58 protein-coding genes (2 of these 58 running past the window's edge) are annotated in these 56755 nt (G+C 53.4%); 34 read left to right on the top strand and 24 right to left on the bottom strand.

Annotated features, from left to right (window positions below; translation table 11 throughout):
- The 3 genes from IR195_RS20090 to IR195_RS20080 all read right to left on the bottom strand — a co-directional run.
- Positions 1-771, bottom strand: partial view of a type II toxin-antitoxin system HipA family toxin gene (locus IR195_RS20090; RefSeq protein WP_206048442.1) — the 5' portion only. Its footprint begins 519 nt before the window's first position; the window shows 771 of its 1290 coding nt (coding positions 1-771); its start codon is at positions 769-771; its stop codon lies off the left edge, out of view.
- The gene (locus tag IR195_RS20085; protein WP_206048441.1) at positions 761-1054 is read right to left on the bottom strand and encodes a helix-turn-helix domain-containing protein; all 294 of its coding nucleotides are present in this window, start codon (positions 1052-1054) and stop codon (positions 761-763) included. The genes IR195_RS20090 and IR195_RS20085 overlap by 11 nt, the downstream gene beginning before the upstream one ends.
- Before the next feature lie 188 nt (positions 1055-1242).
- Positions 1243-1722, bottom strand: a complete 480-nt coding sequence (locus IR195_RS20080; protein ID WP_206048440.1) for an Lrp/AsnC family transcriptional regulator — start codon at positions 1720-1722, stop codon at positions 1243-1245.
- Positions 1723-1869: 147 nt separating this feature from the next.
- On the opposite strand from IR195_RS20080, the gene IR195_RS20075 reads away from it, so the two are divergent.
- The gene (locus IR195_RS20075) at positions 1870-2910 is read left to right on the top strand and encodes a zinc-dependent alcohol dehydrogenase family protein (protein ID WP_206048439.1); all 1041 of its coding nucleotides are present in this window, start codon (positions 1870-1872) and stop codon (positions 2908-2910) included.
- 727 nt (positions 2911-3637) lie between these two features.
- Positions 3638-4387 (top strand): aquaporin Z, encoded by a 750-nt coding sequence (aqpZ, locus tag IR195_RS20070; protein ID WP_206048438.1) that lies wholly within the window; start codon positions 3638-3640, stop codon positions 4385-4387.
- Here the strand turns inward: aqpZ and IR195_RS20065 are convergent.
- Entirely contained in the window at positions 4384-4995 is a 612-nt protein-coding gene (locus IR195_RS20065) for a DNA-3-methyladenine glycosylase family protein (protein ID WP_206048437.1), read from the bottom strand. The genes aqpZ and IR195_RS20065 overlap by 4 nt on opposite strands.
- Positions 4996-5195: 200 nt before the next feature.
- Between IR195_RS20065 and IR195_RS20060 the strand changes: the two genes are divergently transcribed.
- Positions 5196-6395, top strand: coding sequence for an MFS transporter (locus tag IR195_RS20060; RefSeq protein ID WP_206048436.1), 1200 nt, complete (start codon positions 5196-5198; stop codon positions 6393-6395).
- A gap of 7 nt (positions 6396-6402) precedes the next feature.
- Here IR195_RS20060 and IR195_RS20055 read toward each other — a convergent pair whose 3' ends face one another.
- Positions 6403-7098, bottom strand: a complete 696-nt coding sequence (locus IR195_RS20055) for an extensin-like domain-containing protein (RefSeq protein ID WP_206048435.1) — start codon at positions 7096-7098, stop codon at positions 6403-6405.
- A gap of 216 nt (positions 7099-7314) precedes the next feature.
- Between IR195_RS20055 and gmk the strand changes: the two genes are divergently transcribed.
- The 4 genes from gmk (at position 7315) to IR195_RS20035 (ending at position 11002) form a co-directional block, all read left to right on the top strand.
- Positions 7315-7947: a guanylate kinase gene (gmk, locus tag IR195_RS20050; protein ID WP_125753194.1), complete on the top strand. Its 633-nt coding sequence runs from the start codon at positions 7315-7317 to the stop codon at positions 7945-7947.
- 89 nt (positions 7948-8036) lie between these two features.
- A complete protein-coding gene (rpoZ, locus tag IR195_RS20045) occupies positions 8037-8297 on the top strand; it encodes a DNA-directed RNA polymerase subunit omega (protein ID WP_125753191.1) in 261 nt (86 codons plus the stop codon).
- A gap of 44 nt (positions 8298-8341) precedes the next feature.
- Positions 8342-10474, top strand: coding sequence for a RelA/SpoT family protein (locus IR195_RS20040; protein ID WP_125753188.1), 2133 nt, complete (start codon positions 8342-8344; stop codon positions 10472-10474).
- Positions 10475-10612: 138 nt separating this feature from the next.
- Positions 10613-11002, top strand: a complete 390-nt coding sequence (locus IR195_RS20035; protein ID WP_125753185.1) for a RidA family protein — start codon at positions 10613-10615, stop codon at positions 11000-11002.
- 96 nt (positions 11003-11098) lie between these two features.
- Here the strand turns inward: IR195_RS20035 and IR195_RS20030 are convergent, their stop codons facing one another.
- Complete coding sequence (locus IR195_RS20030) at positions 11099-11980, bottom strand: SDR family oxidoreductase (RefSeq protein WP_206048434.1); 882 nt, start codon at positions 11978-11980, stop codon at positions 11099-11101.
- A gap of 148 nt (positions 11981-12128) precedes the next feature.
- On the opposite strand from IR195_RS20030, the gene IR195_RS20025 reads away from it, so the two are divergent.
- Complete coding sequence (locus IR195_RS20025) at positions 12129-13058, top strand: hydrogen peroxide-inducible genes activator (protein WP_125753177.1); 930 nt, start codon at positions 12129-12131, stop codon at positions 13056-13058.
- Complete coding sequence (recG, locus tag IR195_RS20020) at positions 13055-15133, top strand: ATP-dependent DNA helicase RecG (RefSeq protein WP_206048433.1); 2079 nt, start codon at positions 13055-13057, stop codon at positions 15131-15133. The genes IR195_RS20025 and recG overlap by 4 nt, the downstream gene beginning before the upstream one ends.
- A gap of 15 nt (positions 15134-15148) precedes the next feature.
- On the opposite strand, the gene yccS is transcribed toward recG, so the two are convergent.
- Positions 15149-17380 (bottom strand): YccS family putative transporter, encoded by a 2232-nt coding sequence (yccS, locus tag IR195_RS20015; protein ID WP_206048432.1) that lies wholly within the window; start codon positions 17378-17380, stop codon positions 15149-15151.
- 231 nt (positions 17381-17611) lie between these two features.
- On the opposite strand from yccS, the gene IR195_RS20010 reads away from it, so the two are divergent.
- From IR195_RS20010 to IR195_RS19990, 5 genes are all read left to right on the top strand, one after another.
- The gene (locus IR195_RS20010; RefSeq protein ID WP_125753160.1) at positions 17612-18430 is read left to right on the top strand and encodes a DUF3100 domain-containing protein; all 819 of its coding nucleotides are present in this window, start codon (positions 17612-17614) and stop codon (positions 18428-18430) included.
- On the top strand, positions 18417-18911 hold the full coding sequence (locus IR195_RS20005) for a hypothetical protein (protein WP_089040199.1): 495 nt from the start codon (positions 18417-18419) through the stop codon (positions 18909-18911). The genes IR195_RS20010 and IR195_RS20005 overlap by 14 nt, the downstream gene beginning before the upstream one ends.
- Before the next feature lie 10 nt (positions 18912-18921).
- Positions 18922-20079, top strand: coding sequence for a M20 aminoacylase family protein (locus IR195_RS20000; protein ID WP_146942252.1), 1158 nt, complete (start codon positions 18922-18924; stop codon positions 20077-20079).
- 121 nt (positions 20080-20200) lie between these two features.
- On the top strand, positions 20201-21121 hold the full coding sequence (locus IR195_RS19995) for an NAD(P)-dependent oxidoreductase (protein ID WP_206048431.1): 921 nt from the start codon (positions 20201-20203) through the stop codon (positions 21119-21121).
- A complete protein-coding gene (locus IR195_RS19990) occupies positions 21118-22668 on the top strand; it encodes an aldehyde dehydrogenase family protein (protein WP_206048430.1) in 1551 nt (516 codons plus the stop codon). Before IR195_RS19995 ends, IR195_RS19990 begins: the two co-directional genes overlap by 4 nt.
- Here the strand turns inward: IR195_RS19990 and IR195_RS19985 are convergent.
- From IR195_RS19985 to IR195_RS19970, 4 genes are all read right to left on the bottom strand, one after another.
- Entirely contained in the window at positions 22647-23594 is a 948-nt protein-coding gene (locus IR195_RS19985) for a LysR family transcriptional regulator (protein ID WP_206048429.1), read from the bottom strand. The two genes, IR195_RS19990 and IR195_RS19985, sit on opposite strands and share 22 nt — an antisense overlap.
- Before the next feature lie 91 nt (positions 23595-23685).
- Complete coding sequence (locus IR195_RS19980) at positions 23686-24042, bottom strand: hypothetical protein (RefSeq protein ID WP_125753143.1); 357 nt, start codon at positions 24040-24042, stop codon at positions 23686-23688.
- A complete protein-coding gene (locus tag IR195_RS19975) occupies positions 24042-24314 on the bottom strand; it encodes an HU family DNA-binding protein (RefSeq protein WP_009723279.1) in 273 nt (90 codons plus the stop codon). Before IR195_RS19975 ends, IR195_RS19980 begins: the two co-directional genes overlap by 1 nt.
- Before the next feature lie 104 nt (positions 24315-24418).
- Entirely contained in the window at positions 24419-25609 is a 1191-nt protein-coding gene (locus IR195_RS19970) for an NAD(P)/FAD-dependent oxidoreductase (RefSeq protein WP_206048428.1), read from the bottom strand.
- 87 nt (positions 25610-25696) lie between these two features.
- Here IR195_RS19970 and IR195_RS19965 point away from each other — a divergent pair, with 87 nt between their 5' ends.
- The 6 genes from IR195_RS19965 to IR195_RS19940 all read left to right on the top strand — a co-directional run bounded on the left by IR195_RS19965 (position 25697) and on the right by IR195_RS19940 (position 30715).
- On the top strand, positions 25697-26278 hold the full coding sequence (locus IR195_RS19965; RefSeq protein ID WP_241006772.1) for a chorismate--pyruvate lyase family protein: 582 nt from the start codon (positions 25697-25699) through the stop codon (positions 26276-26278).
- A gap of 34 nt (positions 26279-26312) precedes the next feature.
- Positions 26313-27203, top strand: a complete 891-nt coding sequence (gene ubiA / locus IR195_RS19960; protein ID WP_206048427.1) for a 4-hydroxybenzoate octaprenyltransferase — start codon at positions 26313-26315, stop codon at positions 27201-27203.
- A 119-nt stretch (positions 27204-27322) separates the two neighbouring features.
- The gene (gene phoB / locus IR195_RS19955; protein WP_009723274.1) at positions 27323-28012 is read left to right on the top strand and encodes a phosphate regulon transcriptional regulator PhoB; all 690 of its coding nucleotides are present in this window, start codon (positions 27323-27325) and stop codon (positions 28010-28012) included.
- A gap of 2 nt (positions 28013-28014) precedes the next feature.
- Positions 28015-29331 (top strand): phosphate regulon sensor histidine kinase PhoR, encoded by a 1317-nt coding sequence (gene phoR, locus IR195_RS19950; RefSeq protein ID WP_146942260.1) that lies wholly within the window; start codon positions 28015-28017, stop codon positions 29329-29331.
- A gap of 300 nt (positions 29332-29631) precedes the next feature.
- Positions 29632-29934: a hypothetical protein gene (locus IR195_RS19945; RefSeq protein WP_206048426.1), complete on the top strand. Its 303-nt coding sequence runs from the start codon at positions 29632-29634 to the stop codon at positions 29932-29934.
- 469 nt (positions 29935-30403) lie between these two features.
- Positions 30404-30715, top strand: coding sequence for a hypothetical protein (locus tag IR195_RS19940; protein WP_206048425.1), 312 nt, complete (start codon positions 30404-30406; stop codon positions 30713-30715).
- 69 nt (positions 30716-30784) lie between these two features.
- Here IR195_RS19940 and IR195_RS19935 read toward each other — a convergent pair whose 3' ends face one another.
- The 7 genes from IR195_RS19935 to IR195_RS19905 form a co-directional block, all read right to left on the bottom strand.
- Positions 30785-31264, bottom strand: a complete 480-nt coding sequence (locus IR195_RS19935; protein ID WP_172422398.1) for a copper chaperone PCu(A)C — start codon at positions 31262-31264, stop codon at positions 30785-30787.
- A gap of 125 nt (positions 31265-31389) precedes the next feature.
- The gene (gene cysZ, locus IR195_RS19930) at positions 31390-32124 is read right to left on the bottom strand and encodes a sulfate transporter CysZ (RefSeq protein ID WP_125753122.1); all 735 of its coding nucleotides are present in this window, start codon (positions 32122-32124) and stop codon (positions 31390-31392) included.
- Between the two features lie 68 nt (positions 32125-32192).
- On the bottom strand, positions 32193-32918 hold the full coding sequence (phoU, locus tag IR195_RS19925; RefSeq protein WP_172422397.1) for a phosphate signaling complex protein PhoU: 726 nt from the start codon (positions 32916-32918) through the stop codon (positions 32193-32195).
- Positions 32919-32948: 30 nt separating this feature from the next.
- Complete coding sequence (pstB, locus tag IR195_RS19920) at positions 32949-33764, bottom strand: phosphate ABC transporter ATP-binding protein PstB (RefSeq protein WP_206048424.1); 816 nt, start codon at positions 33762-33764, stop codon at positions 32949-32951.
- A complete protein-coding gene (gene pstA, locus IR195_RS19915; protein WP_125753113.1) occupies positions 33758-35179 on the bottom strand; it encodes a phosphate ABC transporter permease PstA in 1422 nt (473 codons plus the stop codon). The genes pstB and pstA overlap by 7 nt, the downstream gene beginning before the upstream one ends.
- Positions 35179-36297, bottom strand: a complete 1119-nt coding sequence (locus tag IR195_RS19910; protein WP_125753110.1) for an ABC transporter permease subunit — start codon at positions 36295-36297, stop codon at positions 35179-35181. Before IR195_RS19910 ends, pstA begins: the two co-directional genes overlap by 1 nt.
- A 96-nt stretch (positions 36298-36393) precedes the next feature.
- Complete coding sequence (locus IR195_RS19905) at positions 36394-37347, bottom strand: PstS family phosphate ABC transporter substrate-binding protein (protein ID WP_206048423.1); 954 nt, start codon at positions 37345-37347, stop codon at positions 36394-36396.
- An 84-nt stretch (positions 37348-37431) separates the two neighbouring features.
- Here IR195_RS19905 and IR195_RS19900 point away from each other — a divergent pair, with 84 nt between their 5' ends.
- A complete protein-coding gene (locus IR195_RS19900) occupies positions 37432-37845 on the top strand; it encodes an acyl-CoA thioesterase (protein WP_125753104.1) in 414 nt (137 codons plus the stop codon).
- A gap of 79 nt (positions 37846-37924) precedes the next feature.
- On the opposite strand, the gene IR195_RS19895 is transcribed toward IR195_RS19900, so the two are convergent.
- The 3 genes from IR195_RS19895 to hexR form a co-directional block, all read right to left on the bottom strand.
- Entirely contained in the window at positions 37925-39013 is a 1089-nt protein-coding gene (locus tag IR195_RS19895; protein WP_125753101.1) for a TRAP transporter substrate-binding protein, read from the bottom strand.
- Positions 39014-39148: 135 nt separating this feature from the next.
- Positions 39149-41347, bottom strand: a complete 2199-nt coding sequence (gene uvrD / locus IR195_RS19890) for a DNA helicase II (protein WP_206048422.1) — start codon at positions 41345-41347, stop codon at positions 39149-39151.
- An 81-nt stretch (positions 41348-41428) separates the two neighbouring features.
- Positions 41429-42283 (bottom strand): transcriptional regulator HexR, encoded by an 855-nt coding sequence (gene hexR, locus IR195_RS19885; RefSeq protein WP_125753094.1) that lies wholly within the window; start codon positions 42281-42283, stop codon positions 41429-41431.
- Positions 42284-42563: 280 nt separating this feature from the next.
- On the opposite strand from hexR, the gene IR195_RS19880 reads away from it, so the two are divergent.
- Complete coding sequence (locus tag IR195_RS19880; protein ID WP_125753091.1) at positions 42564-42776, top strand: PA3496 family putative envelope integrity protein; 213 nt, start codon at positions 42564-42566, stop codon at positions 42774-42776.
- 125 nt (positions 42777-42901) lie between these two features.
- Here the strand turns inward: IR195_RS19880 and IR195_RS19875 are convergent, their stop codons facing one another.
- Positions 42902-44245, bottom strand: coding sequence for a sodium-dependent transporter (locus tag IR195_RS19875; protein ID WP_125753088.1), 1344 nt, complete (start codon positions 44243-44245; stop codon positions 42902-42904).
- A gap of 153 nt (positions 44246-44398) precedes the next feature.
- Positions 44399-45253 (bottom strand): DUF72 domain-containing protein, encoded by an 855-nt coding sequence (locus IR195_RS19870; RefSeq protein ID WP_206048421.1) that lies wholly within the window; start codon positions 45251-45253, stop codon positions 44399-44401.
- Positions 45254-45531: 278 nt separating this feature from the next.
- Here IR195_RS19870 and antA point away from each other — a divergent pair, with 278 nt between their 5' ends.
- From antA to IR195_RS19825, 9 genes are all read left to right on the top strand, one after another.
- Positions 45532-46920, top strand: coding sequence for an anthranilate 1,2-dioxygenase large subunit (antA, locus tag IR195_RS19865; RefSeq protein WP_206048420.1), 1389 nt, complete (start codon positions 45532-45534; stop codon positions 46918-46920).
- Between the two features lie 3 nt (positions 46921-46923).
- Positions 46924-47409: an anthranilate 1,2-dioxygenase small subunit gene (gene antB, locus IR195_RS19860; RefSeq protein WP_206048419.1), complete on the top strand. Its 486-nt coding sequence runs from the start codon at positions 46924-46926 to the stop codon at positions 47407-47409.
- Positions 47410-47428: 19 nt separating this feature from the next.
- A complete protein-coding gene (antC, locus tag IR195_RS19855) occupies positions 47429-48445 on the top strand; it encodes an anthranilate 1,2-dioxygenase electron transfer component AntC (RefSeq protein ID WP_125753076.1) in 1017 nt (338 codons plus the stop codon).
- A gap of 7 nt (positions 48446-48452) precedes the next feature.
- Entirely contained in the window at positions 48453-49592 is a 1140-nt protein-coding gene (locus IR195_RS19850; protein WP_206048418.1) for a muconate/chloromuconate family cycloisomerase, read from the top strand.
- A 28-nt stretch (positions 49593-49620) separates the two neighbouring features.
- Positions 49621-49911, top strand: coding sequence for a muconolactone Delta-isomerase (gene catC, locus IR195_RS19845; RefSeq protein ID WP_089040225.1), 291 nt, complete (start codon positions 49621-49623; stop codon positions 49909-49911).
- 65 nt (positions 49912-49976) lie between these two features.
- Complete coding sequence (catA, locus tag IR195_RS19840) at positions 49977-50951, top strand: catechol 1,2-dioxygenase (RefSeq protein ID WP_125753067.1); 975 nt, start codon at positions 49977-49979, stop codon at positions 50949-50951.
- A 42-nt stretch (positions 50952-50993) separates the two neighbouring features.
- On the top strand, positions 50994-51977 hold the full coding sequence (locus IR195_RS19835; RefSeq protein WP_125753064.1) for a TRAP transporter substrate-binding protein: 984 nt from the start codon (positions 50994-50996) through the stop codon (positions 51975-51977).
- A gap of 10 nt (positions 51978-51987) precedes the next feature.
- The gene (locus IR195_RS19830; protein WP_206049836.1) at positions 51988-52554 is read left to right on the top strand and encodes a TRAP transporter small permease; all 567 of its coding nucleotides are present in this window, start codon (positions 51988-51990) and stop codon (positions 52552-52554) included.
- The gene (locus IR195_RS19825; RefSeq protein ID WP_206048417.1) at positions 52551-53810 is read left to right on the top strand and encodes a TRAP transporter large permease; all 1260 of its coding nucleotides are present in this window, start codon (positions 52551-52553) and stop codon (positions 53808-53810) included. Before IR195_RS19830 ends, IR195_RS19825 begins: the two co-directional genes overlap by 4 nt.
- Before the next feature lie 36 nt (positions 53811-53846).
- Here IR195_RS19825 and IR195_RS19820 read toward each other — a convergent pair whose 3' ends face one another.
- On the bottom strand, positions 53847-54314 hold the full coding sequence (locus IR195_RS19820; protein WP_186808794.1) for an Lrp/AsnC family transcriptional regulator: 468 nt from the start codon (positions 54312-54314) through the stop codon (positions 53847-53849).
- 131 nt (positions 54315-54445) lie between these two features.
- On the opposite strand from IR195_RS19820, the gene kynU reads away from it, so the two are divergent.
- The 3 genes from kynU to kynA form a co-directional block, all read left to right on the top strand.
- Positions 54446-55678 carry a kynureninase gene (kynU, locus tag IR195_RS19815; protein WP_206048416.1) on the top strand — a complete coding sequence of 411 codons (1233 nt, stop codon included), beginning with the start codon at positions 54446-54448 and terminating at the stop codon, positions 55676-55678.
- 1 nt (position 55679) lies between these two features.
- Positions 55680-56489, top strand: a complete 810-nt coding sequence (locus IR195_RS19810) for an alpha/beta hydrolase (RefSeq protein WP_206048415.1) — start codon at positions 55680-55682, stop codon at positions 56487-56489.
- A gap of 67 nt (positions 56490-56556) precedes the next feature.
- On the top strand, positions 56557-56755 hold the 5' end (the start) of the coding sequence (gene kynA / locus IR195_RS19805; RefSeq protein WP_206048414.1) for a tryptophan 2,3-dioxygenase. Its footprint extends 662 nt past the window's final position; 199 of the gene's 861 nt are visible here — the first part of the coding sequence; its start codon is at positions 56557-56559; the stop codon falls past the right edge of the window.

Below are 56755 nucleotides of genomic sequence, written 5' to 3'. Positions count from 1 at the left end.
CTTTGTGTGATTGACCCAATCGAACCGTTTGATAGCAAGCCAAGCGCGTTCCCCCTGAGTCGTTGGTATGCGTAACAACTGCCATTCCGGCGTCTCAAGACCTGCCTTTTTAGCCAACTCCAGGTATACCGCTTCGCATAGGCCTTCTTCGTGACCCAGAGGCAAATGTTGGGAGGTAAACTTGACCAGCCAAGCGTCATCCTCTGGCCGGGCCTTGGTTCGGCACTCGCTGAATTGGCCTGGAGGCATAAAAAGCTGTGCTTTTGGCCTTGCCCCACCGGAGCTACCCGCTGCGACTAGAGCGCTTAGTACGTCTTCGGTTTGCCCATCAAAAACGGCTTGTGCTTGGAGCCCGAGTGTCGCTAGGTGTTCATTATCGCTTTGTGTCGGCGCAGCATCTGATGTTGGTTCAAAGGCCAGTGCGCCCATGCCGCGCTGGCCAACAAATGCCAGTCGATCCATCGCCGTAAGCTGCATAGGCGCTATACCATGCTGACGGAATACCCGGTCTTGTAGCAGCAGTCCCCACCCATCGGGTAAACAGTCGCCAAATACGCCGTGCAGCCCTTGATGCGGTTTTTTAGGGGCGGGCTGAAGCGCTAGGCCGTGCTGTAACGTAAAGGGCGATAGGTTGCCATGTCGTTCCTCATAGCCTTTCGCGTACTGAAAAAATACCCCCTGGCGGTTTTGCGCTAATACGCCCGCAGCAACCTGTTCCCCGGTTGATAGCGTGCGGGTCACGTTCAGCCGTTGCGTGGGTTTAAAGGCCATCTTTGAGCACCTCTTCGATAGAGGAAGGTGTCTTTGCGTTTAATGGGTCTTGTTGGGTCAGCGCATATAGCCGTGCCAAGTCGTCTAGGCTTTGCCATAGCAACAGCAGTTGGCGAAACGATATTTGCCCGGTGAGCTCAAATTTTTTGATCGTGGGGGCGGGAACGTTGCTGCGCTCCGCCAGCGCCGCGCGGGATAACTTGGCCTGTTCACGTAAGTGGCGCAGGTGAGTCGCAAAGGCTTGCTGGACATCGGTATCATCTAACAGCAGAAAACGGTGCATAAGCTATGCATTCCTACAAAGGATATTACTGTGCCCATTTTAGCTTTTTTAGGCCTATTTTGGATACTACCGTATCTGGTTTTCTGTTTGTTACTTATCGAACCGCGGCCTGCTGCAGAAGTTATTCAAGTGCGTAAAGCCTGCTGGTAGCCTATTTCCTATTTTCACAACCTACCCGACTAATTCGCTTACAGGCCTAGCAATTCTCCAACTGGCAAGTGACTGGTCGCTTTCATTTCGCGCAGCGAGAGGTTGGAGCGGATACTCGACACGCCGGGCAGTTTACGCAGCACCGTTTCGACGAAGTGGCTGTAGTCGTCCAGGTTTTTGGCGACCACTTGCAGTAAGAAATCGGCTTCGCCGGTGGTGTTGTGGCAGCTCAGTACCTGGGAGCTGGCCTGGATAATGCGTTCAAACTCCGCAGTGGCCGCCTCGCTGTGCTGGGTGCAGGTGATCTGCACAAACGCCATCACGCTGGCGCCGATTTTGCGGCGATTGAGGATGGCCTGGTAGCCTTCGATCACTCCTAGTTCTTCCAGACGTTTGTGGCGTCGCCAGCAGGTGGCTTCGCTCAGGTGCAGCTGCTCGGCCAGTCGCGCGTTAGGTATTCTGCCGTCGGACTGGAGTAACTCTGCTAGTTTGGCATCCTTTTTATCCAATACGCTCATGCTGAAAGTCTCTTTCTCATCATCACTATAAAGAGAAAGAGTGCTTCATATTGATCAGCGTTGTCCATGATATGGAAAGCTCATTTCAGGCCAGACTCGTTATAGTCACTTTAGCGAATCATCCACCTAGACGTTCAGGAGTGGCCCATGAAAGCCGTTGTTTTTGAGCAATTTTCCGCCCCACCACAGATCCTACAACTGCCTGATCCCACCCCCGAGCCGCATGGGGTTGTGGTGAAAGTGATGGCGACAGGCGTTTGCCGTAGTGACTGGCATGGCTGGGTAGGACATGACACTGATATTCAACTTCCCCATGTGCCGGGGCATGAGCTTTCCGGTGTTGTCGAGGCCGTTGGTAAAGATGTAAAAAAATGGCGCATTGGCGACCGCGTCACGGTTCCCTTCGTTAGCGGATGCGGCACTTGCCCTGAGTGCCACTCAGGCAACCACCAGGTGTGCGATAGCCAGTTTCAACCGGGTTTCACGCACTGGGGCTCCTTTGCTGAGTATGTGAGTATTCACTATGCCGATGTCAATTTGGTCGCGCTGCCAGAGACATTGGATTTTGCAACGGCGGCGAGCTTGGGATGTCGGTTCGTTACCTCTTTTCGGGCAGTGGTTGATCAGGGCAAAACAGCGGCAGGGCAGTGGGTGGCCGTCCACGGTTGCGGCGGGGTTGGCCTCTCTGCCGTCATGATTGCCAACGCCGTCGGCGCCAATGTGGTGGCCATCGATATTTCGGAAGAGGCGCTTCACCTAGCTCGTCAATTGGGCGCCGTTGCCACTGTCAATGCTGCCAAGGTTGCCGATGTGGTTGAGGCAGTGGCAGAAATAACCCAGGGAGGTGCTCATGTCTCTCTGGATGCGTTAGGCCACCCGACGACCTGTTTTAACTCCATCAGCAATCTGCGCAAACGCGGCAAGCATATTCAGGTTGGGTTGATGTTGGCTGAGAACAGCACACCTGCTATTCCCATGAGTAAGGTTATTGCCCACGAGCTTGAAATACTGGGCAGCCATGGCATGCAGGCGCACCGTTATGACGCCATGCTGGCGATGATCCAGTCTGGAAAGTTGGCGCCTGAAAGGCTGATCGGCAAGCGTATTACTCTTGAGCAATCGATTGGCGCGCTGATGAACATGGATAAGTTCGAAGGGGCAGGCGTGACGGTGGTGACGGAATTTTGATAAAGCGGGCTGCAGCGTTGTTGCCGATTATAAATTGAAGGGTTAGGTAACACTGATGCTTCTAGTATCGAAAGCGTTGCATTTGCGCTACTCTCGATGTGGGGTGGGCGACAGGTTCACTGTTTGGTTGGACACCCCCATGCGCATCTTGCGAACTCTCAGTTGCACGTCTCTCGCTGGTATTCTCGGCATATTGCCTATCACTGCTTACCCAAACGGATCAATTCCAGCGCAACCTTAACGCTCTTTTTTGTATTCTTACTTCTGCTAATCACTCGCGCGTGGCGCTCTGTGAATGATGAATACTGTCCGGTTAAACGTTAAGCATTAAAGAAACACTTTTTATCTGTTTAATTGATTCATGATTTTTTAGCACATAATGACTGATGTGATGATTGTTTCTTATTGTTTATTTTAATATCGGCGGTGATATTTGATTGCCCATTTTTAGAGGCTGTTATATAAAAGCCTGTCTTTTCTTTAGGTGCTTGTTTGAATGATTTTTTACGCTAATTTGCTGTAAGAAAAATTAACAATGCGCCTAGTGTTTAAGGCCTGGTTTTTAAGACCTAGTGTTTAAGAACTAGTTTCTCTCTTTAAGTTAATTAAAAAATGGCGTGCACTGAGTGCACGCATTACTGCGTACACATCAATAAGCGTCTTTATGGGTGCTTAACTCGCTGGCGCAGTATTCCCAATGATGCTTGGTCATTAGAGGAGTAGGGATATGAAAAAGTACGTAGCAGAGTTAATTGGTACGTTCTGGCTAGTATTGGGCGGTTGTGGCAGCGCGGTGTTAGCTGCGGCTTTTCCAGAAGTCGGCATTGGCCTATTAGGGGTGTCGCTGGCCTTTGGTTTAACGGTTGTTACGATGGCGTATGCGATTGGGCATATTTCGGGGTGCCATTTAAATCCTGCGGTGTCGATTGGGCTTTGGGTGGGTGGGCGCTTTCCTGCTAAAGAGTTGCCTTACTATATTGGTGCGCAAGTACTGGGTGCCGTTGTTGCCGGTGGCGTGCTGTATCTGATTGCGAGTGGCCAAGCAGGGTTTGATGTGTCGGCTGGGTTTGCATCGAATGGGTACGGAGAGCATTCACCCGGCGGTTATAGCATGACGGCGGCGTTACTAACGGAAGTCGTAATGACCATGATGTTTATCTTCATCATTATGGGGGCAACCGATGGTCGCGCACCTGCAGGATTTGCACCGTTGGTGATTGGCTTGGGCTTAACGCTAATTCACCTGATCAGTATTCCGGTGACCAATACCTCGGTGAATCCAGCGCGTAGTACGGGCGTTGCTCTATATGTAGGAGATTGGGCGACGGCTCAGCTGTGGCTGTTCTGGATAGCACCAATGATCGGCGCAGCGTTAGGGGCACTAGCGTATCGCTTTATTGCTCAGCCTGAGGCACTCATAGCGCCGCCATCGCCTTCTGATCACGACGATGATCTAACGGGTAAGATCGTCCCTTAAAGCGGCTCTCCACGATAGTAGTGCCATAAAAATAGCGAACCCACGCTACGCCAGGGGGCCCAGTGTTCAACTAACTGGCGAGCCTGTTTAGGCGTGGGTTTGTCTTCCAGTTTTTTTAGACGGCCAAGCGCTACACGTAAGGCAAGGTCGTCGGCGGGAAATATATCCGCGCGCTGGAGCGAAAACATCAGGTAAATTTCGGCGCTCCAACGTCCAAAACCACGCAGTTGAGTAATAGCGGCAATCGCCTCGTCATCGCTCAGCGTGGTTAACCCATCGGCGCTGAATGTGCCTGAAAGCTCTGCCTCCGCTAGCCCTTTGGCATAGGCTACTTTGCGCCAGGAAAGCCCTGCATCACGCAGCGCTTGGTCTTCAACGTCCATCACTGCTTGCGCGTGCAATTCCGGTAGCAATGAAGTGACACGGCCCATAATTGCGCGCGCTGCTTCCGTCGAAATCTGCTGGCTAACAATCGTATTAAAAAACGTTGCGAAGCCTTGATCGCGTTGGCGCGGCGCGGGTGCTCCCACCAGTGGATAAGCACGGGCAATATCGGAGTCTGCTTTAGCCAGTGCCTCCATGGCGTACTCGATAGTCTCTAGTGTCATGAACATTTCACCTGCTTATAAGTTTAAAAACACACTAACAAAATTAGGATATTAGCGTTGTAATCCGTCGGAATTGTCTCGTTCGCTGGCTAACTTTTTTGGTGTTGCGTATTTCTACTTTTGTCTAATCCTGCGATCATTTGCAGCTATACAAGACCGTTTTGTTGAGCAGGTGTTGAATGCGCCTGGGGGAGAAAAGTATGCAGGCGTCGTCATCGGGATTGGCACGTAACCCGCGGCTGGCAGAAGTCGTGTTGGCGTTAGGCGGGTTTGGTATTGGCACCAGCGAATTCGTCATTATGGGGTTAATGAACCGTGTTGCGGAAGATCTCGCCGTTACGGTGCCTCAGGTGGGCTATGCCATCAGTAGTTATGCCCTGGGTGTAGTTGTGGGCGCGCCGCTGATATCTGCCTTTGCAGCGCGGGTACCAAAGCGTGCGTTGCTGATTGTGCTGATGCTGGTATTTGCTATCGGTAATATCGCCAGTGCCATGGCGCCGGGGTTTTGGTCATTTGTTGGACTGCGCTTTATTGCCGGGTTACCCCACGGTGCTTACTTTGGCGTAGCCGCTTTGGTAGCGGCTGGCGCAGTGCCGGTTGATCAGCGGGCACGGGCTATTTCTCGGGTAATGATGGGCTTGACGTTGGCGATTCTGATTGGCGCGCCGTTAGGCACGTGGACAGGCAATTTATTTGGCTGGCAAATTGCCTTTGCAGCCGTAGGCATTATTGCCCTGTTGACCGCGCTATTGATTCGTCTGTGGGTACCTGTACAGCCGTTCGATGCTTTGGCAAGCCCGCTACGTGAACTGTCGGCATTGTTAAAGCAGCGTGTGCTGGTGACGGTGGCTATTGCCTGTATTGGTTGTGGCGGTATGTTCGCTATTTTTAGTTATGTGATGCCTACGCTTACGCAGCAAGCGGGTATGAGTGAAGCGCTGGGGCCGCTAGTGCTGGTCATCTTTGGTCTTGGCTCTATCGCTGGGAATTTGATCGGTGGTCGTGCAGCGGACAAGAACCTGATGCGCGCGATTCCCGCTACCCTGGTGTGGTGCGCTGTGATTCAGGGATTGTTCTATTTTGCTGCCAATAATGTTTGGACGGGGCTGTTATTTGTAGGATTAGTCGGTTCCAGCATGGCGCTAGCGCCAGCGCTGCAGACTCGTTTAATGGATGTGGCAGAAGATGCCCAAACGATGGCGGCTTCGCTAAACCATGCCGCTTTTAATGGAGCCAATGCGTTAGGGGCGTGGTTAGCGGGGCTGGTGATTAGCGCAGGTTTTAGTTGGTCGAGCACAGGGTTAGTCGGTACCGGTTTAGCGCTATGCGGGCTAGTGATTTTTGCTTGGGGCCGCTGGCTTGAGAAGCGCACTTTCGCTACGGCTGAACGTTATCAGTGAGTGTTTACTAACGACATAGCCGAAAGCCGCGCATGCCTAGGTGAAAATGATCAGCATGTGCGGCGTTGTAGTCTGGCCCCAATACGTTGCCAAAGGTGTCGCAGGCGCCATCTCTCGCTGCTGTTAAAAACGCCCCAGTTTTGCCTCCGTTATCCCAGTGGTTGCTTAGTGTAACGCGTTGGCCATTTTCAAACTGAAACCCCACCACATCGAGAGCCTCAGCGGTGGCATGTTCACTGCGCCTACCCGTTTCGCGGCCATAAATATTACGGCAGGCAAAGCTGCCTACGTGATCGACTTGGGCCACACGGCTACCCATGATTTCCAGGGCAGCAGGTTGAAGGGCATGGCGTTCGAACATTACCCAGGCAAGCGCCATTGGGCAGCTAGCGACAAAGCTTTGGCTAAAACGAACGCTGCTAGATTGCATACGCACGATATTCGTCAGTGGGCAGCTAGCGGTTGGGGAATAATCGGCTAAAGGTGTGTAGCTAAGTTCGCTTTTTTGCACGGTGTCCAGTGCGGCTAAACAGGCCTCCCGGTCATCGTTTAGACGTTTGAGCTTTAGCTGGGTGATGGGCGTTATTGGATCATCGATAGAGAGTGGTGCCCAGGGGGCCCAATGGCGGGGAATCTCAATCAAGCCTTTTTGCAAGGCTACGCCCAGGGCAATTAAGCATAAAATAATGATCGTGCTGCGCATAACAACCTCCTTGGGACTGCGCCGAAACGCTACAGTCCATAGCATAGGTGTGCGATACTGCGCGCTACTTTATTTGCAGAACCTTATTCGCAGTGCTTGATAAACAGTACAACGTATTGTCGTTATGCTGTTTATCTTCATCAACGATCTTTCGCTGACTATCATTTCGCTATCTATCTTTTGCTAACTATCTTTCGCTAATTAGGGAAGCGCTTCATGTCCCAGGGTACGCTTTTTATTATTTCTGCCCCGTCGGGTGCTGGTAAAACCAGCTTGGTCCGCGAGCTGATCGAGAGCCTGGATGGCATTCAGGTCTCGGTATCACATACCACGCGAGCTAAACGCGAGGGGGAAGTGGATGGTGTGAACTATCACTTTACTCACGTAGCCGACTTTGAAGCGATGATTGAGCGCGGTGAGTTCTTTGAGTATGCCAAAGTCTTTGATAATTACTACGGTACGTCTCGCTGTGCGGCGCAAGCTGTTCTGGATGCGGGGCAAGACGTTATTTTAGAGATCGACTGGCAGGGCGCTCAGCAGGTACGAGCGCAAATGCCCTCGGCAGTGTCGATTTTTATCTTGCCACCCTCGCGTAGCGAACTAGAACGGCGCCTTTCTAGCCGCGGAACCGATGAGCACGCAGTGATTGCTCGGCGTATGCGTGATGCTGTTAGCGAAATGTCCCATTTTGATGAATATGACTACTTAGTCATCAACGATGATTTCACCACAGCGCTGCAAGAGTTGCAGTCGCTGGTGATCAGTCGCCGCCTAACACGTGAGGCGATGCAGGTGCGTCATGCGCCACTACTCGATGCGCTCTTGTCACAAGCGCCTAGCGTCGAGTAATCTAGCAGATTCCATTACCACTTTTTTTGCTGGGCCAGCGGCGTTTCACCACAACGCTGGCCCAGCGTTGTCATTACAGGAAGGCCCCCATGGCTCGCGTAACCGTTGAAGATTGTCTAGAAAATGTTGAGAACCGCTTCAAGCTGGTGATGATTTCTACCCAGCGCGCGCGCCAGCTTGCCCGTGGCTCCCGTGAAGCGCAGCTGCCCTGGGAGAACGATAAGCCTACCGTTATGGCTCTGCGTGAAATAGCCGCCGGCCTGGTCGATCACAGCGTGCTAGATGAGCCGGTTGAAGCCCCGGTTCGTACGCGCCCAGCAATGACGCCTACGACACATATAGACGACTAAGGTTTACTAAAGACTGGACTTAGAAGCGACTAGGGGCGCGGTAAATGTTCACCATTGATGACCTGGCCGATCGACTTGGCGGCTATTTACCTCCAGACGAAATACAGCAGGTCAAGCGCGCTTTCTATTATGCTGAGCAGGCTCACGATGGCCAGCGCCGTCGCTCTGGTGAGCCTTATGTGACCCATCCATTAGCGGTCGCTAACATATTGGCTAATATGCACATGGACCATCAAAGTTTGATGGCGGCCATGCTGCACGATGTCATTGAAGATACGGGTGTCTCGAAAAAGGCGCTGTCTGCGCAGTTTGGCAAACCGGTCGCCGAACTGGTGGATGGTGTTTCCAAGCTGACTCAGATCACCTTTGAAGACAAAGCCGTCGCCCAGGCGGAAAATTTCCAGAAGATGGTGTTAGCGATGTCGCGAGATATCCGCGTCATCATCGTCAAATTAGCTGACCGTCTGCATAACATGCGCACGCTGGGAGCATTGCGCCCAGATAAAAAGCGTCGTATTGCCCGAGAAACGCTGGAAATTTATGCCCGTATTGCGGGACGCTTAGGTATCAATACGATTCGTGTTGAACTTGAAGACCTCTCTTTCCAGGCTATTCACCCAATGCGTTCAGAGCGCATCAAGCGCGCGGTAGCTAGCGCGCGGGGGAACCGCCGTAGCGCGATGCGAGAAATTCAGTCATCGCTACAGCAGAGCCTGGACGATGAAGGGCTTAAAGGCACCGTGATCGGTAGACAGAAGCATCTGCTGTCGATTTATAAAAAGATGCGCGACCAGCGTAAGCCGTTCGCGGAAATTATGGATGTCTTCGGCTTCCGCATCATTACCGAAGATGTTGCTAGCTGCTATCGCATTTTAGGGGTGGTGCATAATCTCTACAAGCCCGTGCCAGGGCGATTTAAAGATTATATCGCCATCCCGAAAGCCAACGGCTATCAAAGCCTTCATACTACGCTGTTTGGTCAGGGTGGGATGCCCATTGAAGTGCAGATCCGCACCCGTGAAATGGAAGCGATGGCTAATAATGGCATCGCTGCCCACTGGCTCTATAAAGCAGGGCAAACAACCCACCCCATTGCCGAAGGTAGCCATGCCCGCGCCCGCGCTTGGGTAAAAGGGCTGCTCGAAATGCAGCGCCATGCGGGTGACTCGCTAGAGTTTATTGAGCACGTCAAGAACGACCTTTTCCCAGACGATATCTACGTATTTACCCCCAAAGGCGACATCATGGAGTTGCCTCAGGGCGCAACGGTGATCGACTTTGCTTACAGCGTACACACCGATATTGGCAATAACTGCATTGCTTGTCGTATTGATCGCCATTTAGCCCCGCTCTCAACGCGTCTTGAAAGTGGTCAAACCCTGGAAATTATTACTGCTCCTGGGGCACGGCCTAACTTGGCATGGCTCAACTTCGTCACGACAGCAAAAGCGCGTTCTGCAATACGGCATGCATTGAAGCACCAGCAGCAGGCAGAAGCGGTTATCTTAGGGCGGCGGTTGTTGAATAAGGCGCTGGCGCCGTTTGAAACCAGCTTGGAAGAACTGGATGAAAGTGTTTTTGCTAAAGCATTTAAAGAGCTGGATGTCGCTTCGCTAGATGCTTTGTTAGAGTCTCTGGGCTTAGGCAATCGCATGGCCCATGTGGTGGCACGGCGCTTGGTTGATGTTTCCAATGGCGGCAATGCTGACTACGTTCTCAGTGGGGATAGCGAAAAAGCCGTCGTGATTAGCGGTAGCGAAGGCATGGTGATTAATTTTGCCCGCTGCTGTCATCCGTTGCCGGGCGACCCTGTTGTCGGCCACTTATCGGTTGGCAAGGGACTGGTGGTGCATCGCAGTGAGTGCAAAAACCTAGGTGATCGTAAAAACGATCCAGAGAAGCTGTTTGCTCTTGAGTGGTCAGACAGTATAGATGAAGACTTCCCGGTCGCGCTGCGCATCGAAATTGAGAGCCGTCGTGGGCTGGTAGCCGAGCTGGCGGGCGTGGTGACCGATGCCGATGCCAATATCGAGCGTATCGGCATTGAAGAGCGTGATGCGCGGCTTTCAATTGTTAATTTAACCTTATCGGTGAAAGGCCGGGTGCATCTTGCGCGTATTATTAAGCGTATTCGCAACCTGCCTAATGTCGGCAAAATAACTAGAATGACCAATTAATCGCCCGTTAGTAGGCTGCTGGCAATGGGCTGGCGGCAACGGCTATGGCGGGCCATTACAATTAATGGTTAACGCTATCACCCCTATTTATCACTTACCTCTAAAAATATATTAAACACGACAGGAGAGTGCTATCTCATGAGCAACAAAGCAGTTATTAATACTGAAAAAGCCCCCGCTGCCATCGGCCCTTACTCTCAAGCGATTAAGGCTGGCAACACAGTGTATCTGTCGGGTCAGATCCCGCTGAATCCCGAGACAATGGAAATTGTCTCTGACGACTTTGAAGCACAAGCGCGTCAAGTATTTACCAATCTTCAGGCGGTGTGTGAAGAGGCTGCCGGTACGCTGGGCGATATCGTCAAACTCAACTTATACCTAGTTGATTTGGATAACTTTGCGATCGTAAACAAGGTGATGGAAGAGTTCTTCTCGTCGCCTTTCCCTGCTCGTGCAGCGGTCGGCGTCAAAGCGTTACCCAAAGGTAGTCAAGTAGAAGCAGAAGCTGTGATGGTCATTGGCGACTAAGCCACTGAGCCGACTGTCTTTAGTAAGAACGGGCGAGCACTCGATCATCAAGTGCTCGCTTTTTTTTGAGGATCGTGCAGAGGAATAGCGCGACGGTTAGGCTTTTTGTGGCGTTAAGAAACCGCCCTCTTTTAGCACCTGTGCGTAGCCCTCTTTGTAGGTCGGATAGCGAAATTCATAACCTGTTTCACGGATGCGACTATTATCGCAGCGTTTACTAGTGCGACGGCGTAGGGGTGACTGCATGGTCTCGGTAGATTCAACCTTGAGCTGTTTGGCTAACCACGCCATCACGTTATGTAGGGTGACAGGCTCGCAGTCGCTAGCTAGGTAAAGGTCGGCGAGTGGCGCGCCTTTTTCCTGACAACGAATTAAGTGCGCCAAAATACCGGTGCAGTCATCACGGTGAATACGGTTGGAGTAGCTGACGGGGGTCACCGCGGCAATACGGCCTTCCGCGACCTGGTGAATCAAACGATCACGGCCAGGGCCGTAAATACCCGAAAAGCGCACAACCGTGCCGGGAATCGGATGGTTAATCAGCGCTTGTTCAGCATTGCACATCAGCTTGCCAGAAAAACTGGTCGAACCGGTTGGGCTGTCTTCATTTACGACTTCGCCTTCCTGCTGGCCATAGACACTGGTCGACGACACAAAAAAGATACGTTTTGGCGGCGTTTTATGTTGCTCCAGCACGCCAAGCACACGATTGAGGCCATCCGGATAGGCGCTTTGGTAGGCACTCTCCTCGAAACGGTCAGCGCTGACCGTATAGATAACGTAGTCAGCGCGAGGTAGAGCGTCAGCACCAGCGCCGTCAAGGTCGTTAAGATCAAGCGCCAACGGCTCAATGCCGGTGTCTTTTAATGCCTCGGTGTGACGGCGTACGCCGATAACATGATGGCCCTCACTGAGTAGCTCGCGTCCGAGCGTTATGCCGATATCTCCGCAGCCAATAATCAGTACCGTTTGCTTCACCTTGGTCACTCCTCTTGATTAATATTCCCTATCAGATACAAAGTCCCTATGAGATGTGCCATCTTCAATAGGGTTTGTTTGTCCTTTTCCATCTCGCTATCACGATGACTGTAACGAGCTGCAACGAGAGGATGCCACTGGCACCGCTATGACTTTAACAGAACTACGCTACATCGTAACCCTTGCCCAAGAACGTCACTTTGGTCGCGCCGCCGAACGCTGTCATGTTTCACAGCCAACACTCTCGGTGGCGGTAAAAAAGCTTGAGGACGAGCTTGGTACACCGCTGTTTGAACGTTCCAAATCAACGGTGCAGGTCACCCCGCTGGGAGACAAAATCGTTGCTCAAGCCCAGCGCGTGCTGGAACAGAGCCGACTTATCTACGAAATGGCGAATGCTGGAAAAGACCAGTTGGCTAACCCGCTGCGCATTGGTGCTATTTATACGATAGGCCCCTACTTATTTCCCCACCTAGTGCCAGCACTGGCTAGCGCTGCGCCGCAAATGCCGTTGTATATCGAAGAAGGTATGACCGGTTCTCTGCGGACAAAGTTACGCAGTGGCGAGCTGGATGTGATTATTGTGGCGCTGCCTTTCACAGAGACCGACGTGGTTACCAAGCCGATTTACGATGAGCATTTTGAGGTATTGATGCCAGCCAGCCATCGCTGGGTAAGTCGTGACGCGATTCACAAAGAAGATTTGTTAGAAGAGCGCTTGTTGTTGCTGGGGGAAGGGCACTGCTTCCGTGATCAAATTTTAGAAGCCTGTCCGGCGATTACCCAAAAGCTTAACAGCCCAAATAATACGTTGATAGCAGAGGGGGGATCATTGGAAACCATTCGCCATATGGTGGCATCTAAATTAGGCATTACGGTACTGCCACAGTCGGCGCTGGGCACTGATCAGTATGAAAATGCCATGTTGGTTAGCCGGCCATTCGTTGAGCCCGCGCCTTCGCGCACCGTTGCCATTGCGTGGCGGGCAAGCTTTCCTCGCCCAAAAGCAATTGATGCATTAGCCAAGGCGATTAGCCAATGTCAGCAACCTGTACACACTGCTAGTCCGTCCTCATGAGTGACCTTTCTGCACCGGTTTCGTCGCTGAAAGGGGTTGGTGAGGCGCTCGCGTTAAAGTTGGCGCGATTGGGAATAGACTGCGTAAGCGACCTGCTATTTCACCTGCCGTTGCGCTACCAGGACCGTACACGGCTAACGCCCATTGGCCTGCTGCGTGCAGGGAGTGAGGCGGTGATAGAAGGCGAAGTCACCGCGTGCGATGTTGTTAAGGGGCGTCGGCGTAGTTTGTTAGTCAGAGTGCGTGATGGAAGCGGTATTTTAAGCCTACGTTTTTTTCATTTTTCGCCTGCCCAGCAGCAACAGGTGCGCCCCGGTGTTACGGTGCGTGCGTTTGGAGAGGCGCGCGCGGGGGCAACAGGGCTGGAAATTTACCATCCTGAGTACCGGCTAAGCGGCGGCAACGATACACCAGTTGAGGAGTATTTCACGCCGATTTACCCGACCACTGAAGGGCTGCATCAAACGCGTTTGCGCGCACTTACCCAGCAAGCGCTTACGCTACTGCAGCGCTCTCCTGAGTTACTTCCGGACGTCATTCCAGATGCCCTACGTCAGCGCTTCCGCCTGCCGGGGTTGCACGCAAGCTTGCAGCTGTTGCATCAACCGCCGCCGGATGTGGACTTAGAGCAGCTTGCCCACGGCCATCACCCCGCCACGCGTAGACTGGCACTGGAAGAGCTACTGGCTCACCAACTCAGCCTGCGTGAAGTACGTTTACGTATTCAGGCGGATGGTGCGCCATCGCTGCCTTCGGGGCGCAGCCTGCAAACCCGCTTTTTAGCCCAGTTGCCGTTTGCTCTTACCGGTGCGCAGCGCCGCGTGTTGGAAGAGATTAGTCTAGACCTTGCGCGGCCCGCCCCGATGCTACGGCTCGTGCAGGGCGACGTCGGCTCAGGCAAGACGGTCGTTGCGGCGATGGCGGCGCTCTCGGCGCTAGCGGGCAATTGCCAGGCAGCGATGATGGCTCCCACGGAAATTCTTGCTGAACAGCACTACCGGGCATTTAAAGCCTGGTTTGAGCCTCTAGGCATCGAAGTGGCTTGGTTGGCAGGCAAGCTCAAAGGTAAAGCGCGGCTAGATGCTAAAGCCGCTATTGCCGATGGCCGTGCCCGTATGGTAGTGGGCACCCATGCGCTGTTTCAGAGCGACGTACACTTTCAGTGTTTGGGGTTAGCAATTATTGATGAGCAGCACCGCTTTGGTGTTCATCAACGCTTGGCACTGCGCGAGAAAGGCGAAGCTGGTGGGCTAACACCCCACCAACTGATCATGACCGCGACACCAATTCCTCGTACGCTGGCCATGAGTGCTTACGCTGATTTGGATGTCTCGGTAATTGATGAGTTGCCGCCAGGGCGTACGCCGGTTAAAACCGTAGTGGTGTCTGATGAGCGGCGGCCTGAAGTGGTCGAACGCATTCGCAACGCCTGCAGTGATGGGCGCCAGGCCTATTGGGTGTGTACGCTGATTGAAGAGTCTGAGGTGCTGCAGTGTCAGGCCGCCGAAGTCACTCGCGATGAACTAACCCAGGCGCTGCCTGAACTCGCTATTGGTCTGATTCACGGGCGTATGAAGGCCAGCGAAAAAGTCGCGGTGATGGAGGCCTTCAAAACGGGCGAACTCGACTTGCTGGTGGCCACCACTGTTATTGAAGTGGGCGTAGATGTTCCCAATGCCAGCCTGATGATTATTGAAAACCCGGAGCGTCTGGGGCTTTCTCAACTGCACCAGCTGCGTGGCCGAGTTGGGCGCGGCAGCACGGAAAGCTTCTGTGTGCTGCTTTACCACCCGCCGCTTTCGAAAAGTTCTCGGGAGCGCCTGGGGGTAATGCGCGAAACCACCGACGGTTTCCGTATTGCTGAAAAAGACTTGGAAATTCGTGGCCCCGGCGAAGTGCTTGGCACTCGCCAAACCGGCCTTGCCCAAATGAAAATTGCTGATCTTGAGCGTGATGCCGACCAGCTAGAGCGCGTCACCGCCCTAGCTCAGGCGCTGCAAGGCAATGCCGAAGTTACCGCCGTATTAGTGCGGCGTTGGCTAGGTGAAGCCGCCGGACGCTACGGGCAGGTGTAGAGAGTGATACAGCGCTTAAGCAGCGGTACTCGCTGCTTGGTGGCTCTCTCCCTGCGTCTCTGTTAAGCGATTGGCGGCTTCACCAAGAGGGCCTAGCTGCGCGGCAATCAAGCGTAGCTGGCTTTGGATGGGGCGGTAAAGAGCAATGGCTTGTTCGTCTCTCTCTGAATCCTGCTTATCGAAGGCGTCGGAAGTAGTCTGCTCTAGCTGCGCAAGTAGGTCGTTGACTTGATCAGCTAAGGGCGTGATGGGTTGGCGCTTGTTGAGCTGTTCTGCCAGTTTTTCCAGCAGCTCGCTGATGCGCTTGGCAAGGGGCACCAACGCGGCGTCGTCCTCATCTTCAGCCAACTGGTGGCGGTGAGCGCCAAGAGCCGATAAGTGGCTTAGCAGGGTGTTAGACAGCACGAGAAAGCGTAGGCCGCTGTCGGCGTCCTGTTTGCGATAGTGCCCCGGCTCGTGGAGTATATTGGTGAGCAGCGTTGACAGCGCTGCATCGGCATTGTGAGCATTGCGGCGGGCTAATCGGTAAGCCAAATCGTCCTGTTTGCCCTCTTCATACTGGTGAACAATCTCATCTAAATAACGGCGGTGGCTGGTGAGGACTTTTGCGGCCTCCCGATACAGCCGACGCCCTTGCCAGTCAGGCAGAATAAAAAATACTGCTAGCCCGGCAATCAACGAACCCACCAAGGTATCCAATAACCTAGGTAAGATCAGATTAAAACCGTCGCCGACCTGGTTAAAACTGCACAGCACTAGCAGTGTGATAGAGGCGGTGGCGATAACGTAGTGACGCTCGCGGTTAGCAAAAAAACAAACGCCCGCGGCCACCGCAATCATGCTTTGTATGCTGGCTTGAGGAAACAAGCTAATGGATGCCCAACCGGCAATGAGGCCAAGCACCGTGCCGAGGATGCGCTGTGACAGAAAGCGACGCGTGGTGGCAAAGTTAGGGCGACAGACGAACAGCGTGGTGAGCAAAATCCAAAACCCCTGCTCGGGGTCAAGCCACTGAAGCAATCCATAGCCCACTAGCAGCGCGGTGGATAAGCGCACCGCATGGCGAAACGTGGGCGAACCCAGCGTCAAATTTAGCTGGACGCGTTTCCACGCTTCTAACACGCTAGAGGGCGAGCGGTCGTAAAGCGAGCTATCACGACGATCATCGTCGGTGTCTGGGTTGTGAGCACTGGCAATCTGAGCTTCCAGAATGGACAGGTTATCGGCAAGTGCATTGAGCGGATGGATAAGCGGACGCCATTCGGGCTTACCGTGCTCGCTAAGGTTGTCGATAGAAGCGCGTAGATCGGCCAGTGCCTGCTCACTCTGCTCATGGCCAAACGGGCGGTTAAGCAACAACGATTTGGCTAGTTGGCGGCAGGCGCGACCTTGCTGGTCTAAGAGACGCTGACAACGAAAGAGCACGTCGTGGTGAAAAAATGCTTCGGTGAGTGCGCTATAGGGGTAGTGGGTCGAGCTTGCCCGCTCGTGTATATCCTGGGCGATAAAGTAAATCTGTAAGTAGCGGTTTAGCTTGCGGCTGCCACGCTGCCCCTCTAAGCGGCGAAAAATCATCTCTTTCGCCTGGTTGAGGGCATCGACGACTTTGCCGTTTTGTCTGGCGAGTGCCACGCGACGCGCCTCTAGATCGACACCGCGGACAGGCTCAAATAGCGCAGACTTCAAGATTAAAAACTCACCTAGCGCTTTATATACCCGCGCCATGCTTTGTTTAACTGGCTGGCGCGAAAAAAGGGCGCACCATAGGATTGAGATAACCCCGTACCACGCGGCTCCCGCAAGCAGCAGCAACTGCCGGGAAGCCACATCTTCATCCACGCCACCGTGCTGTTCAATGTTGATCATTGAGTAGATCGACAGGATTAACGTGCCCGACGCAATGGTCGCGTACCGCTGACCAATGGCACCCAGCATAATTAACGTGAAGGTAGAAACTGCCAGCCCAACTGCAAACAGCCACGGCCAGGGGAAAAGCCACTGAACAACAAACGAGGCCGATGCAAAGCAAGCAAGTGTCACCACCAGCGCCTGCAAGCGCCCCTGCCAACTGTCATCGGTTTCAGAAAGCGCGCTTGCAATAATGCCCAAAAACAGCGGAATCACCAGCGCGATGTCACCTGCAAAACCGCTAAACAGCAGCGCCCCGCTGAACGCGATAAACACACGCAGGCTGTAGGCAAACTTATCTAGGGTCCATAGACGCCGCAAAGGCAATGAAATAGGCATAAAATCTCTGGTGAACTAGCTTTATACTTTAGTATAACATAGGGTTGATCGGTGTATGGTGCCATATTCCTCTCTCGCCCCTTCAACATTAGGCCATTGTCGCTTTAATTTATTGTTGTCCTCTAGCCCAACCTATTGGAGTGTTCTAAAAAATAGCGCACTAAGGTCCTATGATTGGAACGGCAACCTTTCGATACTCGGAGCGACTCTAAAAAAAACAGGGACACTCCTATGGATCTCAAGTTATTGCTGGATTGGCGTCTTCACCTTACGGTGATAGTGACGTCAATGTTTGCCGAGTGGGTCGGCATCGTGCGCATTCCTCTCGGGCCGGGAACACTACTGTTACTACCGCTGCTCTACGCTTTTGTGATCGGCGTACTATTTAACCCTCATCTCTTCTCGGCAATGGGCAAGGTGATTCCTAAACCAGTCAGCAACGCGGCTGGCCCGATTATTCTTATTGCCATCCTGCCGTTTATCGCCAAATTTGGTTCCACCATTGGCCCTGCGGTCGAACAAATTATTGCCGCTGGTCCCGCACTGATACTCCAAGAGCTAGGGAATCTGGGCACCATGCTGATAGCGCTGCCCTTTGCCGTGTTAGTTCTCAAAATGGGTCGCGAAGCGATTGGCGCTACCTACTCTATTGCCCGTGAACCCAATATTGCCATTATTTCAGACCGCTACGGGCTAAGAAGCCCCGAGGGTATCGGGATTATGGGGGTGTACGTTGTAGGCACCATGTTCGGTACGCTCTACTTCGCCTTAATGGCGGGCTATATCGCGTCGCTGGATATTCTTGATATTCGTGCCTTGGCCATGGCCTGCGGGGTGGGCAGTGGCAGTATGGTGGCGGCGTGTTCGGCAGCTTTAGCTGAAGCAGTACCGGCATCTAAAGATGAACTACTCGCCTTTGCTGGGGCAAGCAACCTGCTTACTTACGCTACCGGTTTGTATATCTCACTATTTATCGCGCTACCAGTCACCGAGTGGATGTACAAGCGCTTAAATGGCTCGCGCCAGGAGGTTAGCCATGAAAACTCATGAGAGCCCAATCGATCAGTTCGATGCTGAGGCGTTAAAAGAGCTGCGCCCGGAAAATCAGCTGGGTAAAACCGCGTTAGTACTGGCAGCGGTGTGCGTGGCGGCGTGGTTTAGCAATATCGTCAACGGTTCGCCTTTATTAGACGCCCTGCCCGGCATGTTGATTCTCTATGTCATGGTGATTATCGGCTTGGTGGTTGGACGGTTTTGTCCTTTTTACCTGCCCAGCGTGGCCTGGGTGTCGCTGATTAGCATTATCGCGACGCTGCCGTTCTTCCCCGGTAATGGTTGGATCATCGCACGGCTGGCTGAAGTGGATTTCTTGGCAGTGGTCACACCGGTATTGGCCTACGCAGGACTGGCACTTACCGGACGTGAGTTCGCCATGTTCAAGCAAACTGGCTGGAAGCTGGTAGTGGTAGCGCTGTTAGTATTTACCGGTACCTTTATTGGCTCTGCCGTTGTCGCTCATGTGATGCTTTAAGGATAAGACGATGACTGCTTCAGTAGACTTACCGGATAGCGCAGAACTAAAAGCGTGGCGCCATGATTTCCATCAACACCCGGAAACCGCGTTTGAGGAGCATCGCACCAGTGCGCGTATTGCCGAGCTGCTAACTGAGTGGGGCTTTGAAGTAACCACCGGGATTGCTGGAACAGGTGTTGTAGCCACTCTGGATGGTCAACAGGGGGAAGGCAAAACCATCGGCCTGCGGGCCGATATCGACGCCCTGGATATTAGCGAAGAGACGGCGCTTGCCTACGCCTCGCAAACACCCGGCAAGATGCATGCCTGCGGCCATGATGGGCATACCACGATGTTGTTGGGCGCTGCCTGGGCGTTAAAGCAGCAGCCTGATTTCAAAGGCCGGGTGGTGTTTATCTTTCAGCCCGCCGAAGAGAACGCCGGCGGCGGGCGGGTGATGGTTGAAGAGGGGCTGTTTGAGCGCTTTCCCATGGATGCCGTGTATGGCCTGCATAACTGGCCGGGGTTGCCGGTAGGTGTTGCCGCAGTGCACGATACCGACGTTATGGCCGCCTTTGATATCTTTAGCCTGACGCTGACTGGCAAGGGCTGCCACGCGGCGATGCCGCATTTAGGTACTGATACGGTGTTGGCGAGCTGCCAACTGATTAGCCAACTGCAAGGGTTGGTGAGTCGCGAAACGCCGCCTGATAAAGCAGCCGTGCTGAGTATTACCAGTATTAACGCCGGTGATACCTTCAACGTGATTCCCGAGCAGGTGGCGCTGCGCGGCACGCTGCGTTGTTTTGATATGGCACACAAAGAGCATTTGGAAGCGCGCTTTAAGCAAGCGATTACCAACTTAGCTGAGTTTCATGGCTTAACCGTTGAACTGGACTACCAGCGCTGCTATCCCGCCACTATCAATACTCCTGAACATGCTCAGCACTGCGCCTCGGTGCTGGAAAACTTACTCGGTAGTGGCAACGTGATCCGCAACCCGCCACCCAGCATGGCGTCTGAGGATTTCTCATTCCTGCTTGCCGAGCGCCCAGGTGCCTATATCTGGATGGGCAATGGCGAGGAGTCCGCTTCGTTGCATAACCCGCACTATGACTTCAACGATGCATTGCTGCCGCTGGGGGCGCGCTACTGGGTGGAGCTGGTAAGGGCGTTACTCGTCTAAATTCCTGACTTAATACACGTTATTCGCTCTCTGATGCCCACTGGGTAGGGGAGCGTCTACCCCAAATATCACCACCGAACATAGCGTCTTGTTATCTAAAAAGCGTTTTGGGAGTTTTACGATGTCATTACAAACTGAGCCCTCGGCAACTGGGTCTTTAACTATTACCGTCATCGGCTTGGGGCAGATGGGCGGTAATATGGCGCTGACGCTTAAAGCCGCCGGATTTGCGGTAACGGGAAGCGATGTATTTGAGCAAGCACGGTCGCGCCTCGCTGCTCAAGGGATACCCGCTGTGGCTCCCGAAGAGCTACCCGCAAGCGACGTTTACCTGCTGTCATTGCCCACCTCCGCCCATGTGCGTGAGGTGCTCGAGCAATCGCCAGGCCTGATTAACCTAGCGCCAAAAGGTAGCGTGGTTGTTGATACTTCCACCAGTGACCCCGCCGTGACGCGTGAACTGGCAGAAAAAGTTAGCGCAGCGGGTCTTCTATGGTTGGATGCACCGGTCAGCGGAGGCCCCAAAGGCGCTGCTAGCGGCAAGCTGGGGATGCTATTGGGAGGCGATGAACGCACTATCGAACGGGTATTGCCGATGCTGGAAGCGATGTCAGCCAAGCGCACCCATGTGGGTGGCCCGGGCAGCGGCCATGTGGTCAAGCTTGCCAATAATTACCTGTGTGCCGCGCACTTGTTAACCACCGCCGAAGCCGTTGCTATGGCAGCCAAAGCGGGCGTTGACCCCGCTGCCTGCTTGGCGGGGCTCAATAGCGGTTCTGGGCGTAGTGCGGTTAGTGAGGTGAACTTCCCCGAGTGGGTGCTGAGCGAACGCTTTGACTCAGGGTTTACCACCGGCTTGATGCGTAAAGACCTGCGTTTAGCGCGAGATGCCGCTGAGCAACTGGAGATACCCTCGCCGCTGTTACAAGCCGTGGTCGATGCCTGGCACGCCAACGCCGATCAGCCCGCTGATAGCGATGACTTTAACCATATCACTACACCGATACTAGCTCGCGCTACTCAAGCGGAGGGAAACGAATGAACACACTTAGCCAACATGCCTGCGACCATCTTGCTGAACTGCTTGAAGGGTTTGGATTAGCCGCTGCCACACCGCTGAGTAACTGGATTGATGGTGATTTAGTGGTGGGAGAGGGTGAAGTGATCACCTTGAGCAATCCGGCCACCGGCGAAACGCTGGTGAGCTATCGTGATGCAGGAGCCGCGCTGATTGAACGTGCTACCCAAGCGGCTGAGCGTGGCCAGCGCGCATGGATGGCGTTAACCGCCAGCGAGCGTGGACGGCGTATGAATGCCGCCATCCGCAGCTTGGAGGGCCATGAAGAGGCACTGGCTCAGCTGGAAAGTGTGGTGGCCGGCAAGCCGATTCGTGACTGCCGCGCTGAAGTAGGCAAAGTGCGTGAGATGTTCGAGTATTACGCAGGCTGGTGCGACAAGCAGCATGGCGAAGTGATTCCGGTGCCTACCTCGCACCTTAACTATGTGCACCACGTGCCCTATGGCGTGGTGGGGCAGATTACCCCCTGGAATGCACCGATGTTCACCTGTGCCTGGCAGTTAGCCCCGGCCATGGCAGCGGGCAATGGCGTGGTGCTGAAGCCTTCCGAACTGACGCCGTTCTCCTCGGTGGTGATTGCCAAGCTGCTTGAAAGCGGCGGGCTTCCTAAAGGATTGATCAATATCGTCAATGGGCTTGGAAAATTGACCGGCGCAGCGCTGACCGACCACCCCGCCATCAGCAAGCTGGTATTTGTAGGCTCCCCTCAGAGTGGTCGCATGATCGCCGAAGCAGGTGCGCGGAGGCTGGTACCCAGCGTGTTAGAGCTAGGGGGCAAATCGGCTAATATCGTGTTTGCCGATGCTAAGCTGGATGAAGCCGTTGCAGGCGCCCAGGCGGCCATTTTTGCTGCGGCTGGGCAGAGCTGTGTGGCCGGGTCGCGGCTGTTGATCGAACGCTCGGTATTTGAGCAAGTTACCAGTCGTTTAGCGCGGGCGGCGGAGCAGATTCAAGTGGGCCTGCCTAGTGACGAAGCAACTCGCATGGGGCCACTGCAGAATCGCCGTCAGTTTGAGCAAGTGACGCGTATGATTGACGCTGCAGTAGCCGCTGGCGCGCGGCTGTTAACGGGGGGTAAACGTCCATTAGGGCTGCCCGACGAGGCTCACGGTTACTTTATTGCCCCTACGGTGCTGGTTGATGTCACACCGGATATGGAGATCGCTCAGCAAGAGGTGTTCGGCCCGGTGCTGGTGGCGATGGCCTTCGACACCGAAAATGAGGCGATTCAACTTGCCAACGAGACCCGCTTTGGCTTGGCTGGCGCCGTTTGGAGCCAGGACGTTGCGCGGGCGCATCGCGTAGCTGGCCAGTTGCGAGCGGGTACGGTGTGGATCAATAGCTACAAGGCGATCAGCGTTATGTCGCCGTTCGGAGGCTTTGGCGATAGCGGCTTTGGGCGCTCCAGCGGTTTGGATGGCTTGCGCGAATACACGGTACCGCAAAGCGTTTGGGTGGAAACCGCCCCCGAAGCCAGCGTGGCATTTGGTTACGGTAGTGGTGTTGGTTGATCGCTCACTGCCAAGCCTGGGGCGCGAAAGGCCTGCATCCAGCGCTGTAGGTGGCGTAGCAGCAGAACGCTAGCTTTGGGCTGCTGTCGACCTACCCGCGTGACCATGTGGGCCTGGGAGCGCTGAAAAAGCGGATTATCTACCGGGCGCGCGACTAACGTGCCGAGCTCTAAATCATGGGCGACGGCAAAGGCGGGCAGCAAGGTAATGCCCATACCGCTTCGCACGTATTGCGCCAGAATCACCATGGAGTTGGTGTTCATCGCCATGCGCGGGGCTATGCGCGACTGCTGAAAGGCTTGGTCAACCATTTGGCGTACCCCATGAGTAGTATCCCACATGGCCATCGGCTGTGTGCTTAACTGAGTGAGCGTAAGCGGTGTGGTGTGCTTGGCTAAAGGGTGGTTGGGGGCCAAGATAGCCATCAGTGGCTGAGGGCTAGATGACCAGAAACGCAGCTGGGGATGGGTACGCTCATGGAACATCAAGCCGATATGGCTGTGATCACTGATAATGGCATCAATTATCCCCGAGGTGCCTGCGGTATGGATATCGAGCTGAATGCCCGCATAGCGTTGGGTAAATTCATGCAGAGGAGACGCGACTAGGTCACTGACAAATCCTTCACCGACGGTGAGCGATATCTTGCCGGTTTCCATGCGTTGGTAGGATTCAAGTGAGGCAATAAAGCCTTCATCAAGAGCGCCGCGTCGTTCGCAGTACTCAAGCAGCATTTCGCCTACCGGGGTAGGCGAAATGCCGTCGCGATGACGCTCCATAAGGGTTGCCCCCAAGGCTTCTTCCAGCAAGGCAATCTGCCGGCTTACCGCCGAGGGGGCAATGTCCAAGCGCGCCGCTGCACGGCGCACTGAGCCAGACTCAAGGGTAACGCGAAAGTAAACCAATCGCTGATGAGGAATATTCACTGGTAGCTGCTATGCCTCTGCACTGGCTCTGTATAAATCGTTACCCTAAGGATCCCCGAACCTTGTGGTGTTCTCTAAACCGATAACAATACTATAGGTACTTAAGTAGCCCCTGCAGCTTATTCATATCGGCAGAGTCGCCCACTAGGCGGACCTCACCGGCTACCATGCCATCTAGAAATGCCTGTTGCGTCGGTTTTTTAAGGATTTTCAGCGCGGCATCCTGATCGCGAAAACGCAGCTCAAGGTCTAGATCAACGGGTAGCCCTTTGCCGGTATCAATGCCTTTCGGCGCCATTCGATAATACCTGGCAATGCTGAGGTCTTCCGTGGCAACGCCCCAGTCCAAACCGCGCATTCGCTCAAGTTGCTCGCGAAAGCGCGGCTTGCGTCGCAGGGCTCTTTTAAGCAGTAAGCTCAGTAGCCACAGCGTCAGCTTGAGTTTCATTAGGAAACGGCGTCCTTAAGCGCTTTGCCCGGCTTGAACGCAACGTTTTTGCTGGCGGGGATCTGTAACGGCGCGCCAGTTTGGGGATTTTTGCCAGTACGTGCGGCACGCTGGCGTACGGTAAACGTTCCAAAACCAATCAGAGCGACATCTTCGCCTTTGGCAACGCTGTTAGTGATTTCGTCCAAGATAACGTTCAGGACTTGGCCTGCTTTATCTTTGGATAGATCAGCACTTTCAGCAATTGCAGCTGCGAGTTCAGGTTTGCGCATAAAGGTATCTCCCTATGTGGAAATCAAGCGTAAGTTCATCTGTGTTGTTAGAAGCACTGCCCAGCTGGTTAACTTTTTTAGCCTAGTCGCTAAGGCGGCGAAAATCAGCCTAGCAGCGCAGGTGCTACTCTGGAAAGCTCCACTTTCCTTCTCACGCAGCTGCCTGTCAACGCAAATCCAATCAAACGACCGTCTTTATTTTCAGCAACGGCTGTCATGTCACCGCCTTCTCCCTCAATTTTCCACCGTGCTGGCGTGGTTGCTGGAGGGTAGGCAACCACGGGAAGTAATGGTGTTTTCACAATGACGGGCCACGCCCCAAAGCTGACGCTGGTTGGTTTTCCGGCGAGTGTTGTCGCTAGCGCTTTTACGCTTGCCTGCAGGGGTTGAACATACATAGCGTTAACTCCCTCAACGCAAGCCGCATCGCCCAACGCAAATATGTTCGGTTGAGAGGTGCGTAGCTGGCGATCAACCACAATACCGCGATGGCTAACCGCCAGCCCGGCTGCTTCAGCAAGTTGAGTGCGCGGAGCTAAGCCCGTGGCGAGTAATATGATGTCGGCAGCATAGACGTCGCCATTATCAAGATGGAGTGATAGGGCATTATCTACGCTAAGGGCGAGCGTTTTCAGGTTATGCCCTAGAGCAAGTTGGATGCCCGCGTCTTGGAAAGCATCCGCCAGCGCTTGGCCGAGTGGCTCGGGCAGTAGACGTTGCAGCGGGGTGCTTTCTGGCGCAATGAGGGTGACTTGGTGGCCGCCAGCATGGAGGTCATTGGCGAACTCGCAGCCCACCAGCCCGGCACCAACAACCGCAACACGTTGAGTGGGCGCTGCGCCCAATGCGGCATAAAAGCGGCGATACTCATCTAAGTCGTTGATGGTAAAGCATCGTTTGGTGACACTCTCGGGAACGCTGAACGGCGTATGGGGCGCTGCCCCAGTGGCTAGCACTAGATCGTCATAGTGGAGCTGTTGGCCATTACTGAGTTCTATGCATTGGTTATCCACATGTAGGTGTGCGACCTGGGTGTGGGTAATTAACTCAGCATTCAGTTCTTCTGCGACGCCGCTGGCGTCACGTTGGGCGAGTTGGTCTGGCGTTAAGCGTTTCGCAAAGCCAGTAGAAAGCAGCGGTTTACTGTAATCATCGCCACTATCGGCACTGATAAGGGTAATGGCACGTGTATCGCCTTGTCGGCGTAGGGCGCGCGCAAGGCCAATCCCCGCCATGCCGGTGCCAATAATAATCAGTGCCGAATGGGAATATCGCGATATCTCGTGTGAGGGCATGCAGTCACCAAAAGTCGGCGGAACAAAAGCCTGTGAGGTCACCATGTTACACTAGCTTTCTGTGTATTGACCGCCTTGGAGACTTTGGTGATCGCCCCTACTGTTCGGCAAGCTTGCCTATTTCCTCATCGACTATTTCCTCACTGGCTTCCTGTTGCTGCGGCTCGTCCTGCAATGAGCGCTTCGTGGTGGCAGTGGGTGGCCTCGACGGACTCCTTAACGATGCGGTTAACCGTCGCAGGCGGCACAAACGCATTTCGGGTGCAATTGTTACGTCAAACGATTGGCTTACCTCTGCGGGATGAAGCGCTAGCGCTGGGAATTGAACCGCGCCGCTATGCATGGCTGAGAGAAGTCGCGTTGTGTATCGGCGATAAGCCCTGGGTAGTCGCACGCTCGGTAGCGCCACTCAGTCAATTACAAGGTAAGGGGTTAGAAGGGCTTGGCGAGCGTTCATTAGGCAGCTGGTTGTTTCAGCAACCTGACTTGGTGCGTGGGCCACTCTACGCCACTCGCCATCAGCCACGCTTTGTCGCGGAACATTCTGCGTCGCTTTTAGACAGCGTATGGGGGCGGCGCTCAGTGTTTCAGCACAGTGGGCTGTCGCTGTTAGTGCAGGAATACTTTTTATCGACCATGGCAGATGATCTTGCCCTGTCTTCGCGCTAGGCTATCGCCAGCGTTTTCTTTTTGAGAGGTAAGCATGGACCGTTCTCTGTTGAGGCCAACGGGATGGGCTCGGGTGGCTGATTTTTTACATTTAATGCGATTGGATCGCCCGATTGGTACTTGGCTATTGATGTGGCCCACCTTGTGGGCATTGTGGATAGCGGCAGAGGGCGTGCCTGGGCGGAATGTTCTGCTGATCTTTATTGCTGGCGTTTATGTGATGCGCGCTGCGGGCTGCGTGGTTAATGATTACGCTGATCGTCATTTCGATGGCCATGTAAAGCGCACTAAACATCGTCCGCTAGCCACTGGTCGTATCAGTGAAACCGAGGCGCAGCTGCTGTTTATCGCGCTGGTAGCCACTGCTTTCATTTTAGTGCTACTGACCAATTGGTTTACGGTGCTGTTGTCGATAGGGGGTGTTGTCTTAGCGTTCATTTACCCGTTTATGAAGCGCTACACCCATTTACCTCAGGTAGTGTTAGGGGCTGCGTTCTCTTGGGCGATCCCCATGGCATTCGGTGCGATATTGGGCCATGTACCGTTTGAAGCATGGCTATTGTTTAGCGCTAATGTGCTGTGGACCGTTGCCTACGATACTCAATACGCCATGGTCGACCGCGACGATGATCTAAAAATAGGCATCAAATCTACCGCGGTGCTGTTTGGTAGCGCTGATCGTCTGATCATTGGTGTGCTGCAAGTGGCGACACTTGGACTACTTGCCTGGGCAGGATGGCTCGTTGGTTTAGGTGGCTTTTTCTGGCTTGGGTTAGCTGCTATGGCCGCCACGTTTGTCCATCAACAACGATTAATCGCTGGCCGTGAGCGCGACCGTTGCTTCCAGGCGTTTCTTAATAACCATTGGTCTGGGTTGTTAATTTTTGCAGGTATTGCACTAAGTTGGTGGCCAATAACTGGCTAAATATCCTCTATGTCATAAAATTGTCATTAAGTCATGGTGTTATTGTCACTGACATGTCTTTGAATTTTTTTGAACTATTTTTTTACATTAGTTTTCATTGAACACCGTGAGGCCCTGGAATGACCGCCAAGACCGTTTTGATTGTCGATGATGAGGCGCCTATTCGCGAGATGATCGCAGTGGCGCTGGAAATGGCTGACTATCGCGTTCTTGAAGCGGATAACGCCCAGGATGCCCACGCCATGATGGTTGACCACCAGCCAGATCTGCTTCTGTTGGATTGGATGATGCCGGGCACCAGTGGTATTGAGCTTGCAAGACGCTTAAAGCGTGAAGAAGCCACCGCCGAGGTGCCTATTATCATGCTGACCGCTAAAGGCGAAGAAGATAATAAAATTCAAGGGCTTGAGGCTGGTGCGGATGATTATATCACCAAGCCTTTCTCTCCTCGTGAACTGGTGGCCCGTTTAAAAGCAGTATTACGACGCACTACCCCCCGAGGTGTCGAAGACCCTATCGAAATTAATGGTTTGCTATTAGATCCAGTGAGCCATCGTGTGAGTGCGTACGGTAAGGCGTTAGAAATGGGGCCGACGGAGTATCGTCTGCTGCAGTTTTTCATGACGCACCAAGAGCGTGCCTATACGCGTAGCCAACTGCTCGATCAAGTTTGGGGTGGTAACGTATACGTTGAAGAACGCACGGTAGATGTTCACATCCGACGTCTACGTAAGGCCTTAGGAGAAGCTCACCAGAGTCTCATTCAAACGGTGAGAGGCACTGGGTACCGTTTTTCTGCGCGGGTGTAACGGTGCGCCTGTGGAGCCGAGAACTATGGCGAATTGTGTGGCTTGCCGCTTTGGGCGCTTGCTTAGGGTGGTTGCTGGGTACGCCTGGTTTTGGAGTCGCTGCGGGGCTTGCTGTTTGTCTGGTGTATCAACTGCGCCAACTGCGCGCGCTCTTTGAGTGGTTAACGCTTCATCCTCATGATGAACCCCCTGCTGCGAGCGGCATGTGGGGCGAGCTTTTTGATCGCTTGTATCGCTACCAAAAGAGCCAGCGGATTACCCAAAACCGCTTGCGTGCCACCCTTGCACGTATTCAAGAATCATCCGAAGCGATGCGTGACAGTGTCGTTATGCTAGATCGACATGGCGACCTGGAGTGGTGGAACAGCGCCGCGACAGAAATGCTGGGCCTACAAACAGCCCACGACCGTGGCCAACACATTACCAATCTAATTCGTGATCCACGATTTATCAGCTACTTTAATGCGCGTAAATACGGTGAACCACTGACCTTAACGTCGCCCATTGATGAACGGCATATCCTTCAATATCAAATTACTCTCTATGGTGATGATGAGCGCTTGGTAATGGCGCGAGATATTACTCGCTTGCATCGTTTAGAGCAGATGCGTCGTGACTTTGTCGCCAATGTTTCCCATGAGCTACGCACACCGCTAACGGTGCTGACGGGTTATTTAGAAACCTACAGCGACTTAAAAGAGCAGCTTCCACCACGTTTGGGCCGAGGTATTGCTCAGATGGAAGAGCAGACGAAACGTATGCAAAACTTAGTCAATGACCTGCTACTGCTCTCTCGGTTAGAAATTGAACAAGGTGGCGAAGATCATCATGCGTTGGCGTTAGGGCCAATGCTCGACGCCATTCGTCGCGATGCGTTGGCGCTCTCTAATCAACAGCATAGTGTTCAAGTCGTGCTTGAGAGCGATGCCCGTCTGATCGGCAGCGAGCAGGAGCTGCATAGCGCTATCTCAAACCTAGTGTTTAACGCTGTGCGGTATACGCCAGAGGGAAGCCAAATAACACTTCGCTGGAAAACCCTGCCGAATGGCAGTGCTTGTATTGAAGTTGACGACGACGGTGAGGGTATTGACCCTGTACATATTCCACGCTTGACCGAGCGTTTCTATCGCGTTGATAAAGGGCGTAGTACCGCAACGGGCGGTACCGGGCTTGGTCTGGCGATTGCAAAACATGTGCTGCTAAGGCATGACGCATTGCTACAAATTGAATCCCACCCTGGCGAAGGAGCCCTCTTTCGCTGTGTTTTCCCATCCTCACGTGTTGTCAAAAGCGAGTCCGCTTCACGCAATGCTGTTTAAGTATAAGTGATGTATAGATGTGCCCTGTTTGTCATACAAGTATGGTCAAATAATGCTCATGTGTCATTTCTAGTCACTTTCCCTGCTTGATTTGAAAACGCGTTAAGCCCCCTTCCTGTTATTCTTTTCTTTATAAGCGTTTGTTTTGTTTGATCTTTTATATCGTTTTCGATTTTTTGGCACATCAAATGCAAAAGTCTTGGTACTTGATAAGAGAGAAAACCATAGGAATTGGTAAGCCGAAAGGCCGTCTTTCTTATTACTTAAGCAGTACCTGAACAGCGATCTAGGAGACGGAACATGATGTCCAAGGAACTACTCAAGAAAGCTGGTATTTTAAGTGTAGCGTTCGGTTTGGTTGCTAGTCCTGCAGCATTCGCTCAAGAGCCAGCAGACCCAGCGAACAACATTACCCCTGATGAGCAGCCTGTTGAGGCTCAATCTGAAAATACAACAGGTCCAAGCAATTATGATAGCCAAGAGTTGAACCAGGACGAAGGTGATAATGTCAGTGACATGGAGCCTAGTTCAACGAGCCATGACGACTCAGAGCCTGGCTACGACAGCGCAGATGAGTTGCCTGAAGAGAATGGCGGAATGTAACATTAACTTTGGTTACTAATCTTTTCAAAAGGTAATAAAACTCTTACGCTTAGGGATGAGCTATTCAGAGGCAAGGATGTCAAATTGCACGGATGCTCCTAGATTCAAGGATTGAATCTTTCGACGGTCAACACGCTAGTTAGGGTTAATTCCAAGGCTGGAGTCCCTCAAACGGATAGGAAGCTAGTGTTACGTATCGCGATACTAAGAGTGCTCAAGACCCCACTTCGGTGGGGTCTAATTTTTTGTGTATAGTATAATCATTGTTACGCTACAAGCTGTTTACTCCTTGGTGTAGGTTTTTGTACTCAATTTTTTATATCAATTTGAAATAATTGAATTTTATTGTTTCATGGTCTTTTTTGATGTTAGGTACAGCTATTTAGATAACGCGTTTCGCGACTGACAAAAGAAGATGCCTTGTATCATTGCACTGTCGGTTGCCTCATACAGTCAGGAGCTTTTATTTATGTTGTTGAAATCGCTTGTTAAAAACACGGTAGTTGTGGGCTTATTGTTGGCAAGCTCTATCGCGGTTGCACACTCTTCCATTGAGCTGAATAAAGAGCGTGTTGAAAACCAGGAAATTATTCAGCCTCAATCTCGTAACACATCGGGCCCTGCGACCTATTCAGCTAAGGATTTGCTCAATGACAATGAGAATACTCTGATATACACGCCTTCAAGCCGTGCCAGTAACGCTGATGATGACTCTAAAGAGAGAGCAGGCTATCGCGCTGAAGAACTCAACCGTGACGAGGGCAGCAGTACACGCTGGTAAGGGTGCTATAGTCAAAAAACCCCGCTTCGACGGGGTTTTTTTGACTAAGACGCTTATCAGTTGATCGCGTTAATGCTGGTGATGGTGATCAGCGGCGGTGCTTCCTTCTTGGGCGCTTTGAACCCAAACTTCTATTTCAATATCGTCTTGCTGGGCAAACTTGAGCGTGATGGGAAACCGGTCACCTTCTGCTAGTGGCTGATGTAATCCCATTAGCATTAAGTGATAGCCGCCACCTGGCCGCATTGTCAGCGTTTCATCTTTCGCGATTTCGATAGCATTGACGTGGCGCATTTTCATCATATCGCCTTCCATCTGCATATCATGTAGCTCAACACTTTCGCTCACAGGGGTCTGAGCGCTGACCAGCGTGACGGATTCTGTATGAGCCGTTATATCCAGGTAGGCAGCACCATTTACCACGCCGGGAGGAGTTGGTGTGGCAAAAGGATGAGCGATCCTTAATTGGTCGGTTTGAACGTCGTGAGCCGACGCGAAAGAGATTGAGCCAGTGAGGAGAGCCGTCAACCAGAGTGCGCGGGTCAGCATGATTGTATTCCTTGTAGGGGCCTTATCTTGTTAACAAGGCTTATGCTTAATCTTGAGAGTCGTCGTAAAGCCAAACAACCTTAAGGTAACAAATAGGTTGTATCAGCGTTATAGCGATTAAGCCATCAGCGCTGAGGCGTAATGTCGCGCGTACCGCGGTAGTGGTCGTCCCACATTAATACAGCGCCTGCTACTGCGCCGGGAATTAAGAACAGGTTAGCGAGAGGAATCCAGGTCACTAGCATAATCAAACCGCCGTAGGTAAGACTTGGCCACCACCGTTGCGATAGCCGTGCACGCATGTCGCGAAAGGTAATCTTATTGTTATCCATGGGGTAATCTAAATACGTGATTGCCATGATCCACGCGGAAAAGAGGAGCCACAAAATAGGGGCTATCAGGTTGAGGCCAGGTATCCAACTAATGATAAACAGGATCACCATGCGTGGCAGAATATAACCGAGTTTGACTAGCTCGCGTCCCAAGGCATCGACAGCGGTTTTAGCGAGTCCGCGGTCATCTAGGGGTTCACGCCCTGTCGCTTGACGTTCTACCTTCGCTGCTAAAAAACCATAGAAAGGTGCGGCGATTAAGTGGGTGACTAGGGTGAAGGTAAAAAAGATCACCAGTAGTAGGCTGATAAAGAACAGTGGCCAGATTAGCCATGAGAGCCATTCAAGCCAGCTTGGCACCATGGTCATCGCACTATCTAACCAGCCAGAAAAGCGGCTGACTACGAAGCTAAGCATGCTGGCATAAACGATTATATTGACCACGATGGGTAGGAAAATATAGCGCCGCAGACCTTTCTGGTAGACCAAGCGAGTGCCTCGACTCAGCGCCGTCATCGCATCCAACATATTTGCTCCTTAGAAAAAACGCCCAGAGGGAATATCTGGGCGTATTGCAGGAGGAATCGCGTGCTAGGTCAAGATTTTTTAATTACCTGCGGGTCGATTGCGTCGGGGTCGCTATGGCGAATATCTAACCCTTTGACTAAGTAGACGACGTACTCCGCCAAGTTATTGGCATGATCCCCGACCCGCTCTAAGGCACGTAGTACCCACATAATGCTAAGTACGGAGCTAATCGAACGTGAGTCTTCCATCATAAAGGTCATCAGCGAACGCATGGCGCTACCATACTCATCGTCAACGAACTCATCTTCGCGCACAACTTGCATTGCAAGATCGGTATCAAAACGCGCAAAAGCGGTCAGTGAATCGCGAAGCATTTTACGCACGTGCTCGCTGATATGGCGTACTTCGACTAAACCACGAATACTGCCGCTACTTTCGCTCAACAGCAGTGCGTTTCGAGCAATTTTGCTGGCTTCATCGCCGATACGCTCAAGGTCAGACGTTGCGCGAATAACCGCCAGCACTAAGCGTAAGTCGGAAGCTGCGGGCTGACGACGCGCTAATACCCGCGTACATTCGTCGTCAATCTGTAGTTGCAGATCGTTTACTTGGCGGTCATTGTCTCGCACTTTCTCAGCAAGACGGCTGTCACCTTCCAGTAGCGCAAAAACAGCATCTTGCACTTGTTTTTCCACCAGACCGCCCATGGCCATCAGGTGGGTTTTTAGCTCTTCCAGCTCTTGGTTGAACTGGCGAGAGATATGTTGGCTGTGGCTATCGCTCGTAATATCCATTGAGCACTCCTGACGTGATGTCTTTGGGGCCTAGGTAATGCGGCCAGTGATGTAGTTTTCGGTGCGTTGTAAACGCGGGTTGGTGAACACTTGATCCGTTGGCCCGTACTCAACGAGTTCACCGTGCTGCAAAAAAGCCGTGTAGTCAGAAACCCGCGCGGCTTGCTGCATATTGTGAGTAACCAGCACAAGCGTTAGCTGTGATTTAAGGTTACGAATTAGCTCTTCAATTTTCAGCGTTGAGATCGGGTCTAAGGCTGACGCTGGTTCATCGAGTAGCAGTACATCCGGCTGAACGGCAAGCGTACGAGCAATAACTAAGCGCTGCTGCTGGCCGCCAGATAGCTGCCAAGCCGAGCGGTGCAGGCGATCTTTAACTTCATTCCACAGCGCTGCCGATGTCAGTGCCCATTCGATAATGTCGTCCCGCTTGCGCTTGGGTAAGCGCTGCTGTAGACGCAGGCCAAAAGCCACGTTTTCATAAATCGACATGGGAAAAGGATTGGGGGTTTGAAACACCATTCCAACGCGCCGTCGTAACTCGGTAACATTCATGTCTGGGGCATGAATGTCCTGACCTTCAAGCTGAATATGGCCGCTGTGTGTTACCGATTCATTAAGGTCGTGCAGTCGATTAATCGCGCGTAGTAGTGTCGACTTTCCACAGCCTGAAGGGCCAATAAAAGCCGTTACACGGTGGCGTGGTAGGTCTAATGTTAGATCGCGCAACGCCACTTTCCCCGCATAAGCGAGGTGAAACTTTGCAATGCTCAGGCAACGCTGTTCGGCAGGAAAATGCGTCACGGGTGCGAGAGCCGCTTTGTTGGACGATAAAGACGCTAACATTCGTTTCCTCGCTGGCGCCTCAGATAATGACGCAGAAATATGGCAGTTAGGTTAAGCACGAGTACGATTAATACCAGCAGTAGCGCGGTGGCGAAAACTAGCGGAATGGCGGTCTGTACATCTTCACCATGAAAAGCGGTATCAAATAAATGATAGCCGAGGTGCATAAACTTACGCTCTAGATGAAGGTAGGGAAATTCACTATCTACAGGCATTTGCGGCGCTAGCTTGGCGACGCCCACTAGCATTAGCGGTGCCACTTCGCCCGCGGCTCTGGCGACGGCTAAAATCACTCCCGTTAGCATGGCGGGTGTTGCCATGGGCAGCACTACCCGCGTTAACATTTCTAAACGTGTCGCCCCCAGTGCAACGGCACCTTCCCGCTGGGCATCGGGTATGCGTGCTAGCCCTTCTTCGGTAGCGACAATCACTACAGGTAGCGTGAGCAGGGCAAGTGTTAGCGAGGCCCAGAGAAGGCCGCCGGTGCCAAATGTGGGGGAGGGCAGTGCATCGCTGAAAAACCAGCTATCGATAGAACCGCCTACTCCGTAGACAAATACGCCAAGGCCAAATACGCCGTAAACGATTGAGGGCACGCCTGCAAGGTTACGTACGCCAATGCGAACTAAGCGTGTTAAGCGGTTTTGATGAGCGATTTCGTTTAAGTAAATGGCAGCGAGAACCCCAAACGGAGTAACGATTACTGACATCAGAATGACCATTAAGACAGTGCCAAAAATGGCTGGCCAGACACCTCCGCCAGTATTGGCGGCGCGTGGCCCTTCACTTAAAAATTGCCAGATGCGTTGTCCCCAGGCGATGGTTTTTTGCCCCCAAGACATGGCATTTGGCGATTGAAAGTAGGTGACACTTGCCAGCGGTTGGCGAAGTATTTGACCATCCGCAGTGGCTAGTACTAATGTGCCAGGGGGTCGTTGCTGAGCGGGTAAGGCAAGTGCATCATGGATGAAGGTCCAGGCGGCTTGTTCTGTTAACCGTTGATCGCCGCTCTCCACCATCATTAAACGGCCTATAAAATCACCCCAAGGGGAGCGCGTTAAGCGAATCAGGTCGGCTGGCTCGGCCTGCTGGCTAATCTCATCAATGGCAATCCACCGCCAGTTGCTTCCTGTAACATCCTGATTGCCTGTGAAATAGAGCCGTTCTGTCCCTGCTTCTTTGGGCAGCGCCACTTCACGAACTGCCTGTCCAATGACGGTATCGCCTGACTTGAGGGTAACTTCCTCTAACGATGCTGGCCAAAAATGGCCTAACCCCCGAATCGTCAACAGCGTTAATAATGCTGCCAACATTAATAACGAAAGTGCCACGCAGGCAGCACAAAGCCAAGGCCAGAGCCCGCTACTGCCCATTTTAAAATTGACGTTTGAAAAAGTTGCTCGCTGCCAACGCATTAGAGTGTGCTCCCTAAACGTTGATAGCGTCGGCGCAATCGCTGTCTGACAATTTCAGCCAACGTGTTCACCACAAAGGTAAAAATAAACAAGGCCAGCGCTGCTAGTATCAGTAAGTGATAGGTCAGCCCGCCTGGAGAAGCTTCGGGAAGCTCAATGGCGATAGAGGCTGATAGCGAACGTAGTCCTTCAAACGGACTGGCACTAAAGAGCGCGGTGTTACCGCTGGCCATTAACACAATCATGGTTTCGCCTACGGCGCGGCCAGCGCCAATCATCACCGCTGAAAAGACGCCAGGGCCTGCCGTGGGTAGGGCAACTTTCCAGAGTGCTTGCCAGCGGCTAGCGCCTAGCGCTTGAGCGCCTTCCATTAAGGTAGAGGGCACATCGGCAAGTGCATCTTCCGCAAGTGAATAAATACTGGGAATCACCGCGAACCCCATCGCAATACCCACAATCAATGCATTTCGAGTGGCGTAATCAAGTCCGTACCGTTGATCAAGCAAGCGTCGCAGGTCGCCGCCAAGCCAGTGTTGTTCAATGATGGGAGCTATCCATATTGCCAGTGCAGCCATGCCAATTAACCAGGGAATAAGCCATAAACCTGCCCAAGAAAGCGGTAGTCGTTGGCGAACGCGGGCGGCCGTCCGATACCATAGGTATCCCGCTAAGGCGGCGCTCAGTGGTAGCCAAATAATGATTATCAAGGCACTGGCTAGGTTTTGTTCCACCCAGGGGGCAAGTAATAAACCGGCAATGAAACCGATAACAACGCCAGGCACCGCTTCCATCAACTCAAGCGTTGGCTTCAAACGGCTACGGAGCCGCGCGGACATAAATAGCGCAGAGTACATTGCCGCGCCTAGGGCAATGGGCGTTGCGAATAGCATGGCGGCCAGCGCGGCTTTTAGCGTGCCCCAGGCAAGTGGGGAGAGTTTAGCGAGGCTGAACGTGTCGCCAAAGGCGAGTAATGGTAGCGTTTCCCAAAAAAGGAATACGCCAATCGCTAATATAGCCAACAAAACACCGATGCCACCGGCGGTGATAAGCCCGGTGGCAAGTCGGTCTTGTATATGGCGCAGCGGCTGACGCGAAAAGGGTAGCCGAGGAGGAGTCATGTGGACATCATAGAAAAGCGAAAGCCATCACGAAAATAAGCATGCATGGTTAATTCTCCTTACCCTATCGTTTTATTGTGACAATTAAATGACAGTTCACGGGCGTTGGCGCTGAGCATCACGTAGCTGATTAGGCAGAGGCACAAAGCCCGCTGCTTTGACAATCTGCTGGCCCTCTTCGGAAAAGATAAGTGCCAGAAAGGCTTGCTCCACTGGTGGCAATGACTCGCCGGGTGGCAGGTTAACGTAAAGATAGAGATCACGTGATAATGGGTACTCTCCTTGCTGAATAGAGTGCTCGTTGGGAGCAACGGCAACGCCAGATTCATCGACGAGGCTTAGTGCGCGCACCATTGGGGTTAAATGGTTGTAGCCTGCATAGCCGATGGCATTGAAGGACTCTCCTACCGCCGCGATGACTGCCGACGACCCTGGGTGTTCACTGATATCTAGGCGGAACTCGCCATCGCACAGGGCTCTTGCCTGAAAGAGGCCATGAGTACCTGACGCTAGGTTACGACCATGCAGGGCTATTTGGCCATAGGGCCAATCTGTCGCCGGCATCAGCGTACTCCAGCGCCGGATGGGGCGGGGAGCTCCGCAAGCGAGACTAGTTGAAAAAATCGCATCGACTTGTTGGAGTGTCAGGGTATCCAATGGGTTATGGCGATGGACCGCCACGACTAGCGCGTCCCTAGCAACACGAAGCTCAAGCGGTGGATAACCGTAGCGGTCAATAAACTGCTGGCGCTCTGCATGGGTCATGGGACGTGACATCGGCCCTAGGCGGGTGGTGCCAGCCACTAAGGCCGTTGGCGCACTGGCTGAGCCACCAGCCTGAAATTGCAGATTGATATCCGGGTGGCGGGCGCTCAAGGCTTCGCCCCAGCGCAGCACTAGGCCTGCCATGGTGTCAGAACCGACGGCACCTAACGTGCCGCTCACCGAAGTTGGCTGCCCCCAGGCAAGCGTGCCTGCCATTAAAAGCCAACCAGTCAGAAGCAGTAGCAGTTGATGTTTGCTCACACGTCGTAAATTGTAACGCTTCAAACGACACCCCTCTTGTGATTAACTATTACCAGCCTATTGCGATGCAGCAACATCACAACAATAACCTTTTGAAGCGACCACCTTATGACACCGCTGGACACCGATTTGGACGATGTACCTGCTCCGCAGGGGCAGCTCACCTTAAAGTTACTGGCTTCTCGGCAAGATACCAATCTCTATGGTGATATTCCGGGGGGGTGGTTAGTCAATCAGATGGATCAAGCCGCCGAATTAGCCGCGGGCCGAGAGGCAGGCGGTCGCACAGCGACCGTGGCTATCGAAGCGATGGATTTCTTAAGCCCGGTACGCGTGGGCTCTATGGTGAGTGTCTATACCTGCGTGCAGGAAATAGGCCATAGCTCAATTAAGATTGATGTTGAGGTATGGGTGCGTCCCCCTCATGGCCGCCATTTGGAAGAGCGGCAGAAAGTGACCGAAGCGCGTTTTGTGATGGTCGCGTTGGATGATAATGGGCGTATCCGTGCGGTGCATAGCTGAGAGATTGGTTGACCATTAACATCGTAAAAGGGCGCCTTGGCGCCCTTTGTTGTGTCGCTACTAAAAGTTGGCGAAATTCCTAGACGCCGACATTGTCGCGGTTTTTCAGGTAGGCGTATTCGCCGACATCGCTGAATGGGCGCAGTAATTTCTGGAAGGCTGAGTAAGAGTCATAAACACGGCGAGACTCTTCGTCACTGTCTACTTGGCGCTGGATCGCGGCTTTTGAAGATTCATACAGCGCTGCCATCACGTCGTCTGGGAAGGTACGCAGTTGAACACCATGTTCATCGACCAGCGTTTCCAATGCCTGAGCGTTACGGAAGGCAAATTCGCTGATCATGGCGAGGTTAGAGGCGCGCGCAGCCTCACGGATCACGTCTTGCAGATCTTCTGGCAGAGAATTCCAAGCGTCTAAATTGACCGTGCCTTCCAGCACGGCTGTCGGCTCGTTCCATGCGGAGGTGTAGTAGTAATCTGCCACTTGGTGAAGGCCAAATGCCATATCATTGTAAGGCCCAACCCAGTCCGCTGCATCAAGCGCGCCGGTTTGCAGTGAGGTAAAGATTTCTGAGCCCGCCATAGTGACGGTACTGACGCCAATGCCGTTCATCGCTTCGCCAGCAAGGCCTGGGAGGCGAAGTTTTAGGCCCTGCATATCGTCTAGAGAGTTAATCTCTTTTTTGAACCAGCCGCCCATTTGCGTGCCGGTATTACCGACCGCAAAAGGCTTCAGGTTGTGGTTGGCGTAGATCTCATCCCACAGTTCCTGGCCGCCACCGTTATACAGCCACGCATTCATTTCGGTGGTGTTCATGCCAAATGGCACAGCGGTGAAAAACTGTGAGGCCGCGACCTTGCCGCGCCAGTAGTAGGATGCGGAATGGCCCATTTCTGCGGTACCCGCAGCGACTGCATCAAATACTTCAAGTGCAGGCACAAGTTCACCAGCACCGTGCACACGTATGCGCATGCGGCCATTGGAAAGCTGCTCAACCCGACGCGCGAAGTCATTGGCACCTGTGCCAAGTGCTGGGAAGTTTTTCGGCCAGGAGGTCACCATATCCCAGGTGTAGGTTTCGTTGGCGCTCGCAGTGGAAACAAAAGGCGCAGCAGCGACACCGGCGGCACCGAAGCCGGCGGTTTTTAGAAATTGGCGGCGTTGCATGGCGGGCATAACTCCGAAATTATCTGATGTTTTTTATTAATGCGCAGTGAGCGCAGTGTCCATCAGCCAGTATGCGCTAAGCAGGTTTTAATCGGCAAGTACTCGCCTACAGCTTTACGCTTACGTTAACACCGCTCAAAGTGGGACGAGTTTGGCAAACCCTAGTACGAGCCATTTCACCCCCTCACCTTCAAAGCTGACCTGTACGCGGGCGCGAGCACCTTCGCCTTCTGCATTTAGAATGATGCCTTCGCCAAATACCGGATGCATCACCCGCTGGCCAACATGCAGGGCAGGCAGGTCGCCGTCGCTTTCAACCCGCTGTTGCGCAAAGCTTGAACGTGAGGCAGTAACGGGGCGGGAAATATGGCCACGTAGGCGGACTTCTTCCAGTAGGTGGGGCGGAAGTTCGCGTAGAAAGCGCGATGGCCTGGGAAATACCTCTTTGCCGTGCAGGCGGCGGGTTTCGGCATGGGTCAGGTAGAGTTTCTGCATCGCACGGGTAACGCCGACATAGCAAAGTCGTCTTTCCTCTTCGAGCCGCCCTGGCTCTTCGATCGACATTTTATGAGGAAATAGGCCCTCTTCAACGCCGGCAATAAACACCACGGGAAACTCTAAGCCCTTGGCAGAGTGCAGAGTCATCAGCTGCACACTGTCTTCAAATTCATCGGCTTCATGGTCGCCGGCATTAAGTGCTGCTTCGGAAAGAAATGCTTCCAGCGCTGCCATGCCTTCGCCTGCCTCTGGGGTCTCGAAGGCATCGCCATGGGTAAAGGCGCGCGCAGCAGTCACCAACTCTTCCAGGTTTTCTACCCGCGCTTGGCCTTTTTCGCCGCGCTCGCTCTTGTGATGCTCGATCAGGCCGGTATGCGTAGTGATGTGATCGATAATTTCATGCAGCGGCAAGCCAGATGCATCGTTGTCTAATTGTTCGATGAGGTTGGCAAATGTCTGTACCGCGTTGGCTGCACGGCCTTTTAGCGTGCCGTCTTGGATGGCATCGTGCAGCGCTTGCCACAGTGAAATGCTTTGCTCCCTGGCGCGATGGCGCACAATTTCTACCGTGCGGGTGCCAATCCCGCGGGTGGGCACGTTAATCACGCGCTCCAAAGAGGCATCATCATCACGATTAAGTAGTAGGCGCAGGTAAGCTAAGGCATTCTTGATCTCTAAGCGCTCATAGAAGCGATGCCCTCCGTAAATACGGTAGGGCATACCTTGGCGGATCAGCGTCTCTTCCAGTAAGCGCGATTGAGCATTAGAGCGGTAAAGAATGGCAATGTCGCGGCGATTAAACCCTTCATCGACTTTCTCTTTGATGGTATCGACGATATAGCGGGCTTCTTCTAAATCGTTAAACCCGGCGTAGACAGAAATAGGGTCGCCTTCGACACCGTCAGTCCACAGATTTTTACCCAGCCGCTCACTGTTATGACTGATCAGCGTGTTAGCGGCCTCCAGAATCGCGCTTGTGGAACGGTAGTTCTGCTCTAGGCGTACGGTGTGAGTGTTAGGAAACTCCTCCTCAAAGCGGCGAATATTTTCCACTTTAGCGCCGCGCCAACCATAAATGGACTGGTCATCGTCGCCGACGGCAGTCATTGGTGTTTGCAGCCCAGTGAGTAGTTTTAACCACGCGTATTGCAGCGTATTGGTGTCCTGAAACTCATCGACTAATACATGGCCAAAACGCTCGCGGTAATGGTTTAGCAACGGCGGGTTGTCACGTAACAGCTCTAGGCTGCGCAGTAATAGTTCACCGAAGTCTACTAAGCCGCCGCGTTCGCAGATAAATTGATAGCGCTCATAAAGCTCTACCATCTGGCCAAGATAACCATCGCCGTCCACGTTGACTTGGTGGGGGCGAAGACCTTCCTCTTTGCAGCCAGAGATGAAGCCTTGCACCTGGCGGGGCGGAAAGCGTTCATCATCAATGGAGTAATCTTTGAGCATCCGTTTTACCAACCGTAGCTGGTCATCGGAGTCGATAATTTGGAAGTGTTGTGGCAGTCGGGCATCCTGCCAATGGGTGCGCAGTAGGCGATGGGCAATAGAGTGAAACGTGCCGACCCATACATGCCGCATGGAGAGGCTCAACAGAGCTTCCAGACGAGTGCGCATTTCACGTGCGGCCTTGTTGGTAAACGTGACCGCCAGCAGGGAGTAAGGCGAAAGCCCTTCGGCCTGCATTAGCCAAGCTATACGATGAACCAGCACGCGGGTTTTACCGGATCCGGCACCCGCCAGTACCAGTAAGTTACCTTGGGGTGCGCTTACTGCCTCGCGCTGGGCAGGGTTGAGCTGATCAAGTATCGCCGTGACGTCGTCCATATAAGCCGCTGCCGGTTCGAAAAATGGGCAGTCAGTTTAGCACAGCCAGCGAACTGGCTGTGCATACAGTTGAATAGGCAACTACGGCTCTTCAGGATAACGCAGCGTATTCAGACTCTTCTTGACCGCTTTCAGCTGTTCAGCCAGCTTCGGGCCACGTGTTTTGGCAACCCCAACGGCGAGGACGTCGATAAGCACCAAGTGGGCAATTCGTGAGCTAAGCGGCGTGTAGATTTCGGTATCTTCATGCACATCGATATACAGCGGCAGACTCACTTCGTTGGCCAGCGGTGAATCGCTTGGGCAAAGGCCAATAACGGTAGCACCAGCTTCGCGTGCTAAGCGAACGCTAGCGACCAGTGCTTTGGTTCGGCCTGTTTGTGAGATGGCGACCACCACATCACCCTCTTTTAGCGTGACTGCCGACATATTTTGCATATGCGGGTCTGCATAAGCGGAGGTCGATATCTGAAGGCGAAAGAACTTGTGCTGGGCATCGAAAGCCACGGCGCCAGAGGCGCCAAAGCCATAGAACTCAACGCGGTTTGCCATGGCGAGAGCGTTAACCGCACGCCCGAGAGCATCATTATCAAGCCGGTCACGCACCGATAAGAGCGTGCCCACGGTGGAGTCGAAAATGCTGTGGGAAAACTCGGCAACCGAGTCGCTATCGTTCATCGAGAACTGGGCAAACTGACTACCACTGGCGAGCATTTGGGCTAGTTGGAGTTTAAAGTCCTGAAACCCGTTACAGCCGAGCGCACGACAGAAACGCACGACGGTGGGCTCGCTAACTTTAGCCTCTGTTGCGAGGTCGACAATCCGCATATGGATGACCTCGTCTGGGTTGCGCAGCACGAACCGCGCAACCTTTTGCTCGGAGCGACGAAAGTGCTCCATGCGGCGTCTCATTTCATCGAACAGGGCGCGGCTCACATTAAGCTCCTTAAATTCTCTTTATTACTTATGCTGACATACTCACGACAGTATGCCTGAGTGCCTTCTGCAGCGTCTGTTGCAGAAAGCACGATGCAGAAACATTATAAATGCGATTGACTCATGCGTTTAAACGCCGTTAGGGCATTTCAGCTGGATTCGTCATCATTTTGTCAAGTAGGTTATAGTAAGAAGTGAAGTGCCGCACTGCATCATTTAAATAAACAGTCGTCACGGATGCAGGTGGACGTAGGCATATTCACCTGGAGGAACGTCGATTATGAGAAACGTCGAACGAATCACCTCGGTAAAAAGCGAACTGCTCGACATCTTTATGAGTATGGAAGTCGATGAGCATGTTCAACGGCGGCGCAGTGCCGCGCAGCGCAGCTTAAGAGCGCGTAGGGGCATCGAGCTGCATCGGGAGTTTCAGAAGTTATCGCGAGATATCGCCCCCTTGGCAGATGATGAGCAAGAGAGCGAATTGCATTAAAAAAGTGCACGAACTTAAAAGGTAGGCTTAAAAAGTATACCTAAAGATTGAAGGGTGCTGAAGCAGATCCGCCCCGCTTATGCGCAGGGCGGCACTGCTCAATGGTGCTGATTGTCCGTGATGGCTTAGAGGAGCCCGGTAACGAACACAGCAATCACGCCTGCGGGTGCTATAAAGCGCGCGATGACGTTCCATACGCTAACGCCTGTGGACGAAAGCCCTAGTTCAGCCTCTACACTGTCACGCTTCAAACACCACGCAACAAATATAATTGCTCCTAGCCCGGTTAATGGCAGCAAGATCTTACTGGTGAAGGTATCCAGTAGATCAAAGATGTTCAGTCCTAAGAACAGCACTTCAGACCACACGTTGAACGATAGCAGTGCGGCAACCCCTAGCGCCCACACGGCGATGCCGCTAACGAAAGTTGCCGCTAGGCGCGACAACGACGTGCGCTCTTCCAACGTTTCTACCACGGGCTCTAACAACGAAATCGCCGATGTTAACGCCGCGAAGGTAAGCAGTAGGAAGAACATCAGACCTAGCACCGTACCGCCTGCCATGTTGCCGAAGGCCAGCGGCAGCGTAACGAAAATCAAGCCTGGGCCTTCTCCCGCGCTGAGCCCATTAGCAAATACGATCGGGAAGATTGCTAAGCCCGCCAACAGCGCGATCGCCGTATCCAGAATAATAACGGTGCGTGCGGTACTGATCAGGTTAACGTCTTCGCCTAGGTAGGAGCCGTAGGCCATCATAATGCCCATACCCAGCGATAGGGTGAAGAACGCTTGTCCCATCGCGGCGAGTACAACACCGCCGTCAAGGGCACCCCAATCCGGGCTGAACATAAAGCCTAGCGCTTCACCAAAATGGCCGCTGGTCATACCATAGCCCACTAACACTAGCATCAGTACCACAAGTGCGGGCATCATGATGCGTGCCGCGCTTTCCAGGCCTTTGGTCACGCCACGAGCGACGATACCAATGACCAGGATGATAAAGGCCGTATGCCAAAGCAGTAGAGTCGTTGGGCTAGCCAACATGCCGCCAAACAGGCCACTAATGGTGTCAGCATCTTGGCCGTTAAACGTTCCAATGACGGAACTAAGAGTGTAGTTCAGTGACCAGCCACCAATGACACTGTAAAAAGACAGAATCAGGAACGCCGCTAATACGCCGCTCACACCGATTAACGCCCATGCCTTGGATTTACCGTGACTGGTTGCAAGATCAGCCATAGTGTTAATTGGATTTTTTTGGCCACGGCGGCCAATCATCCATTCAGCCACCAATATGGGCAGGCCCACCAACGCCACGCAAGCAAGGTAGACAAGCACGAAAGCTGCCCCACCACTGTCGCCCACCATGTAAGAAAAGCGCCAAATGTTACCAAGGCCAACGGCTGAACCAGCGGCCGCCAGCACAAACCCCATGCGCGATGACCACTGTGCATGTGCAAGTTTTGCCATGAAATCACCTGTTTAGTTAATTGTAATAAGGCGTTATTAGCCTAATGTGCCGATTTTCGGAAAATAGGGAAGTTTCTGCGTTATTTTCCGAAAGTACGCGCAATTTATCCGATCGTGCTAGGGGTTGCCAGTCAGTTAGCCTAAAAAGATTGGTTAAAACAGTTGGCTCTGCTTCTCGTCGGCGAATGGCGCAAGCGCTGGCAAAGTGATGCGTTGTTGAACTTCATGGTACAAACAGCGTGCCAGTTCTGGTGATGCTCGATTGTCAGCAGTATGCACAAATAAGAAAGGGGTTTTCCCCTGACTTATCCACAGGGTGAGTCTGTCTATCCACGGCGTGAAGTAGTCCCTGTTAATTGTTTTGTCAATATGGCCAATAAAGCGAATGACTGGATAATTTGCTGTGGAAAGCACGTGTAGCGGGAGTTTCGGCTTTTCTTGCTGGGCATGCGCTAAGCCAGGATGGTCATTGGCGGGTGTTGAAAACAACGGACGAACATCAAGCATTACGCGGTTAGCTGAATAAGTTATTAACAAGCGGTTTAGGGTTTTTTCAGCGTCTCCTTTAAGGAAAAAAGCGCGGTGGCGTACCTCCACTGCACACGGTAAGCCGGCCGGCCATTGAGCAAGAAGTGCTTCTAGCTGGGGGAGCTCCGAAGGGCCAAAATCACGTGGTAGCTGAACCATGGTAGGGCCAAGGCGATCATGCAGTGGCGTGAGTGCTTCGAGAAACGCCCAGGCATTTTCTGGATGGGTTAACCGCTGGTCATGGGTGACTGTAGCAGGAAGTTTAAAACAGAAACGAAAATGAGGCGGTATTTGCCTCGCCCACGCGGCCACCGTTTCTGCCTTGGGTGCGCCGCTATAAAACGTTGTGTTGCCCTCAACGCTTGAAAAGACCGCCGCATAATCGCTTAACAGATCCGTTTTGGCATGCCTTGGATAAAGAGTGCCAAGCCAATCCTGATTGGCCCACATGGGCAGACCAAGGTAAAGCGGTAGCGTCATGTTAAGGCCTTTCGTGGTTATCTTTATGCTAGTGTAACTGTTTCATAGAAGCGTTTAGGCGCTTTTCTAGGGCACTGTTTCTAGGGCGTCGTTTCTAGGACATTGTTGCGAAGATTAAATAGACAAAAACTGCTTGGATGAGCATTGGCATTAATCAGTACTGCTCTCGGAGAATGAGCAAAAAAGTGCATAGTGTTCCTCCAAGAACTGCATAGTGAAGGCAGTGGGAAGCCGCTAGGGTTAGACGTACCTCATAAGTAATAAAAAGGTAACGACCCATGACTGCATATCGCTCTCCCTCCGACTGGCAGGCTTTCGTCGAGAGTTGTATCGACTTCCGTCCCGATGAAGGCGTTTTTAGGGTTTCTCGTGACATGTTCACCGATCGGGCGCTGTTCGATCTCGAAATGGAACTCATCTTCGAAAAGCAGTGGATCTTCGCCTGCCACGAAAGCCAAATTCCCAATAAGAACGACTTTATTACCATGCAGGCTGGCCGTCAGCCGATGATCATCACTCGTGATGGCAAGGGAGAGCTGCGCGCGCTGGCCAACACCTGCCAGCACCGTGGGGCCACCCTGACCCGGGTTGGCAAGGGTAACCAGTCCACCTTCACCTGCCCGTTCCACGCCTGGTGCTACAAGTCCGATGGCCGTCTTGTCAAGGTCAAGGCGCCGAGCGAATATCCCGAAGACTTCGACAAGGCCAGCCGTGGCCTGAGCCAGGCGCGCATCGAAAGCTACCGTGGCTTCGTCTTTATTAGTCTGGACACAGAATCCACCGTCAGTCTCAAGGAGTTCCTCGGTGACACTACGCTGTTCTTCGACATGATGGTCGAGCAGGCGAAGGATGGTGAGCTGGAAGTGCTGCCTGGTGAGTCGCGTTACACCTTCAACGCCAATTGGAAGCTGCAGAACGAAAACGGCCTGGATGGCTATCACGTAAGCACTGTGCACTATAACTACGTTTCCACCGTGCAGCACCGCCGTGAGCTAGAAGCTCAGCAGAAGGGTAGCAGTGGTGACACCCTCGATTACAGCAAGCTAGGTGCCGGTGATAAAGATACCGACGATGGTTGGTTCTCCTTCAATAACGGCCACAGCCTGTTGTTCAGTGACATGCCTAACCCCCAGGTGCGCCCTGGCTACGCTGCGGTGATGCCGCGTCTACTAGAGCAGCTTCCAAAGGAGCGTGCTGAGTGGACTATGCATCGCCTGCGTAACCTGAATATCTACCCCAGCTTGTTCTTCATGGATCAGATAAGTTCCCAACTGCGCATCGTGCGCCCGGTGGCTTGGAACAAGACGGAAGTGATTAGCCTCTGCTTGGGCGTGAAAGGCGAGTCCGATGCTGATCGCGAGAATCGTATCCGCCAGTTTGAGGACTTTTTCAACGTCTCCGGCATGGGGACCCCCGATGATCTGGTGGAATTCCGTGAGCAACAGCGTGGCTTCGAAGCGCGAGCCACTGAGTGGAATGACATTTCCCGGGGCTACCAGTGCTGGGAGTACGGCGAGACCCACAATAGCCAGGTGCTTGGGATTAACCCGGTGATCACCGGAACCGAGTTCACCCATGAGGGGCTCTACGTCAACCAGCACGGCAGCTGGCAGCAAATGCTGCTTGCGGGTCTCGAGAAGAAAGCACTCAAGCTCCAGGAGGTATAAGTCATGAGCCAGCAGCAATCCATCGAACAGTTTCTCTATCAGGTCGCCGAACTCTGTGACAGTCAGGATTGGGATGCTTATTTAGACCAGTTCGCCCCAGAGTGTGAGTTTCATATCCCTCAGTGGAAGGGCGATCATGAGATCACCCAGGATCCGAAGCGTGAGATGTCGCTGATGTACTACGCGGACCGTACAGGCATTGAGGATCGCATCTTCCGCCTGCGTACTGGTAAGTCCGCTGCTTCGACGCCGATGCCCCGCACGCTGCATCTGATTAATAACGTGCGCTTGGCGCCATGTGATGATGGTCAGGTGCAGGCTAAGGTGAACTGGGTCACTCACTTCCACCGCTTCGGTGAGAGCGGCTACTTCTTCGGCACGGCCAGCTACACGCTGCGTGGTGATGGCGACGACTGGAAGATTACCCGTAAGCACACGGTACTGCTTAACGACAAGATCGATTCCGTCTTGGATTTCTACCACGTCTGATGTTGCTGGAGGGCGAGTCATGCATAACACAGCCGCCATTGTCTTTCGGGACGGCACCACCCGCTTCGTCAAGGTCGATAAGAATGAGCTGTTGATGGATGCCGCTCAGCGTCACGGGGTCAATCTGCCGGTGGATTGTCGAGAAGGGGTTTGTGGTACCTGCCGTTGCCTGCGCGAGTCCGGTGATGTCGACGTCGAGTATATCGATGAGGAAGCCTTGACCGAGGAGGAGGTCGCCGCAGGGCATGTATTGGCTTGCCAGACTCGCCTGCGCTCCAGTCAGGCTTCCTTCTACTTTGATATCGATTCCAACGTCTGCAGTGTGGCTACCGAGGTGCATAACGGCACTGTCAGCGCCGTGGAGCAGGTCTCCGATGGCGCTGCCATCCTCGAGATCACCCTCGACGACCCCACTCAGGCACTACCGTACCTGCCTGGTCAGTATGCTCGCATTGAGGTGCCGGGTAGCGATCAGTGGCGGGCTTACTCCTTTGCCACCGCGGCGGTACAGGAGGGAAAGCTGCGTTTTTTGATTCGCCTGTTGCCGAGCGGTGTGATGAGCGATTACCTGCGCGACAGCGCCCAGGTGGGCGATGCCATTTCCCTGGAGGCGCCCTTGGGAGCCTTCTATCTCCGTGAGGTACAGCGCCCGTTACTGATGGTGGCCGGCGGCACAGGCCTTTCTGCCTTCCTCGGTATGCTTGAGGAACTGGCCGAAAAGGGCGAGTGCCAACAGCCGATCCGTCTCGTCTATGGAGTGACCCAGGAGCAGGATCTCAGTGAGCTCGAGCGTCTAGAAGCTTTCACCGAGACGCTGCCCGACTTCGCCTTTGGCACCGTTGTAATGACGCCTTCCGAAGCGTGGCAAGGCAACAAGGGCGTGGTCTGTGACCTTTTCGATCTCGACTTCCTCGCCCAGCCCTTCGATGCCTACCTGTGTGGGCCGCCGCCGATGATTGAGGCTAGCAAAACTTGGTTTGAGGAAAATCCGGTGGGCGAATACCGAGTGTTTTTTGAGAAATTTATCTCTAGTTGAGGTTTCTATGCGCGGCGTCTCTATTGAAGACATTCAAACAGTGCTGGTCGATTTACCGACCATCCGTCCACACAAGCTCTCAATGACCACCATGGCCTGCCAAACCATGGTCATTGTGCGCATGCGCCACTCGGATGGGGTTGAAGGGCTAGGCGAAGGCACCACCATTGGTGGCCTTGCCTACGGCCCAGAAAGCCCAGAGAGCATCAAACGCAATATTGATACCTACCTGGCACCACTGCTGATCGGTCAACCATCAGGCAATATTCATCAGCTACGCGCCCGTCTTAACCGCCACATCCGCGGCAATATGATCGCCAAATCGGCGCTGGAAACCGCGTTACTGGATGCTCAGGGAAAACGTTTGGGGCTAAGCGTGGCCGAACTGCTCGGCGGTGCCCGCCAAACACATTTGCCGGTGCTCTGGACGCTGGCCAGTGGCGATACCGCCAAGGATATCGACGAAGCGCAGTTGCGCTTAGAGCAGCGTCGACATTGTGACTTTAAGTTGAAGATCGGCGCACATCCGGTGGGTCACGATGTACGTCATGTGGCGGCCATCAAAGAGGCCTTGGGGGATCGCGCCAGCGTACGTGTTGACGTTAACCAAGCATGGGATGAGTCCACCGCGGTTCGCGGTATTCAGGCACTGCAGGAGGCTGGTATTGAGCTGATCGAGCAGCCCATTCCTGCCCGTGAGCACGCCGGACTGATCCGACTGGCTAACCGTTTCAATGTGCCAATGCTCGCTGACGAGGCAGTACAAGACGCTCGCGACGGGCTTGACCTTGTCTGTGGCGGTTTCAACGGAGCTTTTGCGCTGAAGATTGCCAAAGCCGGTGGCATGTACGGCGTGCTGGAACTGGCCCATGTTGCCCAAGCTGCGGGGGTTGGCTTATACGGTGGCACCTTGCTGGAGGGCACCATCGGCACTGCCGCGTCACTCCACGCCTGGGCAACGCTACCAGAAATGGCCTGGGGTACGGAGATGTTCGGCCCACTGCTGCTCAAAGACGACATTGTCGTTAAGCCGCTTAACTACCATGACTTTGGCGTCGACTTACCGACAGGGCCAGGGCTGGGTATCACGCTAGATGAAGACAAGGTTACGTACTACTCACGTAAAGACTGCTCACGTAAAGACTAGTCGCGTAAGAGCCGAGGAGGAGAGCGCCATGCTGTATCAGGTAGAAATGACCGTTAAATTGCCGACGGATATGCCCGCCGAGCAAGCGGCAGACATCAAGGCTGCTGAAAAGAGCTACTCCCAAGACCTGCAGCGCCAGGGCAAATGGCGCCACTTATGGCGGGTGGCAGGCAGCTACTCGAACGTCAGCATCTTTGACGTTGAAGATAACGCCGAGCTGCAAGCATTGGTTAGCAACTTACCGCTGTTTCCCTATATGGAGATCAGCGTCAAACCGCTGTGTCGTCACCCCTCTTCAGTGCGTGACGACGATAGCTAATATACCCATGTGCAATGTTAGTTCTTATTAATAACAACAGCTTATAACAAACAGAGGGTTTCACCATGACCGTGAAGATTTTTGACACTCCCGACGTGCAAGACTTCATCAAAACCGTTGCTGGCTTTGGCCAGACCGGCGGCAATGATCGCGCCAAACAAATAGTGCATCGCTTGGTATCTGATCTATTCAAGCTAATCGATGACTTCGATGTGACCGAGGAAGAGTACTGGGCGGCGGTCAATCTGCTCAATTCGCTGGGTAGCCAAACTCAGTTTGGTTTGCTGTCCCCTGGACTTGGTTTTGATCACTACCTTGATATGCGCCAAGACGCTATCGACGCCGAAGCCAAACGCACCGGCGGCACTCCGCGCACTATTGAAGGCCCGTTGTATGTCGCTGGCGCCCCGGAAGCCGAAGGCTTTGCCCGCATGGACGATAGTCAGGATAACGACGGTGAGACCATGTGGCTGACCGGTCAGGTGCGTGACGTGAACGGCACGCCGATTGCTGGCGCGAAGGTCGAGATTTGGCACGCCAATTCCCATGGAGGTTACTCCTTCTTTGATCCTTCACAATCTGAGTACAACCTGCGCCGTACGATTTATACCGACAGCGAAGGCCGCTACACCGCGCGTAGTATTATCCCCTCCGGCTATGGCGTACCCGAAGGTGCGCCCACGGATGTAGTGCTGAAATCCCTGGGACGTCACGGGCAGCGTCCAGCGCATATTCATTACTTCGTCTCCGCCCCGGGCCACCAGCACCTGACCACTCAGATTAACCTGGCGGGTGATCCCTATACCTATGACGACTTTGCCTTTGCCACCCGTGAAGAGCTGGTCGTCACTGCTGAACGTATTGAAGACCCCGCTGAGATTGCCAAGCGTGAACTAGACGGTCCGTTTTCTCATGTGGTGTTCAATGTGGCGCTGTCCAGCGTTGAGGCGCCCGAGCTACAGGTGCGTCATGCCCGGCCGCGGGCTAAAGAAGACGAACAGGATCTCGCCAGTCAACTGGCCGCAACCGCGAAAGTTTGAGTCTGTTTTAAAACCACATAAAAACTATATAAGAGACCCATTATGACTCCTACGAAAGCCTTTCTGAGCACTGCCATGGCGGCTTCTCTACTCTTTGGTACGGTTTCTGCCCAGGCTCGCGATTTCCGCCTGGGAGTGATTACACCTCCTCAGCACCTCTGGTCCACCGAAGCTGTGGCCTTTGCCGACACCCTGCATGAGCGTTCTGATGGCGAGCATAGCGTCAGTGTCTTCCCGGCCCAGCAGCTCGGTAACGAAGCGCAGATGGTTCAGCAATTGCAGACTGGCGCGCTGGACATGGCCTTTCTGACTATCGCTGAAATTTCCAATCGGATTCCTGACTTCGGTGCCCTTTATGCGCCCTATCTGGTTGATGATGTAGATCATGCCGCTCGCTTGCTGCGTTCCGACACTGCCGGTGAACTGCTCGACCTGATGCCTCAGGGCGTGGGCATGGTCGGCGTTGGCTATGGCATGGTGGGCATGCGGCAGGTGCTCTCTCGGGCACCTATCGAGAACCAGGCCGATATGAGCGGGAAGCGCTTGCGTATCACCCCCTTTGAGCCAATCCGTGACTTCTATACTGCTACTGGCGCGGCTCCAGCCCCGTTGCCATTGCTCGAAGTCTATGACGCTCTGGCTAATGGCCAGGTGGATGCCATCGACATGGACTTTGATTCTATCTTGATCCTCAAGTTTTATGAGCAGGCGCCTAACTTACTGATCTCCAACCACATGATGTTCCCTATGGTGGGTGTGGTCTCCGGTCGGGTTTGGCGCGAACTCTCAGTGGAGGATCGTGAGTTGATCGAGACCGCCATGGCTGAGCACCTGGAGAATGTCCTATCCGGATTTCAGGCTAAGGATGCTGCCCAAGAAGCCGAGATCCGTGAGCTTGGCCTGAACATTGTCGAGGCCGATGCTGAGTTCTTCGGCGACGCCATTGCCGAGTGGGAAGCAATCTGGGGTGAGAAGGCTCCGAGACTGGAGATGCTTCGCCAGGAAGCCGACCGTCTACGTGAATGAGGGCGACGTGATGTTGTCACGACTTTCTGACCGACTTGCCAAAGGAGAGGAGATCACTGCCGCTGTCCTAGCGGCGGCAGTGACCCTGCTGATCCTTGTCAATGTGGCCTTTCGTGCCGCCGGCTACCCGATCTACTGGATCAGCGAGCTGGCTATCTACGCCATGATCTGGATGACTCTGCTGATCTCCAGTGCGGTTTTCAAACGGCGCCAAGGGATTGCCGTGACGCTGTTCACTGATCTCTTGCCGACCTCTTGTCAGCGCCTAGTAGGTTTGTTCGTCGACCTAATGGTGGCGCTCTTCGCGCTGATGCTGCTGTGGCTTTGTTGGCGCTGGTATCAGCCATTACTGCTGTGGCAAACCGGCTTCGATATTCAGGCTTTTCAAGGCGAGACCTTTAATTTCATCTATGCCGAGAATACCTCAACGCTGGGTATCAAGAAGTTCTGGGTGTGGCTGATTCTTCCTTGGTTCGCCGCTTCCTTGCTGTTCCACAGTCTGATCAATTTATGCCAATCGCTGTGCAATCTTGGTCGTTCGGCATCCCACACCACTCAAGAGGAGGTGGCCCGATGACTGTCGCTGTCTTTGCTTTGCTACTGCTGGGGGCGGTGCCCATTGCCCTGGTGCTGGCACTTACCGCCATGTTCTATATCCTGGTATCGGGTAATACCGTGCTCTTTGAGTCCTATCCTCAGCAGTTATTCGCGGCCATCGAGAGCTATGGGCTGCTAGCCATTCCACTCTTTATGCTGGCCGGAGAGTTGATGAACGAAGGTGGGGTAACTCGCCGGTTGATCGACCTGGCGCGGCTGCTGGTGGGTGGTTTTCGCGGTGGCTTGGCCTACATCAATCTGGTTGCCAACATGATGATGGCGGCGATTATCGGTTCTGCCGCCTCACAGATCGCCATCATGTCCCGGGCGATGGTGCCAGCCATGGAAAGGGAAGGCTATGACAAGCCCTATAGTGCAGCCATTACCGCTGCTGGCGGCTTGCTGTCACCCATCATCCCGCCCTCGATGCTGTTCGTGCTGTTCGGCGTGATGGCCCAGGTGCCCATTGCGGATATGTTTATCGCCGGTATCTTGCCGGGCCTACTACTAGGGGGCACCTTCTTTCTGACTATCGCCATCATGGGGTTGGTACAGCAATACCCTAAGGGAGAGTGGCTGAGTCGACAAGAAGCAATGAAAGCTCTGAAGATGGGCCTGCCGGCCATGTCGATACCGCTGATTATCATCGGCGGTATTCTGCTGGGTTTGGCGACTCCCACCGAATCGGCGGCGCTGGCTTCGCTGGCGGCGTTGCTATTAGGGCGCTATCTCTATCGTGATTTGAAAGTCACCATGCTGCCCGAGATACTCAAACGCACCGCTATCAATGCTGGCCTGGTGATCATGTTGATCGCTGCCGCTGGAGTCTTTGGCTGGGTGGTCGTCTACGAGCAACTGCCGCAAATGGCCGCCGCCTGGATCGCTGCTTTGACCACCAACCCCTTTATTTTTCTGCTGTTGCTGGTGGGGGTGTTGCTACTGGTGGGAATGATCATCGATGGTATCGCTGCGCTCATCCTGGTAGTCCCCATCCTGCTGCCGATTGCCACCCAGCAGTTTGATATTACTCCCTACCAGTTTGGTGTGGTGGTCTGTCTGACGCTGGTGCTAGGGCTTCTGACGCCGCCAGTGGGTGCAGGACTGTTTATTGCCTCTTCCATGACGGGGGTGCCGCCTATGCGTATCTTCCTGGCATTGTTGCCATTCCTGCTAGCTAGTCTTATTACGTTGGTGTTGTTAGCTTGGCAGCCCTGGCTGACGTTGGCACTCCTCTAGAAAACGGATGTACAACCTTTAAGTAGCAGAGCCCCCTCAAGGTGTGACCTTAAGGGGGCCGCCCACCTTCAAGCTATTCATGGCTACCTGACTAGCAATATCACGGATGCCCTCCATTGGGCTGACCGTAGTCGATAAGAAGTGGGATAGCTCTGCGAGATCTGTGACCACCACCTTAAGGATAAAATCGTGGTTACCGGTCACCGCGTAACAGTCAATCACTTCATCTCGGGATAACAGCGTTGCCACTGCATCTTTGGGAGACGTCATACAGCCTTTATCAACCGAGAGAAAAATAAACGCGGTGACTTTGAGACCGAGCGCCTCTGGGTCAAGCCGTAGGGCATGTCCTTGGATAATGCCATGCTCTTCCAGGCGGGTAATGCGCCGAGAGCACTGGCTTGGCGATAAATTTACCGCCTCGGCTAGGGAGGCCAGGGTTAAGCGAGCATCCCGTTGTAATGCTTGAAGGATCCAGCGATCAAAGCGGTCAAGATGTTCCATTCTTAAATACGACCATTTTATGCAAAGAATTTGCATAAAATGCCTTTTTTGTGACATAGAACGCAAGTTATTTCCTCTCTATCCCTTCTAGAATCATGAGTAGTTCATTATTCGGTTAACTGGAAGCTGCCATGACCCCAACCCTTAAAAGTGTTAGTGAGCTGGACAGTCACGACCCCCTAGCGCCGTTTAAGGCCCACTTCGCTTTACCTGACGGCGTGCTTTACCTGGACGGCAATTCACTGGGGGCCCAGCCTCTGGCTGCTCGAGAAGCGCTTGCCGCTACTCGCGACCAGTGGCGCGATCAACTGATCAAAGGCTGGAATCAAGGTTGGTTTGATGCGCCGGAGCGTTTGGGTGACCTGTTAGCGCCATTGATTGGTGCTGGCGCTAATGAGGTGATCGTCACCGATAACATCACGCTCAATATTTTCAAACTACTTGGCTATATCACCGAAGCGCAGGGGCGCTCGCGCCCCGTTATCCTGAGCGAGGGAGGGAACTTCCCCACTGATGGATATATCGCCCAGGGGCTGTGTCGCTTCGCAGGCTTTGAGCATCGAGTGCTTCCGGAAGGTGCGGCGCTAGCAGATTATCTTGACGACGACGTGGCCGCCGTAGTGCTAAGTCAGGTTAATTACCGGACCGGGCGGCTGCGCGATATGTCGGAGACGACTGCCTTGGTACATGCGCACGGTGCTGAGGTAGTGTGGGACTTAGCTCACTCCGCAGGAGCTCTTCCCGTGGATCTGCATGGCTGTGGTGTTCGCTATGCAGTCGGCTGCACCTATAAATATCTCAACGGAGGCCCTGGAGCTCCGGCATTTCTCTATGTGCACAAAGATCATCAAGACGGTGGCTGGCAGCCGCTATCAGGCTGGCATGGTCACGCGACTCCTTTTGCTTTTGGTGGCGGCTATACCCCCGCTGCGGGCATTACCCGTTTTCGTACAGGAACTCACTCGGCGTTGATCTATGCCCCTCTAGAAGCCTCCCTAAGGCTCTGGCAGGAAGTGGATATGACCGCTCTAAGGGAAAAGAGCTTGGCGTTGAGTGAGCTGTTCCGCAATTGTCTGGCCGATTTACTTGAAGCGGAAGGCATTGAGGATATTACTCTGCCTCAGAGAGAGCGGGGAAGCCAGGTCGCTTTTATCCATCGCGAGCATGGCTATGCCATTGTTCAGGCACTGATTGCACGTGGAGTGATAGGCGATTATCGGGAGCCAGGACTAATGCGCTTCGGATTCACACCACTTTATCTTAGCTATGCAGATGTCTGGCAGGCGGCTCAGCACTTCCGTGAGGTGGTGCAAAATCGAGAGTACCTGGAAGCACGTTTCCAGATTCGCTCGGAGGTGACCTGAGATGTTGCCCGGTGAAGGTTTAGCAGCTCGTGAACATGCTTTTTCGCCGAGTCGCTGGGCCCGGGATTTTGAGGCAACGCTGGATCGCCAAGCCGCGTTAGGTGAGCGGCTCAGGGAGAGTCACCCGCCTAAACGTCTGGTTTATGGAACAGGGCCGCAAGAAGGGCTAAATCTGTTTGTTCCAGAAGGTGAGGGACCTTGGCCGCTAATGGTCTTTCTCCATGGTGGCTACTGGCAGGAATTAAGCGCTTTCGCGATCGACTTTATGGCTTTCCATTGGCTCAAGCAGGGCTGGGCTTTTGCCTCCATGGATTACCCTTTAGCACCAAATGCCTCAATTGAAACGATGGTGGCATCTTGTCGGCAGGGGGTTAAGGCTTTACATCGTGAGTCAAATTCACTTGGGTTGAATGGGCGTATTCACTTAGGTGGGCACAGTGCTGGAGCTCAGTTGGCACTGATGAGTTGTTTAGGGCCAGAACGTCTGAGTGGTATCGAATCGCTCTTGCTGGCCAGTGGGATCTATGACCTGCGCCCTTTGGTGGGGACCTATATAGATGCGCCATTGGGATTAGATACAGAACGAGCAGAGCGCCTCAGCCCACTGTGTCAAGCACTGCAAGGGTTACCACCGCTGCAACTGGTGCATGGTGAGTTTGACCCACCCGCATTTCGTGCTCAAGGGCAGACGCTTAAGGCGATGGCACAGGTTGCTGGTGTGGAAGCGGAGCTTTGTACTCGACCTGAGTGTGATCACTTCGATGTTATCGAGTATATAAATACCAGTTTTATGTTTTTTAATAATAAATAGCGTCAGATTGTTTAAATAACACCATAGTGGGTAAATAAAAGCTATAACTTTCTTAAATGGAGTGACTATGAACAGTCCTGATAATAAAAATGCTAGCCAGAACGCGTTAAACTTGAAAGATGAAGAAAATGTTCACTGGGATCAAGATATTAGTTACGGACAGTACTTGGAGCTAGAGCCATTGTTGTCTTGTCAGCGTCCCCGTTCAGAAGTTCATGATGAGATGCTGTTCGTTATTATTCATCAGGTCTCTGAGTTATGGCTTA

It is taken from the genome of Vreelandella venusta, from assembly GCF_015689495.1.
Taxonomy (GTDB): Bacteria; Pseudomonadota; Gammaproteobacteria; order Pseudomonadales; family Halomonadaceae; genus Vreelandella; species Vreelandella venusta.
Note: the sequence above shows the minus strand (reverse complement) of the source record. Positions and strands in the feature narration are given on the sequence as shown.

Coding starts and splice junctions, on each gene's coding strand:
- IR195_RS20040 (WP_125753188.1), top strand. CDS start 8,342: ATGTTCACCATTGATGACCTGGCCGATCGACTTGGCGGCTATTTACCT.
- IR195_RS19990 (WP_206048430.1), top strand. CDS start 21,118: ATGAACACACTTAGCCAACATGCCTGCGACCATCTTGCTGAACTGCTT.
- catC (WP_089040225.1), top strand. CDS start 49,621: ATGCTGTATCAGGTAGAAATGACCGTTAAATTGCCGACGGATATGCCC.
- phoU (WP_172422397.1), bottom strand. CDS start 32,918: ATGGATATTACGAGCGATAGCCACAGCCAACATATCTCTCGCCAGTTC.
- catA (WP_125753067.1), top strand. CDS start 49,977: ATGACCGTGAAGATTTTTGACACTCCCGACGTGCAAGACTTCATCAAA.
- kynU (WP_206048416.1), top strand. CDS start 54,446: ATGACCCCAACCCTTAAAAGTGTTAGTGAGCTGGACAGTCACGACCCC.
- IR195_RS20005 (WP_089040199.1), top strand. CDS start 18,417: ATGAAAACTCATGAGAGCCCAATCGATCAGTTCGATGCTGAGGCGTTA.
- IR195_RS20025 (WP_125753177.1), top strand. CDS start 12,129: ATGACTTTAACAGAACTACGCTACATCGTAACCCTTGCCCAAGAACGT.
- IR195_RS19970 (WP_206048428.1), bottom strand. CDS start 25,609: ATGCCCTCACACGAGATATCGCGATATTCCCATTCGGCACTGATTATT.
- IR195_RS20075 (WP_206048439.1), top strand. CDS start 1,870: ATGAAAGCCGTTGTTTTTGAGCAATTTTCCGCCCCACCACAGATCCTA.
- pstA (WP_125753113.1), bottom strand. CDS start 35,179: ATGCGTTGGCAGCGAGCAACTTTTTCAAACGTCAATTTTAAAATGGGC.
- phoB (WP_009723274.1), top strand. CDS start 27,323: ATGACCGCCAAGACCGTTTTGATTGTCGATGATGAGGCGCCTATTCGC.
- IR195_RS20000 (WP_146942252.1), top strand. CDS start 18,922: ATGACTGCTTCAGTAGACTTACCGGATAGCGCAGAACTAAAAGCGTGG.
- ubiA (WP_206048427.1), top strand. CDS start 26,313: ATGGACCGTTCTCTGTTGAGGCCAACGGGATGGGCTCGGGTGGCTGAT.
- recG (WP_206048433.1), top strand. CDS start 13,055: ATGAGTGACCTTTCTGCACCGGTTTCGTCGCTGAAAGGGGTTGGTGAG.
- IR195_RS19935 (WP_172422398.1), bottom strand. CDS start 31,264: ATGCTGACCCGCGCACTCTGGTTGACGGCTCTCCTCACTGGCTCAATC.
- pstB (WP_206048424.1), bottom strand. CDS start 33,764: ATGTTAGCGTCTTTATCGTCCAACAAAGCGGCTCTCGCACCCGTGACG.
- rpoZ (WP_125753191.1), top strand. CDS start 8,037: ATGGCTCGCGTAACCGTTGAAGATTGTCTAGAAAATGTTGAGAACCGC.
- IR195_RS20055 (WP_206048435.1), bottom strand. CDS start 7,098: ATGCGCAGCACGATCATTATTTTATGCTTAATTGCCCTGGGCGTAGCC.
- IR195_RS20080 (WP_206048440.1), bottom strand. CDS start 1,722: ATGAGCGTATTGGATAAAAAGGATGCCAAACTAGCAGAGTTACTCCAG.
- IR195_RS19900 (WP_125753104.1), top strand. CDS start 37,432: ATGACACCGCTGGACACCGATTTGGACGATGTACCTGCTCCGCAGGGG.
- IR195_RS19835 (WP_125753064.1), top strand. CDS start 50,994: ATGACTCCTACGAAAGCCTTTCTGAGCACTGCCATGGCGGCTTCTCTA.
- IR195_RS20065 (WP_206048437.1), bottom strand. CDS start 4,995: ATGACACTAGAGACTATCGAGTACGCCATGGAGGCACTGGCTAAAGCA.
- cysZ (WP_125753122.1), bottom strand. CDS start 32,124: ATGTTGGATGCGATGACGGCGCTGAGTCGAGGCACTCGCTTGGTCTAC.
- antA (WP_206048420.1), top strand. CDS start 45,532: ATGACTGCATATCGCTCTCCCTCCGACTGGCAGGCTTTCGTCGAGAGT.
- IR195_RS20060 (WP_206048436.1), top strand. CDS start 5,196: ATGCAGGCGTCGTCATCGGGATTGGCACGTAACCCGCGGCTGGCAGAA.
- antB (WP_206048419.1), top strand. CDS start 46,924: ATGAGCCAGCAGCAATCCATCGAACAGTTTCTCTATCAGGTCGCCGAA.
- IR195_RS19825 (WP_206048417.1), top strand. CDS start 52,551: ATGACTGTCGCTGTCTTTGCTTTGCTACTGCTGGGGGCGGTGCCCATT.
- IR195_RS20085 (WP_206048441.1), bottom strand. CDS start 1,054: ATGCACCGTTTTCTGCTGTTAGATGATACCGATGTCCAGCAAGCCTTT.
- IR195_RS19995 (WP_206048431.1), top strand. CDS start 20,201: ATGTCATTACAAACTGAGCCCTCGGCAACTGGGTCTTTAACTATTACC.
- IR195_RS19945 (WP_206048426.1), top strand. CDS start 29,632: ATGATGTCCAAGGAACTACTCAAGAAAGCTGGTATTTTAAGTGTAGCG.
- IR195_RS19940 (WP_206048425.1), top strand. CDS start 30,404: ATGTTGTTGAAATCGCTTGTTAAAAACACGGTAGTTGTGGGCTTATTG.
- uvrD (WP_206048422.1), bottom strand. CDS start 41,347: ATGGACGACGTCACGGCGATACTTGATCAGCTCAACCCTGCCCAGCGC.
- yccS (WP_206048432.1), bottom strand. CDS start 17,380: ATGCCTATTTCATTGCCTTTGCGGCGTCTATGGACCCTAGATAAGTTT.
- antC (WP_125753076.1), top strand. CDS start 47,429: ATGCATAACACAGCCGCCATTGTCTTTCGGGACGGCACCACCCGCTTC.
- IR195_RS19810 (WP_206048415.1), top strand. CDS start 55,680: ATGTTGCCCGGTGAAGGTTTAGCAGCTCGTGAACATGCTTTTTCGCCG.
- aqpZ (WP_206048438.1), top strand. CDS start 3,638: ATGAAAAAGTACGTAGCAGAGTTAATTGGTACGTTCTGGCTAGTATTG.
- IR195_RS19880 (WP_125753091.1), top strand. CDS start 42,564: ATGAGAAACGTCGAACGAATCACCTCGGTAAAAAGCGAACTGCTCGAC.
- IR195_RS19850 (WP_206048418.1), top strand. CDS start 48,453: ATGCGCGGCGTCTCTATTGAAGACATTCAAACAGTGCTGGTCGATTTA.
- IR195_RS19830 (WP_206049836.1), top strand. CDS start 51,988: ATGTTGTCACGACTTTCTGACCGACTTGCCAAAGGAGAGGAGATCACT.
- IR195_RS19975 (WP_009723279.1), bottom strand. CDS start 24,314: ATGCGCAAACCTGAACTCGCAGCTGCAATTGCTGAAAGTGCTGATCTA.
- gmk (WP_125753194.1), top strand. CDS start 7,315: ATGTCCCAGGGTACGCTTTTTATTATTTCTGCCCCGTCGGGTGCTGGT.
- IR195_RS20010 (WP_125753160.1), top strand. CDS start 17,612: ATGGATCTCAAGTTATTGCTGGATTGGCGTCTTCACCTTACGGTGATA.
- IR195_RS19875 (WP_125753088.1), bottom strand. CDS start 44,245: ATGGCAAAACTTGCACATGCACAGTGGTCATCGCGCATGGGGTTTGTG.
- IR195_RS20035 (WP_125753185.1), top strand. CDS start 10,613: ATGAGCAACAAAGCAGTTATTAATACTGAAAAAGCCCCCGCTGCCATC.
- IR195_RS19980 (WP_125753143.1), bottom strand. CDS start 24,042: ATGAAACTCAAGCTGACGCTGTGGCTACTGAGCTTACTGCTTAAAAGA.
- IR195_RS19895 (WP_125753101.1), bottom strand. CDS start 39,013: ATGCAACGCCGCCAATTTCTAAAAACCGCCGGCTTCGGTGCCGCCGGT.
- IR195_RS19820 (WP_186808794.1), bottom strand. CDS start 54,314: ATGGAACATCTTGACCGCTTTGATCGCTGGATCCTTCAAGCATTACAA.
- IR195_RS19870 (WP_206048421.1), bottom strand. CDS start 45,253: ATGACGCTACCGCTTTACCTTGGTCTGCCCATGTGGGCCAATCAGGAT.
- IR195_RS19910 (WP_125753110.1), bottom strand. CDS start 36,297: ATGACTCCTCCTCGGCTACCCTTTTCGCGTCAGCCGCTGCGCCATATA.